The 55,130-nt window shown below is 70.1% G+C and carries 56 protein-coding genes, 3 tRNA genes and 2 pseudogenes (1 of these 61 running past the window's edge); 35 read left to right on the top strand and 26 right to left on the bottom strand.

The genetic code is table 11. From position 1 onward, the window contains the following. Together I4J89_RS03175 and I4J89_RS03170 are read right to left on the bottom strand one after the other, a co-directional pair. Positions 1-967, bottom strand: the 5' portion of a protein-coding gene (locus I4J89_RS03175; protein WP_196412294.1) for a 3' terminal RNA ribose 2'-O-methyltransferase Hen1. 398 nt of this gene lie to the left of the window's left edge; only the first 967 of its 1,365 coding nucleotides appear in the window; its start codon is at positions 965-967; its stop codon lies off the left edge, out of view. Positions 968-1,021: 54 nt separating this feature from the next. Next, positions 1,022-1,207, bottom strand: a complete 186-nt coding sequence (locus tag I4J89_RS03170; protein WP_196412293.1) for a hypothetical protein — start codon at positions 1,205-1,207, stop codon at positions 1,022-1,024. A gap of 325 nt (positions 1,208-1,532) precedes the next feature. Here I4J89_RS03170 and fbaA point away from each other — a divergent pair, with 325 nt between their 5' ends. Next, on the top strand, positions 1,533-2,558 hold the full coding sequence (gene fbaA, locus I4J89_RS03165; protein WP_196412292.1) for a class II fructose-bisphosphate aldolase: 1,026 nt from the start codon (positions 1,533-1,535) through the stop codon (positions 2,556-2,558). A 69-nt stretch (positions 2,559-2,627) separates the two neighbouring features. Further along, positions 2,628-3,182, top strand: coding sequence for a hypothetical protein (locus I4J89_RS03160; RefSeq protein ID WP_230858309.1), 555 nt, complete (start codon positions 2,628-2,630; stop codon positions 3,180-3,182). 13 nt (positions 3,183-3,195) lie between these two features. Here I4J89_RS03160 and I4J89_RS03155 read toward each other — a convergent pair whose 3' ends face one another. Genes I4J89_RS03155 through I4J89_RS03145 form a run of 3 tightly spaced genes read right to left on the bottom strand, consistent with a single transcriptional unit; the run spans position 3,196 to position 4,945 of the window. Then, complete coding sequence (locus I4J89_RS03155; protein ID WP_196412291.1) at positions 3,196-3,405, bottom strand: hypothetical protein; 210 nt, start codon at positions 3,403-3,405, stop codon at positions 3,196-3,198. Between the two features lie 36 nt (positions 3,406-3,441). Beyond that, complete coding sequence (locus I4J89_RS03150) at positions 3,442-3,729, bottom strand: hypothetical protein (RefSeq protein WP_196412290.1); 288 nt, start codon at positions 3,727-3,729, stop codon at positions 3,442-3,444. A gap of 28 nt (positions 3,730-3,757) precedes the next feature. Then, positions 3,758-4,945: an LOG family protein gene (locus tag I4J89_RS03145; protein WP_196412289.1), complete on the bottom strand. Its 1,188-nt coding sequence runs from the start codon at positions 4,943-4,945 to the stop codon at positions 3,758-3,760. A 56-nt stretch (positions 4,946-5,001) separates the two neighbouring features. Here I4J89_RS03145 and I4J89_RS03140 point away from each other — a divergent pair, with 56 nt between their 5' ends. Together I4J89_RS03140 and I4J89_RS03135 are read left to right on the top strand one after the other, a co-directional pair. Beyond that, positions 5,002-5,991 carry an ADP-ribosylglycohydrolase family protein gene (locus I4J89_RS03140; protein WP_196412288.1) on the top strand — a complete coding sequence of 330 codons (990 nt, stop codon included), beginning with the start codon at positions 5,002-5,004 and terminating at the stop codon, positions 5,989-5,991. A gap of 80 nt (positions 5,992-6,071) precedes the next feature. Next, a complete protein-coding gene (locus I4J89_RS03135) occupies positions 6,072-6,494 on the top strand; it encodes a DUF3151 domain-containing protein (RefSeq protein ID WP_196412287.1) in 423 nt (140 codons plus the stop codon). A 44-nt stretch (positions 6,495-6,538) separates the two neighbouring features. Here the strand turns inward: I4J89_RS03135 and I4J89_RS03130 are convergent. From I4J89_RS03130 to I4J89_RS03120, 3 genes and pseudogenes are all read right to left on the bottom strand, one after another. Then, positions 6,539-7,771, bottom strand: a pseudogene (locus tag I4J89_RS03130) (MinD/ParA family ATP-binding protein); the annotation flags it as partial. 93 nt (positions 7,772-7,864) lie between these two features. Further along, positions 7,865-8,833: a diacylglycerol kinase family protein gene (locus tag I4J89_RS03125; RefSeq protein ID WP_196412286.1), complete on the bottom strand. Its 969-nt coding sequence runs from the start codon at positions 8,831-8,833 to the stop codon at positions 7,865-7,867. Between the two features lie 26 nt (positions 8,834-8,859). Further along, positions 8,860-10,152 (bottom strand): adenylosuccinate synthase, encoded by a 1,293-nt coding sequence (locus I4J89_RS03120; protein WP_196412285.1) that lies wholly within the window; start codon positions 10,150-10,152, stop codon positions 8,860-8,862. A 93-nt stretch (positions 10,153-10,245) separates the two neighbouring features. Between I4J89_RS03120 and purD the strand changes: the two genes are divergently transcribed. Continuing rightward, positions 10,246-11,487, top strand: a complete 1,242-nt coding sequence (gene purD / locus I4J89_RS03115) for a phosphoribosylamine--glycine ligase (RefSeq protein ID WP_196412284.1) — start codon at positions 10,246-10,248, stop codon at positions 11,485-11,487. Here purD and I4J89_RS03110 read toward each other — a convergent pair. Continuing rightward, on the bottom strand, positions 11,477-12,088 hold the full coding sequence (locus I4J89_RS03110) for a hypothetical protein (RefSeq protein ID WP_196412283.1): 612 nt from the start codon (positions 12,086-12,088) through the stop codon (positions 11,477-11,479). The genes purD and I4J89_RS03110 overlap by 11 nt on opposite strands. 171 nt (positions 12,089-12,259) lie before the next feature. Between I4J89_RS03110 and I4J89_RS03105 the strand changes: the two genes are divergently transcribed. Continuing rightward, positions 12,260-13,414 (top strand): sensor histidine kinase, encoded by a 1,155-nt coding sequence (locus I4J89_RS03105; protein WP_196412282.1) that lies wholly within the window; start codon positions 12,260-12,262, stop codon positions 13,412-13,414. Positions 13,415-13,419: 5 nt separating this feature from the next. Beyond that, a complete protein-coding gene (locus I4J89_RS03100; protein WP_196412764.1) occupies positions 13,420-14,052 on the top strand; it encodes a response regulator in 633 nt (210 codons plus the stop codon). Between the two features lie 37 nt (positions 14,053-14,089). On the opposite strand, the gene I4J89_RS03095 is transcribed toward I4J89_RS03100, so the two are convergent. Next, on the bottom strand, positions 14,090-14,542 hold the full coding sequence (locus I4J89_RS03095) for an SCP2 sterol-binding domain-containing protein (protein ID WP_196412281.1): 453 nt from the start codon (positions 14,540-14,542) through the stop codon (positions 14,090-14,092). Positions 14,543-14,673: 131 nt separating this feature from the next. Between I4J89_RS03095 and I4J89_RS03090 the strand changes: the two genes are divergently transcribed. From I4J89_RS03090 to purB, 3 genes and pseudogenes are all read left to right on the top strand, one after another. Then, complete coding sequence (locus I4J89_RS03090) at positions 14,674-15,165, top strand: helix-turn-helix domain-containing protein (RefSeq protein WP_196412280.1); 492 nt, start codon at positions 14,674-14,676, stop codon at positions 15,163-15,165. Between the two features lie 24 nt (positions 15,166-15,189). Beyond that, positions 15,190-15,852 (top strand): annotated as a pseudogene (locus I4J89_RS51235) (MFS transporter); the annotation flags it as partial. A 261-nt stretch (positions 15,853-16,113) separates the two neighbouring features. Then, the gene (purB, locus tag I4J89_RS03080) at positions 16,114-17,535 is read left to right on the top strand and encodes an adenylosuccinate lyase (RefSeq protein ID WP_196412279.1); all 1,422 of its coding nucleotides are present in this window, start codon (positions 16,114-16,116) and stop codon (positions 17,533-17,535) included. Positions 17,536-17,594: 59 nt separating this feature from the next. Here purB and I4J89_RS03075 read toward each other — a convergent pair whose 3' ends face one another. Beyond that, positions 17,595-18,272, bottom strand: a complete 678-nt coding sequence (locus I4J89_RS03075; RefSeq protein WP_196412278.1) for a S1 family peptidase — start codon at positions 18,270-18,272, stop codon at positions 17,595-17,597. A 294-nt stretch (positions 18,273-18,566) separates the two neighbouring features. Between I4J89_RS03075 and purS the strand changes: the two genes are divergently transcribed. From purS to purL, 3 genes are read left to right on the top strand one after another with little or no spacing between them, the layout of a single operon-like run. Then, positions 18,567-18,824 (top strand): phosphoribosylformylglycinamidine synthase subunit PurS, encoded by a 258-nt coding sequence (gene purS / locus I4J89_RS03070; protein WP_196412277.1) that lies wholly within the window; start codon positions 18,567-18,569, stop codon positions 18,822-18,824. Beyond that, positions 18,821-19,534, top strand: coding sequence for a phosphoribosylformylglycinamidine synthase subunit PurQ (purQ, locus tag I4J89_RS03065; protein WP_196412763.1), 714 nt, complete (start codon positions 18,821-18,823; stop codon positions 19,532-19,534). The genes purS and purQ overlap by 4 nt, the downstream gene beginning before the upstream one ends. After that, a complete protein-coding gene (purL, locus tag I4J89_RS03060; RefSeq protein WP_196412276.1) occupies positions 19,531-22,074 on the top strand; it encodes a phosphoribosylformylglycinamidine synthase subunit PurL in 2,544 nt (847 codons plus the stop codon). The genes purQ and purL overlap by 4 nt, the downstream gene beginning before the upstream one ends. 108 nt (positions 22,075-22,182) lie before the next feature. Here the strand turns inward: purL and I4J89_RS03055 are convergent, their stop codons facing one another. Continuing rightward, positions 22,183-23,940, bottom strand: a complete 1,758-nt coding sequence (locus I4J89_RS03055) for a carboxypeptidase-like regulatory domain-containing protein (protein ID WP_196412275.1) — start codon at positions 23,938-23,940, stop codon at positions 22,183-22,185. A 181-nt stretch (positions 23,941-24,121) separates the two neighbouring features. Here I4J89_RS03055 and I4J89_RS03050 point away from each other — a divergent pair, with 181 nt between their 5' ends. From I4J89_RS03050 to amcA, 5 genes are all read left to right on the top strand, one after another. Next, complete coding sequence (locus I4J89_RS03050; RefSeq protein WP_309238165.1) at positions 24,122-24,454, top strand: sterol carrier family protein; 333 nt, start codon at positions 24,122-24,124, stop codon at positions 24,452-24,454. 132 nt (positions 24,455-24,586) lie between these two features. Next, positions 24,587-26,197, top strand: a complete 1,611-nt coding sequence (gene purF / locus I4J89_RS03045; RefSeq protein ID WP_196412273.1) for an amidophosphoribosyltransferase — start codon at positions 24,587-24,589, stop codon at positions 26,195-26,197. Positions 26,198-26,231: 34 nt separating this feature from the next. Next, on the top strand, positions 26,232-27,383 hold the full coding sequence (gene purM / locus I4J89_RS03040) for a phosphoribosylformylglycinamidine cyclo-ligase (protein WP_196412272.1): 1,152 nt from the start codon (positions 26,232-26,234) through the stop codon (positions 27,381-27,383). A gap of 337 nt (positions 27,384-27,720) precedes the next feature. Next, complete coding sequence (gene amcB, locus I4J89_RS03035; protein ID WP_196412271.1) at positions 27,721-28,824, top strand: cyclophane-forming radical SAM peptide maturase AmcB; 1,104 nt, start codon at positions 27,721-27,723, stop codon at positions 28,822-28,824. After that, positions 28,793-29,020: a multiple cyclophane-containing RiPP AmcA gene (gene amcA, locus I4J89_RS03030; protein WP_196412270.1), complete on the top strand. Its 228-nt coding sequence runs from the start codon at positions 28,793-28,795 to the stop codon at positions 29,018-29,020. Before amcB ends, amcA begins: the two co-directional genes overlap by 32 nt. 124 nt (positions 29,021-29,144) lie before the next feature. On the opposite strand, the gene I4J89_RS03025 is transcribed toward amcA, so the two are convergent. Continuing rightward, entirely contained in the window at positions 29,145-29,363 is a 219-nt protein-coding gene (locus I4J89_RS03025) for a DUF3073 domain-containing protein (RefSeq protein ID WP_196412269.1), read from the bottom strand. A 262-nt stretch (positions 29,364-29,625) separates the two neighbouring features. Further along, complete coding sequence (locus I4J89_RS03020) at positions 29,626-30,705, bottom strand: Glu/Leu/Phe/Val family dehydrogenase (RefSeq protein ID WP_196412268.1); 1,080 nt, start codon at positions 30,703-30,705, stop codon at positions 29,626-29,628. A gap of 150 nt (positions 30,706-30,855) precedes the next feature. Between I4J89_RS03020 and I4J89_RS03015 the strand changes: the two genes are divergently transcribed. Both I4J89_RS03015 and I4J89_RS03010 read left to right on the top strand, forming a co-directional pair. Continuing rightward, a complete protein-coding gene (locus I4J89_RS03015) occupies positions 30,856-31,695 on the top strand; it encodes a DUF8083 family protein (RefSeq protein WP_196412267.1) in 840 nt (279 codons plus the stop codon). 281 nt (positions 31,696-31,976) lie between these two features. Further along, positions 31,977-32,186: a BldC family transcriptional regulator gene (locus I4J89_RS03010; RefSeq protein ID WP_014687221.1), complete on the top strand. Its 210-nt coding sequence runs from the start codon at positions 31,977-31,979 to the stop codon at positions 32,184-32,186. A gap of 131 nt (positions 32,187-32,317) precedes the next feature. Here I4J89_RS03010 and I4J89_RS03005 read toward each other — a convergent pair whose 3' ends face one another. Continuing rightward, positions 32,318-32,689 (bottom strand): PPOX class F420-dependent oxidoreductase, encoded by a 372-nt coding sequence (locus I4J89_RS03005; RefSeq protein WP_196412266.1) that lies wholly within the window; start codon positions 32,687-32,689, stop codon positions 32,318-32,320. Between the two features lie 19 nt (positions 32,690-32,708). Between I4J89_RS03005 and I4J89_RS03000 the strand changes: the two genes are divergently transcribed. The 4 genes from I4J89_RS03000 to I4J89_RS02985 all read left to right on the top strand — a co-directional run bounded on the left by I4J89_RS03000 (position 32,709) and on the right by I4J89_RS02985 (position 35,972). Further along, positions 32,709-33,485, top strand: a complete 777-nt coding sequence (locus tag I4J89_RS03000) for a class I SAM-dependent methyltransferase (RefSeq protein ID WP_196412762.1) — start codon at positions 32,709-32,711, stop codon at positions 33,483-33,485. Then, on the top strand, positions 33,482-34,051 hold the full coding sequence (locus I4J89_RS02995) for an RNA 2'-phosphotransferase (protein ID WP_196412265.1): 570 nt from the start codon (positions 33,482-33,484) through the stop codon (positions 34,049-34,051). The genes I4J89_RS03000 and I4J89_RS02995 overlap by 4 nt, the downstream gene beginning before the upstream one ends. Before the next feature lie 83 nt (positions 34,052-34,134). Beyond that, a complete protein-coding gene (locus I4J89_RS02990; RefSeq protein WP_196412264.1) occupies positions 34,135-34,716 on the top strand; it encodes a hypothetical protein in 582 nt (193 codons plus the stop codon). Next, a complete protein-coding gene (locus I4J89_RS02985) occupies positions 34,713-35,972 on the top strand; it encodes a PrsW family intramembrane metalloprotease (protein WP_196412263.1) in 1,260 nt (419 codons plus the stop codon). The genes I4J89_RS02990 and I4J89_RS02985 overlap by 4 nt, the downstream gene beginning before the upstream one ends. Here I4J89_RS02985 and I4J89_RS02980 read toward each other — a convergent pair whose 3' ends face one another. Then, a complete protein-coding gene (locus I4J89_RS02980; RefSeq protein ID WP_196412262.1) occupies positions 35,973-36,221 on the bottom strand; it encodes a hypothetical protein in 249 nt (82 codons plus the stop codon). It abuts the gene before it with no gap. Between the two features lie 150 nt (positions 36,222-36,371). On the opposite strand from I4J89_RS02980, the gene I4J89_RS02975 reads away from it, so the two are divergent. Genes I4J89_RS02975 through I4J89_RS02965 form a run of 3 tightly spaced genes read left to right on the top strand, consistent with a single transcriptional unit; the run spans position 36,372 to position 37,907 of the window. Continuing rightward, positions 36,372-36,770, top strand: a complete 399-nt coding sequence (locus I4J89_RS02975; RefSeq protein WP_196412761.1) for a PaaI family thioesterase — start codon at positions 36,372-36,374, stop codon at positions 36,768-36,770. Positions 36,771-36,820: 50 nt separating this feature from the next. Further along, on the top strand, positions 36,821-37,210 hold the full coding sequence (locus I4J89_RS02970) for a hypothetical protein (protein WP_196412261.1): 390 nt from the start codon (positions 36,821-36,823) through the stop codon (positions 37,208-37,210). A gap of 46 nt (positions 37,211-37,256) precedes the next feature. After that, complete coding sequence (locus I4J89_RS02965; RefSeq protein ID WP_309238164.1) at positions 37,257-37,907, top strand: DUF2786 domain-containing protein; 651 nt, start codon at positions 37,257-37,259, stop codon at positions 37,905-37,907. On the opposite strand, the gene I4J89_RS02960 is transcribed toward I4J89_RS02965, so the two are convergent. Beyond that, positions 37,894-38,202 carry a hypothetical protein gene (locus I4J89_RS02960; protein WP_196412259.1) on the bottom strand — a complete coding sequence of 103 codons (309 nt, stop codon included), beginning with the start codon at positions 38,200-38,202 and terminating at the stop codon, positions 37,894-37,896. The two genes, I4J89_RS02965 and I4J89_RS02960, sit on opposite strands and share 14 nt — an antisense overlap. A gap of 165 nt (positions 38,203-38,367) precedes the next feature. On the opposite strand from I4J89_RS02960, the gene I4J89_RS02955 reads away from it, so the two are divergent. The 4 genes from I4J89_RS02955 to I4J89_RS02940 all read left to right on the top strand — a co-directional run bounded on the left by I4J89_RS02955 (position 38,368) and on the right by I4J89_RS02940 (position 42,643). Continuing rightward, positions 38,368-38,805, top strand: coding sequence for a DUF2510 domain-containing protein (locus I4J89_RS02955; RefSeq protein ID WP_196412258.1), 438 nt, complete (start codon positions 38,368-38,370; stop codon positions 38,803-38,805). Positions 38,806-38,955: 150 nt separating this feature from the next. Continuing rightward, complete coding sequence (locus tag I4J89_RS02950; RefSeq protein WP_196412257.1) at positions 38,956-39,864, top strand: calcium-binding protein; 909 nt, start codon at positions 38,956-38,958, stop codon at positions 39,862-39,864. 164 nt (positions 39,865-40,028) lie between these two features. Then, the gene (locus I4J89_RS02945; RefSeq protein ID WP_196412256.1) at positions 40,029-41,150 is read left to right on the top strand and encodes a calcium-binding protein; all 1,122 of its coding nucleotides are present in this window, start codon (positions 40,029-40,031) and stop codon (positions 41,148-41,150) included. Then, positions 41,138-42,643, top strand: a complete 1,506-nt coding sequence (locus tag I4J89_RS02940) for a calcium-binding protein (protein ID WP_196412255.1) — start codon at positions 41,138-41,140, stop codon at positions 42,641-42,643. Before I4J89_RS02945 ends, I4J89_RS02940 begins: the two co-directional genes overlap by 13 nt. Here the strand turns inward: I4J89_RS02940 and I4J89_RS51395 are convergent, their stop codons facing one another. The 8 genes from I4J89_RS51395 to I4J89_RS02900 all read right to left on the bottom strand — a co-directional run bounded on the left by I4J89_RS51395 (position 42,644) and on the right by I4J89_RS02900 (position 48,971). After that, entirely contained in the window at positions 42,644-44,167 is a 1,524-nt protein-coding gene (locus I4J89_RS51395; RefSeq protein WP_196412254.1) for a SigE family RNA polymerase sigma factor, read from the bottom strand. A gap of 255 nt (positions 44,168-44,422) precedes the next feature. Beyond that, a tRNA-Phe gene (locus I4J89_RS02930) sits at positions 44,423-44,499 on the bottom strand. A gap of 13 nt (positions 44,500-44,512) precedes the next feature. Then, a tRNA-Asp gene (locus I4J89_RS02925) sits at positions 44,513-44,586 on the bottom strand. A 57-nt stretch (positions 44,587-44,643) separates the two neighbouring features. Then, positions 44,644-44,716 (bottom strand) — tRNA-Glu (locus I4J89_RS02920). Between the two features lie 163 nt (positions 44,717-44,879). Further along, positions 44,880-45,785: a MerR family transcriptional regulator gene (locus tag I4J89_RS02915; protein ID WP_196412253.1), complete on the bottom strand. Its 906-nt coding sequence runs from the start codon at positions 45,783-45,785 to the stop codon at positions 44,880-44,882. Further along, positions 45,775-46,335, bottom strand: coding sequence for an isopentenyl-diphosphate Delta-isomerase (gene idi, locus I4J89_RS02910; protein WP_196412252.1), 561 nt, complete (start codon positions 46,333-46,335; stop codon positions 45,775-45,777). Before idi ends, I4J89_RS02915 begins: the two co-directional genes overlap by 11 nt. Continuing rightward, entirely contained in the window at positions 46,332-47,819 is a 1,488-nt protein-coding gene (gene crtI, locus I4J89_RS02905) for a phytoene desaturase family protein (RefSeq protein ID WP_196412251.1), read from the bottom strand. The genes idi and crtI overlap by 4 nt, the downstream gene beginning before the upstream one ends. 39 nt (positions 47,820-47,858) lie before the next feature. Beyond that, on the bottom strand, positions 47,859-48,971 hold the full coding sequence (locus I4J89_RS02900) for a polyprenyl synthetase family protein (protein ID WP_196412250.1): 1,113 nt from the start codon (positions 48,969-48,971) through the stop codon (positions 47,859-47,861). 69 nt (positions 48,972-49,040) lie between these two features. Between I4J89_RS02900 and I4J89_RS02895 the strand changes: the two genes are divergently transcribed. The 3 genes from I4J89_RS02895 to I4J89_RS02885 all read left to right on the top strand — a co-directional run bounded on the left by I4J89_RS02895 (position 49,041) and on the right by I4J89_RS02885 (position 52,733). Next, complete coding sequence (locus tag I4J89_RS02895) at positions 49,041-49,928, top strand: phytoene/squalene synthase family protein (RefSeq protein WP_196412249.1); 888 nt, start codon at positions 49,041-49,043, stop codon at positions 49,926-49,928. Between the two features lies 1 nt (position 49,929). Beyond that, positions 49,930-51,243 carry a cryptochrome/photolyase family protein gene (locus I4J89_RS02890; RefSeq protein ID WP_196412248.1) on the top strand — a complete coding sequence of 438 codons (1,314 nt, stop codon included), beginning with the start codon at positions 49,930-49,932 and terminating at the stop codon, positions 51,241-51,243. Positions 51,244-51,371: 128 nt separating this feature from the next. Continuing rightward, positions 51,372-52,733 carry a dihydrolipoyl dehydrogenase family protein gene (locus I4J89_RS02885; protein WP_196412247.1) on the top strand — a complete coding sequence of 454 codons (1,362 nt, stop codon included), beginning with the start codon at positions 51,372-51,374 and terminating at the stop codon, positions 52,731-52,733. On the opposite strand, the gene I4J89_RS02880 is transcribed toward I4J89_RS02885, so the two are convergent. Continuing rightward, positions 52,717-53,526, bottom strand: a complete 810-nt coding sequence (locus tag I4J89_RS02880; RefSeq protein ID WP_196412246.1) for an MEDS domain-containing protein — start codon at positions 53,524-53,526, stop codon at positions 52,717-52,719. The genes I4J89_RS02885 and I4J89_RS02880 overlap by 17 nt on opposite strands. Positions 53,527-53,815: 289 nt before the next feature. On the opposite strand from I4J89_RS02880, the gene I4J89_RS02875 reads away from it, so the two are divergent. Continuing rightward, positions 53,816-54,685 (top strand): Rieske (2Fe-2S) protein, encoded by an 870-nt coding sequence (locus I4J89_RS02875; protein WP_196412245.1) that lies wholly within the window; start codon positions 53,816-53,818, stop codon positions 54,683-54,685. Positions 54,686-55,130 lie beyond the last annotated feature (445 nt).

Raw genomic sequence — 55,130 nt, 5'->3', positions numbered from 1 at the left:
GCCGCTCCGGGAGGCGGTCCAGGCGGAGCCGGCGGGCGGCCTGCTCGAGCGCGCGGCTGGAGACGTCGGCTCCGACGATCTCGGTGAACTGCCGGTTCTTCAGCAGTGCGGTGAGCAGGGCGCCGCCGCCGCAGCCCAGGTCGAGCACGCGGGCCGCGTTCACCTCGGTCAGTGCGGCGACGACCGCGTCGCGCCGCTGCTCGGCGAGCGGAGCCTTACGCGCGACGGGCAGCTCCTCTTCCTCTTCGGTGGCCGGCTCCTCCGCCTCCAGCAGCTGCAGAGCGGTGGTCGCGAGGGACCTGCGGTGCGCCAGGTAGCGGCGGGCGATCAGCACCTTCTCCGGGTGGCCGGCGAGCCAGCCCGCACCGGACCGCAGCAGCTTCTCGATCTCGTCCGGCGCGACCCAGTAGTGCTTCGCGTCGTCCAGGACCGGCAGCAGGATGTAGAGGTGGTTGAGGGCGTCGGCGAGCCGCAGCTCACCGACGAGACGCACGTCGACGTAACGGCTGTCGCCGCCGAGCTCGGCCTCGAGCGGGATCGGTGTCGCGGTCACGGTCCAGCCGAGCGGCGCGAAGAGGCGGGTGACCAGCTCGCTCGTGCCGCGCAGGGCCGGGACCCGGATCTCCAGCGGGAGCACCGACGCGGCCAGCTCCGGGCGGTCCTTGGAGGCGCCGCGCAGGGCGCTGCGGAAGACCTTGGCGAGGGCGCTCGCCAGCAGGCTGGAGGCGGCGTACGGGCGATCGTTGACGTACTGGCTCAGCTCGAAGGCGTCCTTCTGTGCCCGGAGCCGTTGCGGGTCGACGTCCAGCACCAGCGCGGCGGTGCACCGGTCGTCGGTGGCCTCCGGGTACATGACGTACGCCGTACCGGTGGGGACGTCGAAGGCATGGACCCTGTCGGGATGCTTGACCAGCAGGTATCCAAGATCGGTCGCGGGTCGGCGGGTGGTCGTCACGGTGAGAAGCACGCGACCGATGGTGGCAGCGCCGAGCGAATCGGGCGATCGATTTGCGGGCGGGAATCAGCGGTAGTCGTCGTCGAACTCGACGACCCGGCCCTGCTCCTGGGCGTCCCACTCGTTGGCCTCGGTGACCGCGGGTACCTCTTCCGGCTCGTCGTCCTGCCAGCTCGGGACCGCGACCCTGGCCTGCTCTGCCGCGTCGACCTCGGGCGTCTCCACGTCGACCTCGTCCATCGGGCGCGTCATCTCGGCTCCCTTCCGTTGTCGCCGGCTCGGCTCCTATCCATGGTGCGCGTTCCCCGGTTCCGATGCCGCACAAACCGGCATGTGCCAGCAATCAGCCGAGCCCGAACACAGAGAGCGAGCACAACCCCGGCACCACCAGCCGCGATCCGCCCCAGTAGTGCGGAGATGCCCCGAGGATGATCGCGCGATATGGGCTGAGTGCCGGAATCGCAGTGCGGTTTTCGGGGTGATTTCCGCTACGCACCGCAACTGCGGAATACTGCCTGCTGGAGGACAGCGCGGTCCTGCCCTCTGCTGCCCGTAGAAAAGAGCAAGGAGCGCACCGATGCCTATCGCTTCCCCCGAGGTCTACGCCGAAATGATCGATCGCGCCAAGAACGGCGCGTTCGCGTACCCGGCGATCAACGTGACGTCCTCGCAGACCCTCAACGCGGCCCTTCAGGGCTTCGCCGAGGCCGGCAGCGACGGCATCATCCAGATCTCCACCGGTGGCGCCGAGTACGTCTCGGGCCCGACCATCAAGAACATGGTCACCGGCGCCGTGGCGCTGGCCGAGTTCGCCACCGAGGTCGCGAAGCAGTACCCGATCAACGTCGCGCTGCACACCGACCACTGCCCGAAGAACAAGCTGGACGGCTTCGTCCGCCCGCTGATCGCGATCTCCAAGGAGCGCGTCGCCAAGGGTCTGGCGCCGCTGTTCCAGTCGCACATGTGGGACGGCTCGGCCGTGCCGTTGGAGGAGAACCTCCAGATCGCCGAGGAGCTGCTCGCCGACACCGCCGCCGCCAAGATCATCCTGGAGATCGAGGTCGGCGTCGTCGGTGGCGAGGAGGACGGCGTATCCGCCGCGATCGACGACAAGCTCTACTCGACCGTCGAGGACGGCCTGGCCACCGCCGCCGCCCTGGGCCTCGGTGAGAAGGGCCGCTACCTGACCGCCCTGACCTTCGGCAACGTGCACGGCGTCTACAAGCCGGGCAACGTGAAGCTCCGCCCGGAGATCCTCAAGGAGATCCAGGACGCGATCGGCGCCAAGTACGGCAAGGAGAAGCCGCTCGACCTGGTCTTCCACGGCGGCTCCGGCTCGCTGCTCTCGGAGATCCACGGCGCGCTGGACTACGGCGTGGTGAAGATGAACATCGACACCGACACGCAGTACGCGTTCTCCCGCCCGGTCGCGGACCACTTCTTCCGCAACTACGACGGTGTGCTCAAGGTGGACGGCGAGGTCGGCAACAAGAAGGCCTATGACCCGCGCGCCTGGGGCAAGCTCGCCGAGAACGGTCTCGCCAAGCGGGTCGTCGAGGCGTGCGAGCACCTTCGGTCGACCGGTACCACTCTCTCGAAGTAATCGTTCGGCTTCGGCCGGTCCCCGAACGCGGGGACCGGCCGTCGTCGTCTTGCGGGGTTACACAGAGACATGGGTACGATCGGTCGTCTTGATCAAGGGACGGTGGTCGTGCTCGGTATCGAGGGCTGGAAACCCGAGTGGCATCACGATGCCGAAGCCCTCGCGGCCACCCATCGACACATGTTTGTGCGGCTCATCGGCCGTAAGTTGCGATCAAGCTGGCTGATGTGGGACATGGCCCAGCGAGGCTGGTTCGCCGACGGCCCGGTGATCCTCGATTTCGGTTTGAGTCGCGTAGAGGTCACGCACCGTAAATTCGACGAGTGTGCGATCACCTGGGATCAGATCGACATGTCGGTGCCGATCGACTGGTATGAGCATTTCGACTGGCGCGCCGACCCGCACGCCGCGCTGCGCCGGGCCCGCGGTCGCCACCTGCGCGCGGTCAACATCATCGAGCGGACCACCTCGGCGGACTGGCGGCCGCGGATGCTGCACGCCGTCGAGTTCCTGTTCGACGGGGCCCGCCTCGCCATCTACAACGCGATGGACGAGAACGGGCTCACCGACGTACCGGAAGCCGACCTGCCGGCGGTGCACTGGCGTCGCGTCCACGTCGCCTGACCGCCGGGCCGGCTCAGCAGCTGCTGCCGCCCCCGCCGGAGTCGCAGGACCCGCCGCCGAAGCCGCCCGCCGACGCGTCGCCGCCGTAGTGCCCGGAGCCGGGGTGATGGACGCCGGCCCGGTAGTCGTGCGCGCCGGCGCCGCTGTTGGCCCGGCGGGAGACGCGGATCGCGACCGCCACGGCGATCACCAGGCCCATCAGGAACAACACCGTCGTCAGCATGGCTGCAGTGTGGGGTATGGGTGCCAGCCGCGGCAATCAGTCGCCACCGCCGCCTCCACCACCACTGTCGCCGCCGCCACCGCCACTGTCACCCCATGAGCTGCCGCCGCTGTCACCCCAGGAGTGGTCGTCGGACGAGCCGCCGCCGTCGTGGGACGAGGAGTAGAACGGCCCGCTGTCGCTGTGCCGGGAGCGATGCGAGCGGCCGCCGCCGACCGGCCGGCCGCGCTTCGCGGCCCGGAAGATGAGCACCGCCGCGATCGCCGAGATCGTGAAGAGGATCAACACCATGAAGGCCCCCAGGAGTAGTACGAAGCTCACCATGTGCGCAGTGTGCGGCATGCCCGCCAGCTCACTTGAGCAGGGCCGACACCGCATCCTCCAGAGAGTCGGTAACCACGATCAGGTCGGACTGGTCGCCGTGCGGCGAACGGGTCAGCAGTGGTCCCAGAAGGTCCACCACGGGCAGCGCCGACCAGTGCTCGACGCCGAGGAAGACGAAGGCCCCGGACGGGCCGTCGGTGCGGTAGAACGTCTTCGTCGCGGCCTGGAAGATCTCCTGGACCGTGCCCGCCCAGCCGGGGGCGAAGACGATGCCGCCGCGGGACAGGCGCAGGATCGAGTCCTCGCGTACGGCGTTGGAGAAGTACTTACCGATCTGCCCGGCGAACAGGTTGGCCGGCTCGTGGCCGTACAGCCAGGTGGGCAGTGCCAGGCCGCCGTGCTTGAGCCGGCCGGCGAGATCGGTCTCCGGCAGGGGATACGCGGCGCGGACCGCGAGGGCGGCCGCCGTGTACGGGTCGTGGTCCTGGAACCGCGGGGCGACCGACAGCTGGTCGATCGCGTCCGAGAGCTCGCCCTCGGTCCGGGACGCGAAGTAGGCGCCGAGGTTCGCGGCCTCCATCACCCCGGGCCCCCCACCGGTCACGATCAGCCGTCCGGCCGCGGCCAGCTGCCGGGTCAGGGCCGCGACCATCCGGTACGCCGCCGACCCGCGCGGCTCCGCGTGCCCGCCCATGATCCCGACCGGCCCCTCGTGGCCGTGCACCCCGGCCCACGCGGCCAGGGCCTTGCCGAGCGCGTTGTCGACCCCGGCGTCGTGCAGGCGCTGTGCGAGCGCCTCCCGGATGTCCGGCACCGCGCCGCCGTGCGCGACGAAGTGGTCGTAGACGACGGTGTCGTACATGCCCGCGAAACCGCCGTCGGCGAACCCGTCGGCCAGGTCATCGGGGGTGTAGAGCAGCGCGGGGTGGGTGGGATAGGGGCGAGTGCGGAACGGCGGGACCAGATGCGCGCCGCGGCGGATCAGGTCGATCTCCACCTCGGGCCCGGCGAGCCGGCAGCCGACGAAGAGCGTGTCACTCACGTCGGTCCCGGAGAGATCCGGAGGATCCCGGTCCAGGCGCAGGCCGAGGACGACGAGTCCGGCCAGGGTCTTCTTGGCGAGATGTGAGTCGAACTCGGCGCGCGACTCGATCTCGAACTCGGTGGCGTCGAACGGGGCGTCCCCACCGAGCACTGGTTGCAGCGGATCCGGCATGTGCACCATCTTGCGCGAATCGCGCCACCGTTGACGTACTACCTAAAGTTGTCCGCATGCGTGCTGCGTCGGGATCGCTCTTCGGGTTGGCGTACGGGGACTCACTGGGTAAACCCACCGAGTTCCAGGAATACGCGCAGATCGTGGCCCGATACGGTCCGGGCGGCCCGCGCCGGTTGGAGGGCGAGCCCGCCCTGGTCACCGACGACACCCAGATGGCGCTGGCGGTCGGTGAGGCGCTGTTTGAGGTGTCCTCGATCACCCCGGCGACGTTCGAGCCGGTGCTGCGCCGGCGGTTCGTGGAGTGGGCGGCCAGCCCGGAGAACGACCGGGCACCCGGCATGACGTGCCTGCGGGCGTGCTCGGCGCTCGCCGACGGCCGGCCGTGGACCCGGGCCACCCAGTCGGACTCCAAAGGCTGCGGGGCGAACATGCGGGTCACGCCGGTCGGCCTGGTGCCCGGGCTGAGCGACGACCAGCGTGCCGGTGCGGCGCAACTCCAGGCCGGGCTGACCCACGGTCACCCCACCGGGCTGGCGGCGAGTGAACTCACGGCGTACGCCGTCCGATGGCTCAGTGACGGCCTCGCGCCGTCCGCTCTGCTCGAAGCGCTTCGCGAACGCTGCGCCGAGCAGCGCAAGATCTACCGAGGCGACTGGCTCGGCGAGCTCTGGCAGCGGCCGACCGTCTCCTCACCGGAGGAGTTCATCGCGCTGGGCTGGGACGAGTGCGCGGCCGCGCTGGACCGGGTCAAGGCGGCGCTCGCCGCCGGAAACTACGCGGGCGACCCGTGCCTGGCCACCGGCGCGGGATGGATCGCCGAGGAGGCGCTGGCCACCGCGCTCTACGTCTATCTGATCTCGCCCGAGGAGCCGGTCGCCGTCGTCGGCCGCGGCGCGGCCTCGTCCGGCGACTCCGACTCGATCGCCTGCCTGGCCGGTGCTTTCGCGGGCGCGGCGCTCGGCCTGGCCGCCTGGCCGGCCGACTGGCAGACCCAGATCGAGTACGCCGACCGCCTGTTCCGCCTCGGCACCGCCTGGGACTGACACCTCGCGTTCACCCCCGCGCCAAGGGAAATGTGCGGGGCGTGCGGAATGAAAGCTCTCCGGCCGGGTTGAATGAGGTCATGCAGAACCTCCTTCCCGAGCCGCCGGCCACCCTCCTGCCCGCCGACGCCGAGGCGGACAAGGCACTGGCCGAGGCCGCCGCCACCGGCACCGCCGAGGCCTACAAGGCGGTCGCCGCCGACCATCCGGCGTACAGCGCCGCCTGGGCGCCGCTGGCCACCGACGCGTTGGCCGCCGGCGAACCGGTCACCGCATACGCGTACGCCCGCACCGGTTACCACCGCGGGCTGGACTCGCTGCGCCGCAACGGCTGGAAGGGCCACGGCCCGGTGCCGTGGTCGCACGAGCCCAACCGCGGCTTCCTGCGCTGCCTGCACGCCCTGTCCCAGGCCGCCGCCCAGATCGGCGAGGCCGACGAGGCGGCCCGCTGTGCCCAGTTCCTGCGGGACAGCGACCCGGCCGCCGCCGACGCCCTGAGCTGACCTTTCACCACCCGGAACGGTGGTTGCGGCAGGCAGCCACCGTTTCACAAACCTTCGGCGACCGCAGCGGCGATCTTGAGCCAGGCGTCCCTGGTGTTGCTGGAGAGCTCGCCGTAACGGATCGGCTCGCCGGAGTCGATCAGCTTCTCGTAAGGGGCCAGCACGACCGCGCGGGTACGCGCGGCGAAGTGCTGTTGTATCGCCGGCAGATCGATGTCCTTGCGGGTCGGCGGCATGGTGACGACCGTGATGGCCTGCCGGACCAGCCGGCGGTGGCCGCCTTGTTCCAGGTGGTCGAGCATCCGTGCGGCGGTCTCGGCCGAGTCGTTGCGGGCCGACATGGTGATCACGAGTTGGTCCGTGGCGTCCATCGCGGCCTGCCAGTTCTCCGCCCGGACGTTGTTCCCGGTGTCCACGAAGATCAGCTTGTAGAAGCGGCTCACCACGTCCCGGATCTCGGCGAACGCTCCGGCGGTGAGCATCTCGCCGGCCGTCGCGGACTCGTCCGAGGCGAGCACGTCGAACATGCCCTCGCCCTGCGCGCGCACGTACTGCGAGAGATCGCCGACGCGGCCCTGGGATCCCTGGAAGAGGTGCAGGTCGCGCATCATGTCGCGGACCGTGCGGGCATGGAAGTCCTGCTGGGCCCGCATGCCGAGGGTGCCCTGGGTCTCGTTGTTGTCCCAGGCCAGCACGTAACCGCCGCGCTTCTGGCCGAAGGTCATCGCCAGCAGGAGTACGGCGACGGTCTTGCCGGCGCCGCCCTTGGGGTTGACGACGGTCACCTGCCGGAGGCCGCCGAAGTTGCGGCGGACCATCTCGACGTCCTGTTTGTACTCCAGCTCGCGCTTGCCCGGGGAAAGCTTGACCAGGCCGAGCGTGCCCTTGTGCAGCATGGCCCGCGCGCCCATCGTGGCGGTCTGCTGAGCCGGTTTGGCGAGCCGGCGACGGGCGAACTCCTCGGCGGTCGGTGTTTCGTCGGAGGTCAGCTCTGCGAAAGGATCTTCGGAAGGCGGCGGCGTTGGGGGTTGCGGCTGGTGAACGCCGGTTCGCACCGGAACCGGTGTGGTCGGTGCCGGTTGCGCTCTGCGCGGCGGCTGGGCCCACGGGGAATCGGCGCCCGAGCGGCCCGGCGGAGGGTCGACCGGCAGGTGGACGCCGGGTGGCAGGGCCGGATCATCAGCCGGCCGGAACACCCCCGGCTCCACCTCGATGACACCGGCCGGTGGAAGCTGCACCACCCGGCCGTGCACCGGCGTCTCCGGTTCCTCGGCCCAGAACGGTTCCACATCCCGGGCCGGCGTGCGGTCGGCGTGCTCGTCCTCCACGAAAGACGACCTCCCGTTTGGCAGACATCCAACCGCATAAATCTAGCCCGCGTACACCGCCCAGGCACCCGGCTCGGTCCACCAGGATCGCTTGCGGCTCGTCGATCCCGCCACCCCGTCGTCGAGGAACTGGAGGTCCCCGTCGCGCGGAAGCACGGAGACCGCCCGGCCGCGGGCCCGGCGCACCTCGATGCGTACCCGGGTGCCCTTGAACCGCTGTTTGACCACGACCGGAACCGCCACCGCGACCTCGACCCGGCCGTCGGTGGGATCGCCGTCGCTGAGCAGCCGCAGACCGTCGAACTCGGCGTACCCACCGCCGTTGCCGACCGCGCAGGCCAGAACGGGTTCCTCGCCGTCGGTGAGCACGGCGTTGTCCACCTCGACCCGGCCGCGCCAGGGCACCGCGCGGCCGTCGTCGTCCGACCCGCCGAGCAGCGCGCCGTCCAGGGTGACCGAGCCGCCGTCGTTGCGCAGCAGGTCGAGCCGGCGGACCGCACCGTTGAGCACGGCCGCGGCGACCTCGGCCGGAGTGCGCGGCAGACCCATCTGGGCGGCCAGGTCCGCCGTGTTTCCGGCGTCGAGCGGGAGGATGGCGAGCGGCGGCAGATCCGGTACGGTCCGGACGGCCGGCAGGTCCGCCGGGCGTTTGCTGGGCGGTGGCGCGTACCGCCGGACCAGCCGGCGCACGACGGCGCGCAACTGGCCGTCGGTGGCGCTCGCCACCACCAGCCGCAGCTTGCTGTCCGGGTCGGGCCAGGTCAGGCCGTCCGGCCGGGCCGGGCCGTCGAACCGGGCCAGCACCGCGTCGATCTCCTGATCCGAGGCGGCGATCACCGTCTCGGCTCGCGCGCCGGCGGCGCGCAACGCATCGGCACAGGCCAGCACGGGGGTACGCGGAGCGCAGGCGGCCGCCGAGGCGGAGCCACAGCCGCCGCACCCGGATCCGCAGGCGTCACCAGACCCCTCGGCCAGGCTGAGGAGGACGACGTCTGCTTTTTGGTCTGGCATCGGTTTTCCGCCGCGGGTAGGCACAGTCAGGCTCCGCCGAGGACCGAGTGCCGCTCGATGACCGCCTCGCGTCCCGGTCCGACGCCCACGATGGAGATCCGGGCGCCGATCCGCTGCTCGACGAACTCGACGAACCGCTGCGCGTCCTTCGGCAGATCGTCGAAGTTCCGGCAGCCGGAGATGTCTTCCTTCCAGCCCGGCAGCGTCTCGTAGATCGGCTTCGCGTGATGGAAATCGGTCTGGTTGACCGGCATCTCGTCGTGGCGGACGCCGTTGACGTCGTACGCCACGCAGACCGGGATCTCGTCCAGCCCGTCGTAGTTGTCCAACTTGGTCATCGCGAAGTCGGTGACCCCGTTGATCCGCTGTGCGTACCGGCCGATGACCAGGTCGAGCCAGCCGATCCGGCGGGGGCGGCCGGTCGTGGTGCCGTACTCGTGGCCGACCTCGCGCAGGTAGTCGCCGAACTTGTCGTGCAGCTCGGTGGGGAACGGGCCCTCGCCGACGCGGGAGGTGAACGCCTTCAGCACGGCCACTACCCGGTCGATCCGGGTCGGCGGGATGCCGGCGCCGGTGCAGGCGCCGCCGGACGTCGCGTTCGAGCTGGTCACGAAGGGGTAGGTGCCGTGGTCCACGTCGAGCAGGGTGGCCTGGCCGGCCTCGCAGAGCACGACCTTGCCGTCGTCGATCGCCTCGGAGAGCTCGAGCGCGGTGTCCGCCACGTACGGCCGGAGCCGGTCGACGTAGGAGAGCAGCTCCTGGACGACCTCCTCGGCCTTCACCGCGCTGCGGTTGTAGATCTTCGACAGCACCTGGTTCTTGAAGAGCAGCGCCGCGGTCACCTTCTGCCGCAGGATCGACTCGTCGAACAGGTCCTGCACCCGGATGCCGACCCGGTTCATCTTGTCGGCGTAGGTCGGGCCGATGCCGCGACCGGTCGTGCCGATCCGCCGGGCGCCCAGGAACCGCTCGCTGACCTTGTCGAGCGACCGGTTGTAGGACGCGATGACGTGCGCGTTGGCGCTGATCCGCAGTCGCGAGGTGTCGATGCCACGCGCCTCCAGGCCGTCGATCTCCTGGAACAGCACGTTGAGGTCCACGACGACGCCGTTGCCGATCACGGGTACGACGTTCGGGGAGAGGATTCCACTCGGAAGGAGGTGGAGTGCGTACTTCTCGCCGTCGATGACGACGGTGTGGCCCGCGTTGTTGCCACCGTTGAACTTGACCACGTAGTCGAGCCGGTCACCCAGCAGGTCCGTGGCTTTGCCCTTGCCCTCGTCGCCCCACTGGGCGCCGACCAACACGATAACCGGCACTTCGCCAATTGCCTTTCCCGAACGGGTCGTACCTGGAGGAGTCCGGGTACTGCCGAAGTTTACGCGACCGTGTCGCAGGTAGGATGGGCCGTCGTGCGCGTACTTCTGATCGGCTCCGGTGGGCGCGAGCACGCGCTTGCCGTCGGGTTAGCCGCCGACCCGTCCGTCGACTTCCTGGCCGCCGCGCCCGGTAACCCGGGAATTGCCCAGGTCGCCGAGTTGCATGAGGTCAAGGCCGTCGATCCCGCCGCGGTCGCGGCGCTCGCCGTCGAGCTGAGCGCCGACCTGGTCGTGATCGGCCCGGAGGCGCCGCTGGTCGCCGGCGTCGCCGACGCGGTCCGGGCCAAGGGCATCGCCTGCTTCGGCCCGAGCGCCGCCGCCGCGAAGCTGGAGGGCTCCAAGGCGTTCGCCAAGGAGGTCATGATGGCCGCCGGGGTCCCGACCGCCCGCTCCTTCGCCTGCACCGACATGGCCGCGGTCCGCGCCGCCCTGGACGAGCTGGGCACGCCCTACGTGGTGAAGAACGACGGCCTGGCCGCCGGCAAGGGCGTGGTGGTGACCGACGACCTCGACGAGGCACTGATCCACGCCGAGGCGTGCGGCAAGGTCGTCATCGAGGAGTACCTGTCCGGCCCGGAGGTCTCGCTCTTCGTGGTCACCGACGGCACCGCGGCCGCACCGCTGATGCCGGCGCAGGACTTCAAGCGGCTGGGCGACGGCGACGAGGGGCCGAACACCGGCGGCATGGGCGCGTACGCCCCGCTGGACTGGGCCCCCGCCGACCTGGTGGAGCGGGTCCTGCGGGAGACCGTGGAGCCGACCCTGGCCGAGATGCGCCGCCGGGGTACCCCGTTCGCGGGCCTGCTCTACGTCGGACTCGCCCTCACCCCGGACGGGCCGAAGGTGATCGAGTTCAACGCGCGCTTCGGTGACCCGGAGACCCAGGTCGTGCTGGCCTTGCTGGAGACGCCGCTGGCCGGCCTGCTGAACGCCGCCGCCACCGGGACCCTGGCGTCGCACGAGCCGTTGCGGTGGACCGACGGTTCGGCCGTCACCGTGGTCGTGGCCAGCCACAACTACCCGGGCGAGCCGCGTACCGGTGATGTGATCGAGGGTGCCGACGTGCCCGGTGTCATCCACGCGGGCACCGCCCGCGACGCGGACGGTGCCCTGGTCTCGGCCGGCGGACGCGTGCTCAGCGTGACCGCGACGGGCGCGGACCTCGCGAAGGCACGCGAGGCGGCATATGCGCTGGTCCAGGGTGTGCGCCTGGACGGCGCCCAGCACCGCACCGACATCGCGCTGCGCGCGGTCGAAGGAAAGATCAAGATTTGAGGGGTACGCCCGGAGCGCGCTGCGGCATGTCGGTCGCAGCGCCTTCCGGGTCCTGGAACAGTGCCGTGGACAGCCACACCACGCCGACCGCCCCTACGGCGAGCCCGCCGAGGTACGCAGCTTCGGGCACCGAGGTGCGCAGTGCGGCGAGGCACAAACCCGGCACGTAGAGGGCGAGCGCGATCCGCGGCAGGACACCGGCCCGCCACGAGGCGACGCCGAAGAGCAGGACCCCGACCAGGAAGGTCAGGGCCACCACCAGGAAATACGCGCGGCCCGGACCGGTCAGCACCTGCTCCCGGGTGACGGCGTCCTGGTACTGCAGCACGGCGTGGGTGAGGAACTCGATCGCGAACAGCCCGCTCAGCCCGAGGTGGTGCAGCACGAAGCCGGCCAGACCGAGCCGGCCGGCGGCCCGCCGCTGAACCAGGTAGAGCGCGGTCAGGGTGAGCAGCAGCAGCGCGCTGGCCGGCGGTGCCAGGGCGTGGGTGAAGCCGTTCTCCGGGATCACCCCGGCCCGGCGGGCGACGGCCACCAGGATGAGCACACCGCCGAGCACTCCGGCCAGGCCGGCCAGGCGGTACAGCGTTCTGTCGGACATGTTGGACCCCTTCGGTAGCGGATGCCGCCACCGTGCCGGGCGCCGGTACCGCGCCGACAGTGCCGCCCGGCCAGACCCGTTGCCCGGGACATGCCGTTCGGCACATGACCATCGGCCAGAACGCGGCGGCACACGTAGGAATCGGGAGTCCGGTTGCCTAGCCTGACAGGCATGGCTGTGGATGCTCCGCCGCTGCGGTGGATGGCCTCGTTGCTCTACGGAGCCGTCCTGCTCACCGGTCTCTACTTCGTCGTCGCCGGACTGGCTCCGGAGGCGTCGGCGATGAGCGTGGCCGGATTCGTGGCGGCCCTGCTGGCGCTGCTCGGGGTGGAGCAACTCGACTGGCGTGGGCCGTCGACCCGGCGCCGGGCGATCGTGCTCCTGTGCGTACGCATCCTGTTGTTGGAATTGGTGAACGCGGCCGATCCCGGCGGCTTCGCCCGCGTGCTCTATGTCCTAGTTCCGTTTTTCGCCTACTTCTCGCTCGGCCGTAAGGCCGGCCTCGGTCTGGCCTCGGCCTACCTGGTGGCCGCCGTGCTCCGGGCCGGATCGGTCCCGGACTGGCAGACGAATCCGGAGATCGTCTCCGACCTGCTGATGTTCGCCATCGGCCTGGTGCTCACCCTGGTGACGGCGGCCGTCGCGGTCGAGCAGCAGCGCAGCCGGATACGCGCGGAGCAGCTGGTGGCCGAGCTCCGGCAGGCCCAGCGTCAGGTGGCCGAGCTGAGCGCCGCCGGTGAGCGGAACCGGCTGGCCCGCGACATCCACGACAGCCTCGGCCATCACCTGACGGCGATCAGCGTGCAGCTGGCCAAGGCCGAGGCGTTCCGGGATCTCGATCCGGCCGCCGCCGACCGGGCGGTCAGCGACGCCCACCGGGCGGCCGGGCGTGCGCTGCGCGAGGTACGCGAATCCGTCGGCGCTCTGCGGGCCGAACCGTTCTTCCTGGCCACCGCCCTGGAGTCGCTGGCCGAGGGACTCGACGACGCCGGTTTCCGGGTCACGTGTGAGATCGTCGGCACCGAGCCCTTCGACCGGCCCGCCCGGGAGGCGCTCTACCGGGTCGCGCAGGAGGCACTGACCAACGCCCGCCGTCATGCCCGCGCTGATCGGGTCGAGGTGCTGCTGCGCTGCACCGATGCCGCCGCAGTGCTCGAGGTGAGCGACAACGGGCGGGGCTTCGCCGTCGAGGCGGCGAACGGCAGCGGGCTGCCCGGGATGCGCGAGCGGCTGGCCGCGCTGGGCGGCAGCGTACGGGTGGAGTCGGCGCCCGGCACCGGGACGCGGGTCGTCGCCGAGCTGCCCCGCCTGGCGGTGCTCTCGTGACCGACGTGATCCGGGTGCTCGTCGCGGACGATCAGGCGCTGATCCGGGAAGGGATCGCCTCGCTGCTGAGCATCGAGCCCGGCATCGAGGTGATCGGCACCGCGGCGGACGGCCGGGAGGCGGTGGCGCTCGCTGTCCAGACCCGGCCGGACGTGGTGCTGATGGACGTCCGGATGCCGGTGCTGGACGGATTGCGCGCCGCCGAGCTGCTGCGCGACCGGCTCCCCGCGTGCCGCGTCCTGATGCTGACCACCTTCGACGACGAGGAGTACGTCGTCCGCGCGCTGCGGGCCGGCACCGGCGGCTACCTGCTGAAGGATCTGCCGCCGCGGGAGCTGGCCCAGGCGGTGCGACTGGCCCGGGCCGGGGTCGACCAGCACGACAGCGCGGCGTTGCGCCGGCTCGTCACCGCCCTGGACCGGGCCGCCCCGGCGCCGACGCCGCGGATCGACCTGACCGAGCGGGAGCTGGCGGTGCTGCGGCTGGTCGCGGTGGGCGCCACCAACCGGGAGATCGCCGCCCGGCTGCACCTGAGCGAGGGAACCGTGAAGAACCACGTCTCCCGGATCCTGGAGCGGCTCGGGCTGCGGGACCGGACCCAGGCCGCGATCTACGCCCGGGACCGGGGACTGCTCTGAGGTTCGGGCGCACGACGGCGCCCGAACCGCACGAGCGTCAGCTCTTCGGGATGTCGAACAGCTTGGCGATGCTGGCGGCCAGGGTGAGGTCACCCTTCGCCTTGATCTTGCCGGTCATGAACAGCATCATCGGGTTGCCGTCGCCGGCGACGGTCTTGAGGAACGTGACCGCGTCCATGGTCATGGCCAGCTTCGGCTCGCGTGCCGGCTGGTTGGTGACGGTGCAGGCGCCGTTCTCGATGACGGTCTCGTAGGTGTCGTTCGTGCCGCCGGCGCCACCGGTGATGATCCAGTGGATGACGGCCGACGTGTTGCCGGCCTTGTCCGCGCGGAACAGCGACGGCATCCGGTTGAACACCTCGTCGAGGATCTTCGTCCGCACGTCCGACGCCATCACTTCGGCGATCTTGGAGTCCGGGGTGGACTTGACGAGCTGAGCGAACTCCTTCGGGCCGATCGACGAGAGCGCCTCGGGGTTGAAATCAGTCATCAGTGGACCTTTCAGGATGAGCATCGAACCTACTCGCCGGTAACCGTAGCGAGGATGCCGCGTTTTCGTGCAGTGTGCCACTCTCCAACAACTGTTGGACAGTCGGCCCGCCGTCTCCTAAGCTCCCCAACATGTCTTTGGGAGACGGTGGCAAGGCGGAATTACGAGCGCTCGCCCACCCGGTCCGCCTGCGGATCATGTCCCTGCTCAGCGAGGCCTCCCTGACCGCGGCCGAGGTCGCCCGCGAGCTCGACATCACCCACGCGAACGCGAGTTATCACCTGCGCAATCTTCACTCCGGCGGGCTCGTCACGGTGGCCGGTGTGGAAAAGATCCGGGGCGGTGTCGCCAAGCGGTATCGGAGTGGCGCGGCGAATGACTCGGGCGCCTGGTGTTCGGCCCTGGCAACCGAGTTGCGCCGCCGTGCCGCCGAGGGACGGTGGCCCGGCATCGGTCTGCTGGACGACGCCGAGGTCTGGATCGATCCGGACACATGGCAGGAGATCCGCGACCGGATGGCCGCCGCCGTCCGTGACCTGCACGAGGCGGCGCGGCCGCCGCGGACTCCCGGCACCCTCCGGACCAGCACCACGGTCGCGCTCTTCGAGATGGATCCACGGTGAGCGGCGCGCTGGCGCCGCTGCGACATCGCAACTTCCGGCTGCTGCTGGCCGGCCGCACGATCAACGCGCTGGGCAACGCGTTCGCGCCAGTTCGCGCTCGCCTTCGCGGTCCTCGACCTCACCGGTTCCGCTCGTGACCTGGGCCTGGTGATCGGCGCCCGCACCCTGGCCAACGTCCTGTTCCTGCTCTTCGGCGGCGTGATCGCCGACCGGCTGCCGCGCGGTCTGGTGATGGTCGGCGCCGGTCTGGCCGCGGCGGTCACCCAGGGCGTCGTCGCGGCGCTGGTCCTGACCGGCGCTGCCACCGTGCCGTTGCTGATCGGGCTCTCCGCGCTCAACGGCGTGGTGGCCGCGGTGGCGCTTCCGGCCAGCGCCGCGATCGTCCCGCAGACCGTCCCCGAGGACGTCCGGCAGCAGGCGAACGGGCTCAATCGGCTGGGCAGCAACGCCGCCCCGATCGCCGGCGCACCGATCGCCGGTGTGGTCGTGGCCGTGGTCGGTCCCGGCTGGGGCATCGGCTTCGATGCAACGACGTTCGCCCTGTCCGCGCTCTTCTTCGCCCTCCTCCGCCTGCCACCCAGGCTCGATGCCGCTCTCGCCGTGCGGTCCGGCATCGTGGGTGACCTGCGCTCCGGTTGGGTCGAGTTCCGTTCCCGCACCTGGCTCTGGGTCGTCGTGGCCGGTGCCTGCGTGGCGAACGCCGCCTGGTCCGGCGCCTCCCACGTGCTGGGCCCGGTGGTACGACATGCTCGGCTCGTTCCTCGCCATGCCGGTCGGCCAGGTGGCGATCGGTCCGATCGCCGAGGTCGCCGGCCTCACCCCGACCCTGATCGGTGCCGCCGTGGTCATGACGCTGGCTGTGACGGCGATGCTGACCAGCCGGGACGTCCGTACCCTGCGTCACCGGCTGCCGCAGGACGTGCCGGAGCCCGTGAAAGAATCGGTGCCGTGACCATCCCGAACGTGCTTGCCACCCGCTATGCCTCCGCCGACCTCGTCGCGCTCTGGTCCCCGGAGGAGAAGATCCGGATGGAGCGGCAGCTGTGGCTCGCCGTCCTCAAGGCCCAGCGCGATCTGGGCGTGGCCGTGCCGGAGGGCGTCGTCGAGGCGTACGAGGCGGTGCTGGACCGGGTCGACCTGGAGTCCATCGCCGCCCGGGAGCGGATCACCCGGCACGACGTGAAAGCGCGCATCGAGGAGTTCAGCGAGCTCGCCGGCTTCGAGCAGATCCACAAGGGCATGACCTCCCGGGACCTGACGGAGAATGTCGAGCAGCTGCAGATCCGCGCCTCGCTGGAGCTGGTCCGCGGCCGGGTGGTGGCCACGCTGGCCCGGCTCGCGGCCCTCGCCGTGGAGCACTCCGACCTGGTGATGACCGGCCGGTCGCACAACGTGGCGGCACAGGCCACCACGCTCGGCAAGCGGTTCGCCTCGGCCGCCGAGGAGCTGCTGATCGCGTATGAGCGGCTGGACGACCTGATCGGGCGCTACCCGCTGCGCGGCATCAAGGGTCCGGTCGGCACCGCGGCCGACCAGCTCGACCTGCTCGACGGCTCCGCCGACAAGCTCGCGCAGCTGGAGGCGAAGGTGGCCGAGCACCTCGGCTTCGCCCGCGTGCTCAGCAGCGTCGGCCAGGTCTACCCGCGTTCGCTCGACTTCGACGTGGTCTCCGCACTCGCCCAGATCGTCGCCGGTCCGTCGTCGCTGGCCACCACGATCCGGCTGATGGTCGGTCAGGAGCTGGTCACCGAGGGCTTCAAGCCCGGCCAGGTCGGCTCGTCGGCGATGCCGCACAAGATGAACACCCGGTCGTCGGAGCGGGTCAACGGGCTCGCGGTGATCGTCCGGGGTTATCTGTCGATGGTCGGCGAGCTCGCCGGCGACCAGTGGAACGAGGGTGACGTCTCCTGCTCGGTGGTGCGCCGGGTCGCGCTGCCGGACGCGTTCTTCGCCACCGACGGGCTGTTCCAGACCTTCCTGACCGTGCTGGACGAGTTCGGGGCGTACCCCGCGGTGATCGCCCGCGAGCTGGACCGCTTCCTGCCCTTCCTGGCCACGACGAAGGTGCTGGTCGCCGCCGTGCGTAAGGGTGTCGGCCGGGAGGTGGCCCACGAGGTGATCAAGGAGCACGCGGTCGCCGTCGCGCTCGCGATGCGGGAGAAGGGCGCGGCGGTCAACGACCTCTTCGACCGCCTGGCCGCCGACGACCGGCTGCGGTTGTCGCGCGCCGAGATCGACACCCTGGTGGCGGACCGGGCCGCCTTCGTCGGCGCCGCGCCGGCGCAGGTGCAGGCGGTGGCCGGCCGGATCGCCGAGATCGTGGCCCGCCATCCCGAGGTGGCGGGGTACGCTCCCGCGCCCATCCTCTGACGTGCGAAACGCTTCCCGCCGGCCCGTGGTGCAGGCGGGAAGCGTTTCGTGGAGCGGGATCAGACGCCGGCGACTGACGTGATCCACGCCCGGTTGTAAGCCACGCTGCCGTAGTACTGACGGCTCGACCCGTCGGCCGTCGAGGCCACGCCCACCTGGGCGCCGTTGTAGACCTGCGGGCCACCGGAGTCCCCGCGCCACGCGTTGCCGTTGATCCGCGTGCTGCCGATCGCCCGGCCGCCGTACGCATCGGTCTGGTTGGTCGAGGTGACCCGGACCGTCGCGGTCTTCAGCACGGTCGACGCGCTGCAGCCGGAGTAGCAGGTCATGCCCCAGCCGTAGATCGAGTTCGTCGAGCCGACCGGCGGGTACGAACTGGACAACGGCATGTAGGAGGTGCTCACCGAGCTGCTCAGCCGCATCAGCGCGAGGTCGTATCGGGTCGAGGTGGACGCGACGGTACGCGTGACCCCGCCGGACGTCCGGTTCACGCTCCCGACCCGGACCGACATGGTGCCGCTGATGCAGTGCCGGGCGGTCAGCACGTAATTAGCCGAGATGATCGTCCCGGAACAGGTGAAACTGCCGTTGCTGAGGACGGCCGCGGCCCATGGTGCGGACGAAACCGTGCCCCCGCCGATGATGTACGGGGTGATGTCGTCGTCTGCCTGGGCAGCGGACGGCGCGACCAGACCAGCGGCAAGGCCCGCCAGTGCGGCCAGAAGTCGTATGCGCACGTCGATGTTCCTTTCTGGGGATGGGTCGACGAGGTGCGCGCGCGGGGGTGCATCGAATCCGATGGATGCAACCTAGGGCATCGGCGGCTTCCGGCCCACAATTCAATCGACACATATCACGGGTGTGATGACCCCGGCGGCCATGGCCTGCCCGAAACGCACGGGTGTGCGAGATCACGGGGAGATTCCCAGCTCAATGACCGTTCCGTCAGGCTGCCGACACCGGGCCGTGGCTTGCCGACAGGCTCCACCAGGTAGGCTTCGCGTGCTTACACCTATCAGTCAGGAGTGCCCGTGGCTCGCGTCGTGGTCGACGTCATGCTCAAGCCGGAGATCCTGGACCCGCAGGGTCAAGCGGTGGCGAATGCGCTGCCCCGGCTCGGCGTCACCGATGTCTCCTCTGTCCGCATCGGTCGCCGGATCGAGATCGACTTCGCCGGTGAACCCGACCTTGATCGGGCCCGCGAGATCGCCGACAAGCTGCTCGCCAACCCCGTGATCGAGGACTTCGACGTCCGGATCGTCGAGGACGTCGCGGCGGAGGTCGCCTGACCATGCGGATCGGTGTGGTCACCTTCCCTGGTTCACTGGACGACGGGGACGCCGCCCGTGCCGCGCGGATCGCCGGCGCCGAGGCCGTCCGGCTCTGGCACGGCGACCCCGACCTGCACCGGGTCGATGCCGTGGTGCTGCCCGGCGGTTTCTCGTACGGCGACTATCTGCGGTGCGGCGCCATCGCCCGCTTCGCGCCGGTGATGGAGTCGATCATCGACGCCGCACGTGGCGGTCTGCCCGTGCTCGGCATCTGCAACGGTTTCCAGGTCCTCTGCGAGGCACATCTGCTGCCCGGCGCACTGACCCGGAACCAGCACCTGCACTTCCGCAACCGCGACCAGTGGCTGCGGGTCGAGGCGACGAACACCGCCTGGACCAACCGGTTCGCCCCGGGCCAGGAGATCCTGATCCCGGTGAAGAACGGTGAGGGCTGCTTCGTCGCCGATCAGCGCACGCTGGACCAGCTGGAGGGCGAGGGCCGGGTGATCGCGCGCTACATCCGCGGCAACCCGAACGGCTCGCAGCGCGACATCGCCGGGATCACCAACGAGGCCGGCAACGTCGTCGGCATCATGCCGCACCCGGAACACGCCGTGGAGGCGCTGACCGGTCCGTCGCTCGACGGCCTCGGCTTCTTCACCTCCGTCCTGCGGTCCCTGGCGGGGGCGTCCGCGGACGGTCAGCTCGCAGGGGGACAACAGCGATGACCACGCAGCCGGAGACCGCCACCAGCGGGGCGGAGGCCGCGCGCGGCGTACCGAACCAGCCGCCGGCAGCGGCCGCGCCGATCACCAAGCCGAGCGGCTTCGCCGCCACGGATGTGCTGGTCAACGAGTTCGAAGAGGGACCGGACACGGTGCAGCGGGCGGCGGCTACGCCGGACGAGTTGCAGCCGCACGCCGACCTCGGCCTCAAGGACGACGAGTACACCCGGATCCGGGAGATCCTCGGCCGCCGGCCCACCGCGTCCGAGCTGGCGATGTACTCGATCATGTGGAGCGAGCACTGCTCGTACAAGTCGAGCAAGGTGCACCTGCGCGAGTTCGTCAAGAAGGTTCCGAAGAACACCCGGATGCTGGCCGGCATCGGTGAGAACGCCGGTGTCGTGCAGATCTCCGAGAAGATCGCGGTCACCTTCAAGGTCGAGTCGCACAACCACCCCAGCTACGTGGAGCCGTACCAGGGCGCCGCGACCGGTGTCGGCGGCATCGTCCGCGACATCCTGGCGATGGGCGCCCGGCCGGTCGCGGTGATGGACCCGCTGCGCTTCGGTGCGGCCGACCACCCGGACACCGCCCGCGTGCTGCCCGGCGTCGTCGCCGGCATCGGTGGCTACGGCAACTGTCTCGGCCTGCCGAACATCGGCGGCGAGATCGTCTTCGACCCGTGCTACCAGGGCAACCCGCTGGTCAACGCGCTCAGCATCGGCGTGCTGCCGGTCGAGCGGCTGCAGAAGAAGGAAGCGACCGGCGTCGGCAACGTCGTCGTGCTCCTCGGCGCGCGGACCGGGCGGGACGGCATCGGCGGTGTCTCCGTGCTGGCGTCCGCGACCTTCGACGAGGAGGCCGAGCAGCGCCGCCCGTCGGTGCAGGTCGGTGACCCGTTCATGGAGAAGCTGCTCATCGAGAGCTGCCTCGAGCTGTACGACGCCGGCCTGGTCAGCGGCATCCAGGACCTCGGTGGCGCGGGCCTGACCTGCGCCCTCACCGAGACCGCTGCGGCGGCCGGCACCGGCATGCGGGTCTGGCTGGAGCGGGTGCCGCTGCGCGAGGCCTCGATGTCGCCGACCGAGATCCTGGCCAGCGAGTCGCAGGAGCGGATGCTCCTCATCGTGACGCCGGAGAACCTGGACAAGGTGCTGGCCGTCGCCGAGAAGTGGGGCGTCTGGGCCACCGCGATCGGCGAGGTCACCGCCGCCTCGGCGGACGGCAGCCCGGGTCGCCTGCTGATCACCTGGAACGACCACGTCGTGGTGGACGTGCCGCCCGGCTCGCTCGCCGACGACGGCCCGGTCTACGAGCGCCCGATGCGGGAGCCGTCCGACCTGATCCTGCTCCAGGCCGACCGGGCGGAGACGCTGCCCCGGCCGGCGAACGCCGAGGAGCTGCGCGAGACCGTTCTGCGGATGATCGCCTCGCCGAACCTGTGCGACAAGACCTGGGTGACCGAGCAGTACGACCGGTACGTGCTCGGCAACACGGTCCTGGCCCAGCCCGAGGACTCCGGCGTGCTGCGCATCGACGAGGAGACCGGCCTCGGTGTGGCGCTGTCGGTGGACGGCAACGGCCGGTTCGCCCGGCTCGACCCGTACGAGGGGGCCAAGCTGGCGCTCGCCGAGGCGTACCGGAACGTCGCCGTGACCGGCGCCGAGCCGATCGCGGTGACCGACTGCCTCAACTTCGGTTCCCCCGAGGACCCGGCCGTGATGTGGCAGTTCGCCCAGGCGGTGAACGGTCTGGCGGACGGCTGCCAGCAGCTGGGCACCCCGGTGACCGGCGGCAACGTCAGCTTCTACAACCAGACCGGTGCGGCGGCGATCCACCCGACTCCCGTGGTCGGCGTGATGGGCATCTTCGACGACGTCACCCGGCGCATCCCGATGGGCTTCCCGGCACCGGCCAAGGCCGGCGGCGACCTGCTCTACCTGCTCGGCGAGACGCGGTTGGAGCTCTCCGGCTCGGAGTGGGCCTGGGTGACCCACGGGCACCTGGGTGGCCGCCCGCCGAAGGTGGACCTGGCGGCCGAGCAGGCGCTGGGTGCCCTGATGGGCCGGGCCTCGAAGGCCGGGCTGGTCAGCGCCGCACACGACCTCTCCGACGGTGGCCTGTCGCAGGTGCTGGTGGAGAGCTGCCTGCGGTACAACGTGGGCGCCAAGGTGACCCTGCCGGAGGACGGCACCTCGCCGTTCGTCCACCTGTTCAGCGAGTCGGCGGGTCGTGCCGTGGTCGCTGTGCCGCGCGGACACGAGAAGGCGTTCACCGCTCTGGCGGCGGAGCACGGCGTGCCGTGCACCCCGATCGGTGTCACTTCCGAGGAGACGGCGCTCGAGGTGCGGGGCCAGTTCAGCATTCCGCTGGATGAGCTGCGCACGGCCTTCTCGGCGACGCTGCGTGACCTGTTCGGTGGCACCGCCGAGCTGGTGAGCCGGCACGCCGAGGCCACCGAGGCGGAGCCCACCGCGGTGCGTTCGGTGACGCTGGAGATCACCGATCCGCAGGCGCCTGGCGGGCCGATCGGCAACGCCTGATTCGTACGATGCGAAGCCGGCCGGTGTTACACCGGCCGGCTTCAGCGTTTCTGAGTAAGAGGAAATGAAAAGAGGCCCCGACCGGGGCCTCTTTCTCACTACTTCGGATCAGTCGTCCGGCCAGTCGCGGTTCGGGCGCTGCCCCTGCTGCGGGCCGCCGTAGTAGCCGTCCTGGTCGCTGTAGCGGCCCGGCGGCTGCGGCGGCGGCGGCTGCTGCTGGTCATAGCCGCCGTACTGCTGCTGCGGGTCGTAGCCACCTTGCTGGGGGCCGTACCCGTTGTCCTGGCCGCCCCAGCCGCCCTGGTCGCCGTAGCCGGCCTGCTGCTGGTCGTAGCCGCCGTACTGCTGCTGCGGGTCGTAGCCGCCCGGCTGGGGGCCGTAACCGTTGTCCTGGTCGCCCCAGCCGCCCTGCTGCCCGTACTGCGGGTCGCCGTAGCCGGCGCCCTGCTCGGGCTGGTACAGGCTGGTGTGCTCGTCGTAGCGCTGCGGCTGCTCGGGCTGGTAGAGGCTGGTGTGCTCGTCGTAGCGCTGGGGGGCCGCCTCGTTGCCGTAGCCGCCGCCCTGGGGTTCGCCGTACGCGTTCCCCGGCTGCCCGTACGGCTGCTCACCGCCGTAGCCGGCACCCTGATCGTCCCACTGGCTACCGCCGGCGAAACCACCACCGGGCGGAATGGGCGCGCCGTACGGGTCGGGGAACTCGTCCTCGACGACCGGCCGGTGAATCATCGTGGGGGCGTCGCCGATGCCGCCGGCCATGCCGGCCGGGGCGATCACCGTGGCGTCGCCGCCGCGGCCCGCGCCGACCGGAGCCGCGACCCGGGTGGCGTCGAACTGGTTGGCGCCCGCCGGCGCCGCGCCGGGCCCACCGAAACCGGGGGTCGGCCCGTCGAGCGAGGTGTCGTCGTTGCCGCTGTTCTTACGGCGCATCCAGACCAGGACGAAGGCGCCGATGCCGGCCGCGACCAGCAGACCGCCCATGAGGATCAGCAGCCAGTTGCTGCCCTCGGAGTCACCCGCGGTCTCCTGCGTGTTCGCGTTGCCCGCCGCGGGAGGTGGCGACTCGTCGGTCTCCTCCTCCTCGTCCGGCGCGACGGTCGGCTCGGCCGGGGCCGACGCGCTGGCCGAAGGCGTCGGCGAGGGGCTTGCGGCGGCGAGCTTCTTGAGCGTGATCGGCACACTGATCGACCGGCCCGCGCTGCCCTGCACGTCCACCGTCTTGGCCTGGAAGCCGTCCTTCACCGCGGCGACGGTGATTTTGCCGGGCGCGATGGGCTTGCTGTCCGACGAGGTGAACGAGTAGCCGCCGTCGCCGTTGGTGGTGGTCTCGTACGAGTGCCCGGCGCTGTCCTGCATGGCGACCGCGACACCGGAGAGCCTGTCACCCTCGTTGTCCCGGATCCGCCCGGACACCTGCCGTACGGTCTGCGGCTTTTCCGGCCCGCGGACGTTGATCGTCTGGCTGGCCTGACCCGGCTGCTCGCCGTTGACCGTGGCGGTGACAGTGACGGTGACCGACCGCGTCTCGCCGGCACCCAGGGTGGGGACGGTGAGCGTCGCCTCGAACTCCTCGGTGCCCTGAATCTGCTGGGCTGGGCTGCAATCGCCGCTTGTGCAGTCGACGCCACTTACCCGGATGCTGGTGAAGGCACCACCGGGCTGATTCTCACCGTTCCCAGGCTGGGGGTTACTAACGGTGTACCGCATGGTTACAGTACTTCCGGAGCTGACGTCGATCGACGACAGCGACCGGATCTGTACGGAGGGTGGGTCCGCCAGAGCAGCCGTCTGTACACCGGCCACCAGGCCGGCGACCAGCGCCAGGAACGCACCGGCCTGCGTCGTTCGGCCAAGTAGGTGCGTCGTCACGTCCACCGCCTTCCGGTCGCGGTCACCGGTATTCGGCGCCCGATGACGTCCCGCGACTTGTACACCGTCGGCCACTATGCCTTGCCACACGTCTTTCGCGCGACCCAGGGCGGTGTGCCGTTGTCGGCAGACCGGGTCGTATCGTCCCGACGTGTCCCCTGCGCACAGTAATTCCGAGTCCGTGGCCGAAGCGTTGGACGCGCTGGATCGAGGTGTCGAGCCTGGTCGTCCGCTGCTGCGTGACGCCGTCCGAGCGCTGCTGGCCGAGTTGTCCCAACGAGCGCCTGGCCGATCGGTGGAGGTCCGGATTCCACCTTTCGGTGCGATTCAGTGTGTTGCCGGTCCGCGGCATACCCGAGGTACACCGCCCAATGTGGTCGAAACGGATGCGAAGACGTGGCTGCTGGTGGCCACCGGACGCCTGGACTGGAGTGAGGCGGTCCGTGACGGACGTCTCCGGGCGAGCGGTGTACGGACCGATCTCTCCGAATTCCTGCCGCTGACCGGCGGATGAGCCCGGGTCCGGTACCCGTGGGCTCGCGTACACTGGGCGATCGGAGCGGACCAGCGAGTTCGAGCAGATCAGCGCTTCGAGCCGTTTATGCAGATCCACAGCGCAGGTTCAACAACGCGAGGGAGCGAGCAGGTGCCCCGAGGCGACGGCCGGTTGACCGACGATCTCGACCCCCAGGAGCGCGGCCCCCAGGATGCCTGCGGCGTCTTCGGCGTCTGGGCCCCCGAGGAAGAGGTTTCCAAACTCACGTACTTCGGGCTCTACGCTCTCCAGCACCGTGGCCAGGAGGCCGCCGGCATCGCCGTCAGCGATGGTTCCGGAGTCGTCGTCTACAAGGACATCGGCCTGGTCTCCCAGGTCTTCGACGAGCCGACGCTGGCGAGTCTGCGCGGCCACCTCGCGATCGGCCACGCCCGCTACTCCACCACCGGTGGGTCGAACTGGGAGAACGCGCAGCCCACGATCCGTGCCACCCCGGCTGGGACGACCATCGCGCTGGCACACAACGGAAACCTCGTCAACACGGCTGAGCTGGCCAAGGAGGTCGCCGAGCGCGGCCTCGAGGTGGGCGACGCCACATCCGACACGGCCCTGGTGACCACGCTGCTCGCGAGCCGCCCCGATCTGTCGGTCGAGGCCGCGGCGCTGGAGCTGCTGCCCACGCTGCGCGGCGCGTTCAGCTTCGTCTTCATGGACGAGAACACGCTGTACGCGGCTCGTGACCCGCAGGGCGTGCGTCCGCTGGTTCTGGGCCGGATGGAGCGCGGCTGGGTGGTCGCCAGCGAGACCGCCGCACTCGACATCACCGGTGCCAGCTTCGTCCGTGAGGTCGAGCCCGGCGAGATCATCGCGATCGACGAGCACGGCCTGCGCTCCAGCCGGTTCGCCGCGCCGGAGCCCAAGGGCTGCCTGTTCGAGTACGTCTACCTGGCCCGGCCGGACACCACGATCGCCGGCCGCAACATCTACTCCGCCCGCGTCGAGGTGGGCCGCAAGCTCGCCAAGGAGCACCCGGTCGAGGCCGACCTGGTGATCGGTGTGCCCGAGTCGGGCATTCCGGCCGCGATCGGGTACGCGGAGGCCTCCGGCATTCCGTACAGCGCGGGCTTCATGAAGAACGCGTACGTCGGCCGGACCTTCATCCAGCCCTCGCAGACCATCCGCCAGCTCGGCATCCGGCTGAAGCTGAACCCGCTGCGCGAGGTCGTGCGCGGCAAACGGATCGTGGTGATCGACGACTCGATCGTGCGGGGCAACACCCAGCGGGCCCAGATCCGGATGCTGCGGGAGGCGGGCGCTCTCGAGGTGCACGTCCGGATCTCCTCGCCGCCGGTGAAATGGCCGTGTTTCTACGGCATCGACTTCGCCACCCGGGCCGAGTTGCTCGCCAACGGCCTGGAAATCGATGGCATCCGCCGCTCGATCGGTGCCGACAGCCTGGGCTATGTTTCCCTGGACGGCCTGGTGCAGGCGACCGAGCAACCGAAGACACGTCTCTGCATGGCCTGCTTCGATGGGCAGTACCCGATCGAGCTCCCGGCCGGGGACCTGATCGGGAAGCACGTGCTGGAGGGCGTCGGCCGGCGCGCCACCATGCCGGGCGCCTCGCCGGACGCAACCGATGCCGCTGTCGCGGAGCTCGAGTCCGACTACGAGGCGCGTGAGTACCCCGACGACGACCGGTCGGTGCCGACCCCGCTGGTCGCCAGCCCCGGCGGCGCCGGGGCACTGCACCACCCGTGACTTTCAGATGCACAGAACCGCTAAGGGGAGAACCGTGACGCACGTGTCCGAGCGCAGCAGTGCCGGATCGAACGGCGCCGAAGGCGCGGACCGCCAGCTGTGGACAGCCGGTGGCGGCCGCGGCACTCGTAAGCGCTCGGCGACGTACGCCGACGCCGGCGTCTCGATCCACGCCGGTGACCGTGCGGTCGAGTTGCTCAAGTCGAAGGTCAAGAAGACCACCCGCCCCGAGGTGATCGGTGACCTGGGCGGCTTCTCCGGCCTGTTCCGGCTGAACACGCAGAAGTACAAGAGCCCGATCCTGGCCTCGTCGACCGACGGCGTCGGCACCAAGCTGGTGATCGCGCAGCAGCTGGACATCCACGACACGATCGGCATCGACCTGGTCGCCATGGTCGTGGACGACCTGGTGGCCTGTGGTGCCGAGCCGCTGTTCCTGCTCGACTACATCGCCTGCGGCGAGGTCGTTCCGGACAAGGTGGCCGAGATCGGCGCCGGCATCGCCGACGGCTGCCGGTATGCGGGCTGTGCCCTGCTCGGCGGCGAGACGGCCGAGCACCCCGGTGTGCTGCGCCCGGATGAGTACGACGTGTCCGCGACCGGTGTCGGTGTGGTCGAGGAGAGCGAGATCCTCGGCCGGGAGCGGGTGGAGGTCGGCGACGCGGTGATCGCGATGCGCTCGTCGGGCCTGCACTCCAACGGCTACTCGCTGGTGCGTCACGTGTTGCTCGGCGCCGGCCGGATGCGCCTGGACACCGTGGTCGACGACTTCGGCACTCAGCGCACCCTGGGTGAGGAGCTGCTCACCCCCACCAAGATCTACGCCAAGGACTGCCTGGGCCTGATCGAGGAGACCGACGTGCGGGCGTTCTCGCACGTCACCGGCGGGGGTATCCCGGGTAACCTGGTGCGGATCCTGCCCGATCACGTGGACGCCGTGGTGGACCGCTCCACCTGGCGCCCGCAGCCGATCTTCGACCTGATCCAGGCGAAGGGTCGGATCGAGGACTCCGAGATGGAGGCCACGTTCAACATGGGCGTCGGCATGTTCGCGATCGTCTCTTCCGACGACGCGGACCGCGCGATGGCGTACCTGACCGGGCGTGGTGTCGAGGCTTGGCAGGTCGGCGAGGTCCTGGAGGGCACCGGCGAGGTGCAGATGATGGGCTCCTACACCCGCGGCTGAGCACCGGAAAGTGATTCTGGTTCGCGATAGCGCCCAAACGTGAAATGATCCGCGTGTGTCGATGTCCGGCACATGCGGATCTTTCGCATTGGGTGGTGGACCGCGGGGCCTAGCATGACCGGGCGGCTAGCGCCGCACGGTCCGACCCGGGCGGCTGGCGCCGCACGGGTCATCGGCTCGAGGTCACACCTGACCTGACCTGGGAGGGTGTGGCGCGGGTTATCGGCTCAAGGCCGTACCTGACCTGATCTGGGTGGGTGTGGCGCGGGTCATCGGCTCGAGGCCATACGGGCCTGACCTGCCGGACGGGAGTGATATGGGCTTTGCATGGAGTGGGATGCAGGGCATCTCAGCGGTTCCCAGTTACGTCGTCATGCAGCCCACTACGCTCTGCAATCTGGCGTGCGACTACTGCTACCTTCCGTTCCGGCGGGAGAACCAGAAGATGCCGGTCGAGGTGGCGGCGGCTGTCGCGGACGGGGTCGCGGGCTTCGCGCGTACCGGAAGATTTTCGGTGGTGTGGCACGGCGGTGAGCCGCTCGCCGCGGGTCTCACCCACCTGGCCGCGCTCTTCGCGCCGTTCGGCGCGGGCATCGAGCACCACGTGCAGACGAACGCGACGCTGATCGACGACGCCTGGTGCGAGTTCTTCATCGAGCACGACGTACGGGTCAGCGTCAGCGTGGACGGCCCGCGGGAGCGCAACGGTGATCGGGTGGACCGGGGCAACAAGCCGGCCTACGACCTGATCATGCGGGGCGTCGAAGCGCTACGCCGGCACGGCATCCCGTTCTCCACGCTCTGCGTGGTCGGCGATCCGCGACCCGGCGTCGCCACCGAGCTGTACGAGTACTTCCTCGACCTGGGTTGCGAGGTGCTCGGCATCAACGTGGAGGAGCTGGAGGGCGTCAACACCCGGCTGAACCGCCACGATCCGGCGGCGGTGAGCGGCTTCTGGGCCGAGCTGGTCGCGGCGTGGCGGCGTGACCCCCGGATTCACCTGCGCGAGGTGGAGTGGTCGTTGCGGTACGCCGCGGCGGTCCTCGACGGCACCGCGGACGACCTGCTGCCCCGGCAGCTGGACCCGATACCCACGATCGCCTTCGACGGGTCGGTCGTCCTGCTCTCGCCCGAGCTGGCCGGCTTCCACGATCCCCGGTACGGCGACTTCAGCAGTGGCAACGTGCTGAGTACACCACTGCCCGAGATTCTGGGCGGCGCCGAGAACACGGCGTGGATCGGCGAGTTCCTGCGCGGCATCGAGGCGTGCCGGCAGACCTGCCCCTACTTCGGCTTCTGTGGCGGTGCTCACGCGGCGAACCGCTACTTCGAACACGGACGGTTCGACGTCACCGAGACGGACCACTGCCGTAACAGCAAGATTCGCCTATTGGAGGGAGTGCTGGACCATGCCCGAGATCACGAAGCCACGGCTGTCTGACGGCGTGGAGACGGATCCGGTGACGGCACGGGTGCACGGCGCCCGAGCCGGCCTGGCCGCGCTCATCGCGGAGGCGGAGACCGCCAGGCAGAGACGTGCCGAGGAAACACCGCAGGACGGCGGCTCGGCGGTCTGCGCCTGGAACCACTTCGAAAACATCCCGACGTTCTACAACTGGAACAACCGGCCACGCTGAGACGTGGCTCGGTTCGAAGCCCACGCGGGCCAGGCCCGCGTGGGCTTCGTTGTCACCGTCGGAATGCTGATGACCACGACACACAGAAGCACGCGGTTAAGCCGCGTGCTCTGTGCGATACGGGTCAGAGCCGCCTTGGCGGCGACCAGGAATCCTGGTCGTCCTCAGCGTCGTCGTCCTCGTCATCGTCGACGAACTCATCGTTGTCGTCGTCGAAGTGACGGTCGGACTTACCGGCACCCGCCAGTTCGCGCTGCAAGGCGGTGAGGTCGGTGTTCGGGGAGTGATACTTCAACTCCCGGGCCACCTTCGTCTGCTTGGCCTTAGCACGGCCGCGCCCCATGGCTCGACCCCCTCGCACAGAATTCGGGGCAGCCCGAAGGCGGGCCCCGATGACGTCAGGCATCTCTCGTGGGTCTTACGGTACATGGACGAGGGCGCGTTCGGCACCTCGGGTTGCGTGTGACACTGCCGCGCGTCGCACTTCATTCATTCCAGCGCCGCGCGGCAGCCACCGAGGCTTGTTCGCGACCCCCGCTGAGCGGCCGATCGGGCCAGTCACCCGCGTGGTCTCCACCGTCGCGAACAAGCCCCGCACAACCGGTTCAGCCGAGGTAGATCGAGCGAAGGCGGCCGACCTCCGCCATGCGTCGCTCGGCCAGCCGGTCGGCCGCGACGGCGGGCGGCACACCCTCGTCGCCGGCGAGCTGAAGGATCCGCCGGGTGGTGTCGAAGATGCCGGTCGCCCGCAGCTTTGCCCGCTCGAAGTCGAAGCCCTGGATCTCGTCGGCCACCTGGATGACGCCGCCGGCGTTCAGCAGGTAGTCGGGGATGTAGAGGATGCCCTCGTCCTCGAGCATCTTGCCGATGCCGGGGTGGGCCAGCTGGTTGTTGGCGCCGCCGGCGACCACCTTGGCGCGCAGCACCGGCACGGTGTCGTCGTTCAGGGCACCGCCGAGCGCGCACGGCGCGTACACGTCGATGTCCGAGGCGATCAGCGTCTGGGTGTCCGCCACGATCTGGATCTCCGGGTGAGTGGTCCGGGCCCACTCCAGGGCCAGCGGGTTCACGTCGGTTGCCACCACGGTGGCGCCGTCGCCGATCAGGTGGCCGGCCAGATATTTGCCGACCTTGCCCAGGCCGGCGATGCCGACGGTACGGCCACTGAGCGACGGGCTGCCCCAGGTGTGCTCGGCGGCGGCGCGCATGCCCTGGAAGACGCCCCAGGCGGTGAGGACCGAGGAGTCACCGGCGCCGCCGTTCTGCACGCTGCGGCCGGTCACGTACCGGGTCTCGCGGGACACCACGTCCATGTCCGGCACGTAGGTGCCGACATCACAGGCGGTGTAGTAGCGGCCGCGCAGCGACTCGACGAAGCGCCCGTACGCCCGCAGCAGCGCCTCACTCTTGTCCCGGACCGGGTCGCCCCAGATCACCGCCTTGCCGCCGCCCAGATCCAAACCGGCCAGGGAGTTCTTGTAGGCCATCCCGCGGGACAGTTTCAGCACATCGGCGAGCGCGGCCTCTTCGCTCTCGTACGGGTAGAAGCGGGTACCACCCAGCGCTGGTCCGAGCGCCGTCGAGTAGATACCGATGATCGCCTTCAGACCGGAAGTCCGGTCCTGGCAGAAGACGACCTGTTCGTGCCCGGTGGCTTCACTGCCGTCGGTGTCGAACACACCCATCTCTTGTTCTCCTGATCTGACTCGGCCTTCGTGGGGCCACGATGCCCGGCGGGGTGAGCCGGACAACTGCGAGCGTAGTCGCGGCGATGCCGGGGCGATTACGTCCGCGCGGGAAGTTCCACCCGGCCGATTTCGTGAAAGGATCGCGCCGTGCCGTCACTGTTCGCGTCGTACCTACGGGTTTACGAACCGCTGACCGCCTTCGACCGGGACCGGCAAACCTTCTGGCGCCAGTACGCGCGCGAAGGCCGTGATCTCGGGCCGATCGAGGGTCCCGTCCGGCAGCGCACCGCCGTCCTCGAGGCGCTCGGCGCGGGCTGGACCCGCCTGCCCGATCTGCCGGACGAGGCGTACGTGCTGGAGTGGGACAACTCCATTCTGGTGTGTCCGTGGAACCTGCGCCTGCGGGTTGCCGAAGCCGCTCTGAACGCACGGGACGGTGTGCCCGCGGTGCTCGCCGACGCCTTCGTACCGCCGGTCCTGGCCGGTCAGGCCAAGGCCGTGGTGGAGGACTGGCGCAGCGGCGCCAAGGTCCTGGAGCAGGGCGTGCCGCGGGTGCACGAGCAGATCGCCACCTGGGGCGTGCCGCTGCGGTGGTTCGCCTTCGTCGATCTCGAGGAGCGGGAAATCTCGCTGTCGGGCCGGCGGCGCACGCTGCGCTATCGCACCGAGATCTCCAAGGCCCGCCGCCGGGCGCACCGGGCGGTCTCGGTGCTGCGCAAGGCGCTGGGCGACGCCCCGATCACCGAGGCGGTCGAGGAGGGCACTCGCTGGTTGGAGGAGTTCCATCCGCGTTCGGTGGTGGAGCTGGACTACGGCGGCCTCGTCAACCTCCTCCCGGAGGACAGCCTTGCGGAGGACGATTCCCCCGGACTGGTGGCAGCCGGACTTTCGGCACTTTCTCGCGGTGACGCTGAGTCAGCCAGTGAGGCGTACGAGAAGCTGGTCGCGCGATGGCGTCTGGTCCAGCTTCTGGAGCGATGCAACTGACCTGCGGAAATAGGACAGACGGGCGGATATCCCAACGACGGAGAGCGCTCCCGAAGCGAACACTCTTCGTAATCACCGTCTGGCGAACCGTGATAATCGGACTAAACGAGACACTATCTGGCGTAGAAAACACGCAAAAATCGGGCATGCTTCATCCATCTATCTGGGGACGTTCGTCCGTTCGGCCCATGTCGGACATCGGGGACTAGCCGGACCATGAGAGACGCACCGGCCGGCGGGACCCCGGCCGATGTTTTTAGGCACCTGTGGAGGAGTGACCGATGGCATCGCGTACGCACGATCCTGAGCCGCTACTAACGCCGGCCGAGGTGGCGTCGATGTTCCGAGTCGACCCGAAGACCGTTACTCGGTGGGCAAAGGCGGGCAAGCTCAGCGCAATTCGCACGTTGGGTGGCCACCGTCGCTACCGGGAGTCGGAGGTTCGTGCCCTGCTGCAGGGCCAGATCCCGACGCAGCGTCAGGGCGACTGAGCAAGTCGACTGAAATCGTTGCAAGGGGCGAGCGCTGGGGAAGGCGATCGCCCCTTCTTCGTTCTTGAACAACCCCCAGTCCGGCGCCGGCTGATCCCGGCGCCGGCTGCTTTTTCCGGGTACGCCGAAAGTCAGTCGACCAGCACGGCGACCGTTCCGTCGATTCCCCGGCGGAGTCGGCTCCCCAGCATGGTCAGGCGGCCGACCAGGCCGTACTTCCTCTTGATGCTCTCGCCGATGCGCAGCCGGTCGGCGTGATCGCCGATCCGGGCGGTGGCCTCCATCGGCTCGCCGGCCGGATTGCCGCGGAAGTCGCACGCGGTCACGGTGACCCGGCCGCTGTTGCGGATACGCTTGAGTTTGCCGCTGCCGGCCACCGTCCAGAAGCCCAGGCCGGCGCCGTCCGGGACGACCCAGAGCGGGGTCGGCACCGCCCGTCCGTCCCGGCGAAACGTGGTGAGCAGGACGTACTTCTCCGACCCGAGTTGCTCCAGTGCGGCCATGTCCTCAAGAGTAGTGACCATGGACCCACCGGTGATCGGCGACGCCTTCGGCGAGATGATCCGGGATGCGTACGCGGTGCGCACCGGGATCGGGCCGAGGCCGCTGGCCGGTGGACGGCTGCCCCGGCCGGTCATCGAGGTGATCGAGCGGGACGACGGCCTCATCAACGGCGCACCCGCCGATCATTACCTGGACGAACCGGACGCCTGGCAGCCGTACGACCACCGCGCCCTGCGCCTGTGCCGTGGCCGGGTGCTCGACGTCGGGGTCGGCGCCGGTCGGTCGGCGCTCGAGTTGCAGCGCCGGGGCTTCGCGGTGACCGGTCTGGACACCTCGCTCGGCGCGATCGAGGTGGCCCGCAAGCGGGGCCTGCACGACACCGTGCTGAACACGGTCGACGAGTTCTCCCGGGCCAGCGTCCGGTACGACACCTTCCTGCTGCTCGGCAACAACCTCGGCCTGCTGGAGGGCCCGGAGCGGGCGCCGGTCTTCCTGGCCGCCCTGGCACGGCTGGCCAGTCCGGGGGCCCGGATCGTGGCGCAGGGCACTGATCCGTACGGGACGCGGGACTCGCTGCACGTGGCGTACCACCGGCGGAACATCGAGCGTGGCCGGCTCGGCGGCCAGTTGCGGCTGCGGCTGCGTTACCGCGAGCTCGCCACCGAGTGGTTCGACTACCTGAACTGCTCCGCGACCGAGCTGGAAGACCTGCTGGTGGGCACCGCGTGGCGATTGAAATCGATCGACGACCGGGATCGGCCGTACTACCTTGCGGTCATGGAGTTGGCCGGATGACGCCGCCGCTCACCCGTGACCAGGTGCGGCTCAGCAAGCGGCTCTCCCTGGTGCTGCGGCACCGGCCAGAAACCGCAGGCCTGACGCTCGACGCGAACGGCTGGGTGCCGGTCCCGGTGCTGCTCGCCGCTCTGAGTATCACCCGGGCCGAGCTGGACGTCGTGGTGGCGGGCAACGACAAGTCGCGGTTCGCGGTCTCGCCCGGCCCGGACGGCGTGGACCGGATCCGCGCGAGCCAGGGCCACTCCCGCCGGGTCGCGGTCGACCTGGAACTGCCGCCGGCCGTGCCGCCAGCCGAGTTGTTCCACGGCACGCCCCGGACGAACCTGGATTCGATCCTCCGGGAGGGGCTCCGCCCGCGCAGCCGGCACCACGTGCACCTCTCGATCGACGTGCCGACCGCGATCACAGTCGGTCGCCGGCGCGCGGCGGATGTCGTCGTACTCAGCGTGGCGGCGGGTGTGATGGCCGGTGCGGGACACGTCTTCCACCGCAGCGACAACGGGGTATGGCTTACCGCTGTCGTGCCGTCACAGCATCTATCGGTAAAACGGACAAATGCGTAATGTGCCAGGTTGATCGACCATCCACAGTGGTCAGCGACCAGGTTCTCCGGACATCAGCTCGGAACCGCCGTTAACTTGGACGGATGGGGAGGGTTACGCGGAGTCAGGGCACCGATCTCCCCGGCACCATCGGGCTGCCCCTCGCCCTCGTTCTGGTCCTGATCCTCGCCGGTCTCGCCTTCGGGCTGCCGCGCCTGGACCGGGCCGTCCCGGCCGAGCGTCCGGTCGCCGCCGGTGAGCCGTACGAGGTGGGTGCGGGCGTCACCATAGTTCCGCCGCCGCGCGCCACCCTCGATCTCACCGGCACCCGGCCCGGTCAGGAGCAGGGTTCGGCGCTGTTCCGGCTCGGCCCGGTGCAGTACGCGATCGCCGTCCAGCCGTTCGACGGCGACCTGACCGCCGCAGCGGTACGCCTGCGCCAGCGCATCACCGGCAGATCCGGCTACCAGGTCACCGGCACCCAGCTCGCCGTTTCGACCGCGAGCGGGCTGGCCGGCATCCAGGGCGGATACACCGCCGGCGACCGCGGCGGCCGGTACGCGGTCTTCGTCGCGCACGGGTTCACCATCGAGGTCACGGTCACCGGTGCCGACCTCGACCTCGGGCGGACCCTGCCGGCCATCGACGCGAGCATTCGTACCCTGCGGTTCGAGGGCCGCCGATGAGCTCGCCGGTCCGTCCGGGCGCTGTCCGGGCGGCCGCGCTCACCCGTCAGCCCGCCTTCTGGGTGGTGGCCACGCTGCTGGCCGCCGGTGCGGTACGGATCTCGCAGATCACCGGCCGGTTCCTCGACGTGTACCCGGTGGCGACGGTCACCGCGATCCTGCTTTTCGCGCTGCTCGCCGTACCGTTCTGGCTCTTCGTCTCCGAGCTCGACTTCCTCGAGCGCGAGCCGCCCAGCCTGCGGGTCCTGGCCTTCGCCTGGGGCGGCCTGGTGGCCACGACCGTGTCGATCCCGGGCAGCACCGCTTTGGAGAACCTGATCGCCAAGCTGGGCTCGCCGGGCCTCGCGGCGAACTGGGGTTCCGCCCTGGCCGGTCCCACGGTCGAGGAGATCGCCAAGACGCTCGGCGTGGTCGCCATCGTGCTGATCGCCCGGGCGCAGGTGAACAGCGTGCTCGACGGGGTCGTCTACGGCGCCCTGGTCGGGCTCGGTTTCCAGATCGTCGAGGACGTGGTGTTCGCGATCGGGGCGGTCGCGATGGCCGGGCAGGGCGACCAGGTGCAGCCGGTGGTCACCACGTTCCTGGTACGCGGGTTCCTGGCCGGCATCTGGAGTCACACCCTCTTCGGCGCGCTGGCCGGCGCGGGCATCGGCTACCTCGTGGTGAAGCTGGATCGCACCCGCGGGCACCGGTTCGCGATGGCCGGGCTCGCCCTGATCGGGGCCTGGGCCTCGCACGTGCTGTGGAACTCGCCGCTCTTCCGGGACGGACTGGGCGACGGTGCGCTGGCCCTGCTCGCGGTGCTGGTCTTCAAGGGCCTGCCGCCGCTGCTGCTCATCCTCTTCCTGGTCCGGCGTGCCCACGACCAGGAGGCGGCCTACTACGTGGCCAAGCTCGCGACGCTGCGCGACCCCGAGCTGATCACGGCGGCTGAGTTGCGGGTGCTCGGTTCCGGGTCGCGGCGGGCGGCGGCCCGCCGGCATGCCGCGGCGCACGTGGGCCGCCGCGGCCGCACGGCGGTACGACGTCTGCAGCGCGCCCAGGCCCGGCTGGCCGTCGAGCTGAGCCGGGCCTCGGCTTCCACGAGCGCACCCTGTGCCGAGGTACGCGAACACCGGGCCGCCCTCGTCGAGCTGGGACACCCGGAGGCCGTGGAGGGCACGCGTTCGTGGCGGCACACCGCTTCCACGGTCGGCACCACCGCCGTGGCGATCGCCGTGCTCTGGGTCGCGCTGTCCGCCCTGGGCGGCGGCTGATCAGGCGCGCGGCGGCAGCCCGCCGTCACCGTCGACGACCACGTCCGGGGTGCCGTCCTCGTTCAGATCCACCATGGTGATGTCGACCTTCCCGTCGCCGTCGGTGTCGAACTGGTAAAGGTCCGGTTTGCCGTCGCCGTCGGTGTCCGAGACCCAGACATCGGTCCGGCCGTCACCGTTCGCGTCCTTGGTAACCAGGTCGACGCGGTGTTCCCCGCGGGTCTCGATGATCTCCTGCGGCTCGCTCACGACGCTCCTCCTCCAGCCGGTCGGTCCGGCACGATCGCCCGTCAGTACCCGGATGATCGCCTGATCAGTCAACCCGGCTGTGACGGTTGTCGCTGGTCCGGCTCGGAAGCGCCGGTAACGTACGCCGACGTGGATATCGCGGAAGACGGCATGCAGCACCTGTTCACCAGCAACGGGGGCGGCGCGCTTGCCGAACGGATGGGCATCGAGATCACCGAGGCCTCCGCTGAGCGCGTGGTCGGGACGATGCCGGTCGAAGGCAACACCCAGCCGTACGGGCTGTTGCACGGCGGGGCCTCCTGCGTGCTCGCCGAGACGCTCGGCTCGGTCGGCGCGGTGCTGCACGGGCAAACCGTGGACCGGCCGTTCGCGGTCGGCGTCGACATCAACGCGACCCACCACCGGGCGGCCCGTTCCGGGCTGGTGACCGGCACCGCTCTCCCGGTGCACCGGGGCCGGGCGGTGGCGACGTACGAGGTGGTCATCACGGACGAGGCCGGCGAGCGGGTCTGCACGGCTCGCATCACGTGTCTGCTCCGTGGTGCCTGAATTACCTCGTCGACGAGCATTCCTTGACGGTTGCACGTACCTTTTCTTGCGTGACCGAAGTACCACAGGACGCGTTCGAGGACGCCGCGCAGATCCTGCGATGCGCGCTCACCGGCGACAGCGCGGCCGTCGCTGACACCTTCGACGCGGTCGTCGATCGAGACGGCGTCGTCGGGGCGTGGGACGTGGCCTGGTGCCTCGCGGCGACCATGGTCGGTCAGGTGCCGCCGGGCGGCGCCTGGACCCTGGAATTCCCCGGGATCGACGACGCGCGGTATGACAAGCGCTGGGTTGCCCGGTTCGTCAGCGCCTACGTCAACGGGGACTTCCCCACCGGCGAAGCGCTCTTCGGTGCCGCGATCGCGGACGGGCGACTGCCTGACTGTCTGCTGGCGCTCGCCGGATCCACGGTCGCCACCCTGCGTCATCGGGCTGCGTGAGCGGGCTTTACGCGTACCCCTCATGTCTGATGCCTTGCTTGCTCGCGTGCGCAAGTTGCTCGCCATGGCCGAGGATCCGGCCTGTACCCCCGACGAGGCCGAGGCTTTCACCGAGAAGGCCGCCGACCTGATCGCGAAGTACGGCGTCGACCAGGCGATGCTCGCGGTCGCCGATCCGGCGGCCGACCCGATCGGAGATCGGGTCCTCACCATCGACCCGCCGTACGCGCGGGACAAGGCCGGGCTGCTCGCGGCGGTGGCCGCGCCGCTGCGCTGCCGCGTGGTGCACCTGGACCGGCGGAGTCTGGCGCGCAGCCATCTCTTCGGGCACGCGGCCGACCTGGAACGGGTCGAGCTGCTCTTCACGTCGTTGCTGGTTCAGGCGGCGCACGGCCTGGCCGCCAGCGCGGTGCCGTGGGGTGAGCACCCGGCCGCCTACCGGCGTTCCTGGCTGGTCGGCTACAGCCAGGCGATCAGCGCCCGGCTCTGGGCCGCCGAGCGGTCGGCGGCCGCGGAGACGCCCGGCGCCGAGCTGGTGCTGGTCGACCGCACCGATCTGGTCGAGCGGCGGCGCGACGACGCGTATCCGCAGTTGGCCAAGCTGCCGCCGCGGCGGTTGCAGGGCAGTGGCCGATCACGTGGTTACCGGGCCGGGCAGAACGCCCATCTCGGCGGCGGCGCGGTCACTTCATCTTGAGGTAGAGCGCCTTCGCGTACTGCGCGGCGGCGGCGTTGTTGTACATCGACGCCTGCGACATGAAGAAGTCGTTGTCGGCGATCGAGCGGGACGCCTGCGAGGTGCCCGCCCAGCGGATGTCCGCCTCCGCTTCGGACAGTCCGCGCGACTTGAACTGCCGCCGCATCGCCATCCGGCCGCCGCGGAACGCCTCGGCAGCCTCCTCCGCGTACTTCATACAGGTCATGGCCTTCTCGCTCAGCGCCTCCGCCAGGGTGAAGGCCGCCTGCTCGGCCTCGTTCATGAAGGTGTGCACGACGTCGTCTCCTCGCCACGCTCTGCTGATCGATCCCGATAACACTCTGATTGACGGGGCGGCGGCCTTCAAGAGGCGCCGAGCCGGCCCGGCGTAATCCCTAAACCCGGGTACGCACCGCCCGATCAGCTCCGGACCGTCCCGCCGAGTGCCCGGAGTACGACGATGAGTGACACGACCGCTACCGCCGTGCCCGCGGGTTGGTACGCCGACCCGGCCGGCGCGCCGCAACAGCGGTGGTGGGACGGTTTCCGGTGGACGGACCACGTCCAGCCGGCACCCTTCGTGATGTCACTTCGGCCACCGGCGGTGACGTCCCGGCGGTTCCGGTGGGGGCTCGGTGAGGCGGGTGCCGACCTGGCGGAGGGCAGAAACTCACCGGCTCTGCACGCCCTGATCGTGGGCATCGCCGGGCTGGTCCTCAGCTCGCTGCTGTTGCCCTCGGCGATCGCCTTGATCTGGGGTGTCATCGGCCTGCGCCGAGCCGAGGGCTGGGCGCGGTCGGGGCGTCCGCCGACGGGCCGGGTGCAGGCGGTCGGCGGCATCGTACTGGGCGCTGCCGGTCTTCTCTTCGGAATTCTCCTGTCGTTCATATCGCCTTGATCTCGACGGCCGCCTATGTGTAGTCTTCCCGGGCAACGCGTCGATACGGTGCCGTTCTGAGAGTGCCGGTTCGAGATATCACCGGCCAGCGGGCTTGCATGCCGCGCCTAGGCTCCACAGTCGATCACCGAACGCCAACGGGGGAATCGCATGTTCCTGTTCAATCGCAAGACCCTGGCTCTGCTCGGCGCCACCGCCGCGGCAGTCGCCTCCACCGCCGTGATGGCTTCGCCGGCCCAGGCGGCCAGTGCGGGCCTGACCCGCGTCGTCGGGTCCTCCACGGTGGAGTTCCGTGCCCTGATGGGCAAGGCCAACGGCCTGACCATCACCATCAAGGGCCGCACGGTCACCCTGACCGACAAGGTCGCGATCAAGGCCGGCAAGGGCTGCAAGTCGGTCAGCCGGACCAAGGTCAAGTGCACCACGAAGAAGAAGACCAAGAAGATCACCGCCGCGCTCGGCGACAAGAACGACTGGGTCAAGAACAAGACCGGGGTCTACCTGCTGGCCGGCGGCGGCTCGGGCAAGGACCGGCTCTACGGCGGCTCGGGTGCCGACCAGCTCCAGGGCGGCAGCGGTGCCGACTACCTGTACGGCCTCGGCGGTGCCGACACCATCTTCGGTGAGTCCGGTGCGGACTACATCAGCTCCAGTGCCGGCAACGACCTCGTCGAGGGCGGCACCGGCCACGACGTCATCAACACCGGCGCGGGTGACGACGCCGTCGCCGGCGAGGCGGGGAACGACAAGATCTCCCTCAGCTCCGGCAGCGACGCCGCCCTCGGTGGCTCGGGCAACGACACCATCTACGGCGAGGCCGGCGACGACTTCCTCGTGGGTGAGAGCGTCGACACGGTGACGAACGAGCCGATCGGCAACGCGAGCGCCCGCGACAAGGTCAACGGCGGCGCCAACCGGGACTTCTGCCACGTGTTCGCGGGCGGCAGCCTCTCCGGCTGCGAGATCGTCGACGGCGCCAGCGCGGCTGCTGCGGCGGGCACGGCCACCGGGTTCGACGCTGCGGAGATCGAGCGGCGCCTGGCGGTCCTGCGCCGCTGATCGGCAACGCATGTAGTGAAAGCCGACCGGCGAATTCGCCGGTCGGCTTTTTTCTGTTCCGGGGAAACTTCTCGATGCCTGGGGCGGCGGGTCGGAACGGTATCGTTCTATGATCTTGTGGTCGCGCGATCATTCCGGTCGCCGGTTTCCGGGGAAGGATCTCGATGGCCCGCTCCGCATGGCCCTCCCGTGTCGGCCTGACTCTGCTCGCCACCGTCTCGGTCGGAGCGCTCGCCGCGCCCGTGCAGGCGGCCTCCACCGGCGTCGCCTCGGTCAGTGGCACCAAAGTGCAGTACAAGGCCGCCTCCGGCAAGCAGAACAAGGTCGTCGTCAGCCGCTCCGGCAACACGATCACGATCGACGACCAGGTCGCGGTCCGGGCGGGCAAGGGTTGCAAGGCGGTCAAGGGTGACAAGACGCTGGTCCGGTGCACGCCGGCGAAGGCGCCGACCCGGGTGCTGGTCTACACGTACGACCGGGCCGACAAGATCGATAACGGCACGGACGTACGGATGACCGCCGACGGTGGCACCGGCGGCGACCGCATTCTCGGCGGTGCCCGCGGTGACCGGATCAAGGGCGGCACCGGGACGGACCGGATCTACGGCCGCGCCGGAAACGACTACATCGACGCCGGCAGTGGCAACGACTATGTCAACAGCAGCGACGGCAACGACACGCTGCACGGTTCGACCGGCAACGACATGCTGTACGCCGGCTCCGGCGACGACGTCCTGTTCGGCGAGTCCGGCAACGACAAGCTCCACGGCGAGTCCGGGATGGACATCCTGATGGGCTACCAGGGACGTGACCATCTCGACGGCGGAGCCGACGCGGACACCCTCCACGGCGACGAGTCCGCCGACCAGATCTCGGCTGACGTCCTGCTCGGCGGAGTCGGCGTGGACACGGTCGAGTACAGCAGCTACCTGAAGGCGGTGCGGGTCGACCTGGACGGCGTCGCCGACGACGGCCGGCCCGGAGAGAAGGACCTCGTCGGCGCCGACGTCGAGCGGATCGAGGGCGGCAGCGGCAACGACACGCTGACCGGGAACGGTGCCGCCAACTACATCCGCGGCTGGCTGGGCAACGACACCATCCGCGGCGGAGGCGGCAACGACGAGCTCGACGGTCACTCGGACCGCGACCAGGTGTACGGCGAGGCCGGCGACGACGTCCTGTACGGCTTCGACGAGCCGGCCGCCGCCGACCGCCTCGACGGCGGCGCCAACAGCGACACCTGTTCCCGGGGCAAGGGCGACACCGCGGTCCGGTGCGAGCGCTGATGACCAAGGCGTACGGCCGGGCCGGCCTCACTCTGCTCACCACCGTCGCCGTCACCTGCGCCATGGCCACCCCGGCGCAGGCCGCCTCCACCGGTGTCGGGTCGGTGAGCGGCACCAAGGTGCAGTACAAGGCCGCGACCGGCAAGCAGAACAAGGTCGTCGTCACCCGCTCCGGACGAACGATCACGATCGACGACCAGGTCGCGGTCAAGGCCGGCAAAGGCTGCAAGGCGGTCAAGGGCGACAAGACCAAGGTCCGCTGCACCACCAGGACGGCACCCACCCGGGTGTCGGTGTACCTCGGCTCCCGGAACGACTCGGTGACCAACCGGACCGACCTGCCGATGACCGCCAACGGCGGTACCGGCAGTGACCGCCTCACCGGCGGTGTGCGCGGCGACCGCCTGCGCGGCGAAAGCGGCAACGACCGGGTCTGGGGCGGCGGCGGCAACGACAGCCTCTACGGCGACGCCGGTGCCGACTATCTGTACGGCAACGCCGGCCGGGACTACGTCTCCGGCGGAGAGTCGGCCGACCGTCTGTACGGCGGCAACGACGACGACAACCTCCAGGGCGGCGACGGCAACGATCGGCTCTACGGCGAGGCGGGCCACGACCACCTCTTCGGTCAGCACGGCAACGACAAGGTGTACGGCGGCGCGGGCGACGACCGGATCGAGGAAGGCATCGACCCGATGCGGGGCTCGTCCGACTCCGACCTGCTCAGCGGGGGCGGCGGCCAGGACTTCGTCAACTACGACGGGCGTACCAGGTCGATCAGCGCCGACATCGACGGCGTCACCGGCGACGACGGAGCCAAGGGCGAGGGTGACACCATCGCCACGGACGTCGAAGGCCTCACCGGCGGTAGCGGCAACGACCGTCTCGCCGGCACGGCCGGCCCGGACAATCTGGTCGGTAATCAGGGCAACGACACGCTGCTCGGCGGGAGCGGAAACGACTCGCTCGGCGGCGGCATGGGCGCGGACCGGCTCGAGGGCGGCGCCGGCGACGATTATCTCGCCGGCGACTACGACTCGGCCGGCGCGGTCGCGGACGTCCTCCTCGGTGGTGCGGGCCGGGACGTGGTCGACTACTTCGGCTACACCAAGCCGCTGACCGTCGACCTGGACGGCGCGGCCGGTGACGACGGGCAGGCCGGCGAACGCGACACGGTCGGCGCGGACGTCGAAGACATCACCGGCGGCTACGGCGCCGACCGGTTGACCGGCAACGCCGCGGCCAACACGATCACCGGTTACGGCGGCAACGACATCATCCGCGGCGGCGCGGGCAACGACCGCCTTGACGGCGACACCGGCCGCGACACCGTCTACGGCGAAGCCGGCGACGACCTGCTCAGCACCGGCTGGTACGGCGACGGCCTGGACACCCTCGACGGCGGCGCGAACCTCACCGCCACCGGCGACAACTGCCAGACCCGGGACCCCGAGGACGTAGCGGTCAGCTGCGAGTACAACCAACCCTGGTGATCAGCCGATCGGGGGGACCCAGGCGTCCACCTGCTCGCAGGGGATGATCTCGGAGGAGGCGACGAGATCGCGGATCTGCTGCTCGGTCATGCCGGGGCTGGTGAGGAACTCGACCGTACAGCTGCCGACCTGCACCACCAGCTGGTTGCGTTTGCCCTCCGGGTACGAGCCGTACCGGGCACGATGGCCATTGATGTCCGGCACCGGGCTGAGCCGGGAGTAGCGGGTGACGTCCCCGTAGCCGAAGTTGACATCGATCTGTCGCCTGTCGTTCGGCTCGCTGTCCGGAAAGGACAGAGACATTGTGATGTTGATCCGCTCCGGCTGCGTGCTGTGCACGCTCATCCCGTCGAAGTGCAGCCCATCGGGGAGCGTGCCGAACCGGATCGGCGCTTTGACCTTCCAGGGGGCTTCGAACCGGACCGCCTCGGCGATCTTCTGCATCGCGGTCCGGTCGGAGGTGTCCACATCCTCCGGACTCGCCTCCGGGAGAGGATGTGACACGTGGGTGACGTCTATCCGGTCGCCGCCGGCGGTCCGCCAGACCAGTTCCTCCTTGCCTTCGGTGCGGAAGTACCGGGCCGGTAGACCCTGCACCTCCGTCTCCTCGACGGTCTCATGGGAGGACTGTTTCCGATCCGGGCTGCCGGCCGGGTACACCATGACGGTGGCGTCGAACTCCTCGCCGGTCGACGTGGAGAGCGAGACCTCCTGCCATTGGGCACTCCGGCTCACGCCGTACGCACCGAGCACGGCGCCGGCGTCCGGGCTGATGGCCAGGGTCATCTCGGCGCCGGAGCGTGCCCGGTCCGGCACTATCGCGGGCGGCGGCGGAGTGGCGCGCCGCTGGTGCAACACGACGGGTGTGCCCACGGCGACGACGAGGGCCAGCCCGGCGGCCAACGTCACCTTGGTGATCCGGCGCCGACGGCGGATGCGGGCGGCGCGGGTCTGCGCCGCCTGTACGAGACCGGCTCTGTCCGGTGCCGTCGTGGCCCGGTTCTCCAGGGTCCGGCGCAACCCGTCGAGCGTGGTCATTGCAGCGCCCCCCGAGGTCTGGTCGTTGGTGATCTCGATGCGCAGGGCGGCCAGCGCGCGGCTGGCGTACCCCCGAACTGTGCCCGACCGGCACCCCAGCGTCTCGGCGATCTCCTGATCGCTCAGGCCCTCGTAATAGCGGAGCACCAGCACGGCTCGTTGCTGGCGGGGAAGTTCGGCGAGCATGCGCCAGAGCTCGTCACCCTCGCCGGTGGAGGGGCCGGCCGGAGCGGGCCAGTCCTGGTCCGAGGTGAGCGGGACAGTGCGGATCCGTCGTCGGCGGCGTCTGGAGAGGAACTCGTTCGTGACGATGCGCCGCACGTACGCGTACGGTTCCTCTAGTTTTCCGATCTTGTCCCACTTGACGAGAGCGCGGGCCAGTGCCTCCTGGACCACATCTTTCGCCTCTTCCGGGTCACCGCACAGCAGCACGGCGCACCGCAGCAGAGACGGCAGGCGCGCACCGGCGAACTCCTCGAACCGCATCCGGTCGGTCCCCTCTCGATGCCCTCGCTTCTTCTTGATGAATGCCGGCGGACCCCGATGTGTTGTGCGGCGCGGCGATCAACGAGCAATCGGATCGAGACGAAGGCAGCGATCAGTCCGTCAGCGCGAGTCGGAAGGAGCCATCACTTCGACGCGGCTCCCAGCCTGCGGCGAGGCGCCGGGAAGACCCTGGAAAGCAGAACGCCCACCATACGTTTCCGCAGGTGGACGACGCTCAAAGCCCGGCGAGAGGCTTGGTGGCCAGGGGCGGGGTCGAACCGCCGACCTTCCGATTTTCAGTCGGACGCTCGTACCAACTGAGCTACCTGGCCGTGGTTGGTGTTGCGGTCCTGACGGGACTTGAACCCGCGACCTCCGCCTTGACAGGGCGGCGAGCACTCCAACTGCTCCACAGGACCTTGCTATGTAACTGTCTTGCTCCGGCTTGTCAGCGGATCACTCCACCAACTTACCAGTACCCCCAACGGGATTCGAACCCGTGCTACCGCCTTGAAAGGGCGGCGTCCTAGGCCACTAGACGATGAGGGCGCTCCGCCATCATTGCATATCGCCCTGGTTGTGCGATCGGCAGTGCTCTTGGCCTTGGCCCGCCCCGCTTGAGGCCTGCAAAGCATATGTGATCGACCGAGCGGTCTCCAAATCGGTATCCCTCTTTCTTGCCGCGTGTCTCTGACCTGCGGAAACGCCGACCTTATCCGGCGAGAGCGGCGGTGACGGCACGGACTGCGTCGGCGAGGTTGCCGAGCGTGGTCACCTGAGGCGGTAGGTCGGCGGTGGGCCAGCCGGGTCCGGCCGCCGCGATCATCAGGGGTGGGTGGGGTACGCCCAGCAGCCGCTCCAACTGCTTCACATCACCGGTGTCGGGCAGCTGGGACCAGAGCACCACCACAGCCGGCCTCGTCCGGTTCACGGCGTCCAGCAGCGCCCGCTGCGGCACTCGAGCCCCGAACATCCGGGTGGGCACCCCGCTCTCGGCCAGCGCGGCGGCGAGCGCCTCCAGGGGCAGGGTGTGCTGTTCCTCGTCGGCGGCGGCCAGCAGAGCGCGCGGTGCCCGGTCCCGGGGCGGCCGAGGCACCCCGGCGAGGACCTCGGTGATCGTGCGGGAGAGCAGGTGCTCGACCTCGACGAAGCGCTCGGTGGCCTGGTAGCGCTCGCCGATGCCGATCAGCACCGGCATGATCACGAGATTCCAGGCCGGTACGACGCCGCGGCCGGTCACCGCCTCTTCGGCGATGTGGCGCATCGAGGGGCCGTCCAGGCGCATGGCGGCATCGGCCAGGCCGCGAGCCGCCGGATCGGCCCGGCTGCCCAGGGCGATCGTCTGGCCGTCGCCGACCGGGCCGTCAGCGTTCACCGCTTCCGGGGTGGTGGCGGACCGGCGCGCCCACGCGGCGGCTTCCGCGGGGGCGATGCCCTGCGCGGTGAGCCGCTGCATGACCTGGAGGCGGACCATGTCCTCGACGGTGTACCGCCGGTGATGTCCGGGCTCGTGACGGCTGGGGCCGAGCCCGTAGCGCTGATGCCAGGTCCGCAAGGTGGTCACCGCGACGCCGAGACGGCGTGCGGCGGCGCCGGCGCTCAGGCCGTCATTTGCCACCCGGCCGCTCCGGTGAAAGTGACTCCAGCAGACGTTCGGTGACCCCGCCGAGCCAGGGCGCGTACGACTCCGGATCACCCGCCATGCGCTCGGCCAGGTCGGACGGCACCACCCAGAGCAGGCGCGCCACCTCGGCCGGGTCGGGCCGGAATTCGGTGCCTTCCGGGATCCGCCCGACCAGCACGTGGTCGTACTCGTGCTCGACCCGCCCGGTGATCGAATCCTCGGCCTGGTACGTGTACACCCCGACCTCGGTCATCGGCACCGCCGGGACGCCGAGTTCCTCGGTGAGCCGGCGTCCGGCCGCGACCGCGGGGTCCTCGCCCGGCGCGGGGTGCCCGCAGCAGGTGTTGGCCCAGCGCAGCGGGAAGCGGGTTTTCGCCGCGGCCCGCTGCTGGAGCAGGACCCGGCCGGCGCTGTCGATCAGGAAGACCGAGAAGGCCCGGTGCAGTTGCCCTGGTGCCTCGTGCGCGTCCTGCACGGTCGCCGAGCCGAGTGCCGTTCCGAGCTCGTCGACGAGCTCGACCAGATGGGACTCCCGGACCGTCACGCGCTTGTCCGGGAGGTGATCCGGGAGGCGGCCAGCTTGCCGGAGATCAGCACCATCGGTACGCCCACGCCGGGTTGTGTGCCGGACCCGGTGAACACCACGTTGCCCAGCGAGGGGTGCAGGTTCGACGGGCGGAACGGGCCGGTCTGCGCGAAGGTGTGCGCGGCCGCGAACGGTGTGCCCGCGGCCATGCCGTCGTCCGCCCAGTCGGCCGGGGTGATGATCCGTTGCACCTCGACGCCGTCGCGGAAGCCGATGTAGCCGCGGCCCTCCAGTACGCGCAGCAGCTCGTCGGCGTAGCGCCGGTCGAGGCCACCCCGCCAGTTCATCGGTCCGGACTTGAGGTTCGGCGCGGGCGCGAGCACGTAGTACGTCTGCTTTCCCTCGGGTGCGGCGGCCGGGTCGGTGTGCGTCGGGTTCGTGACGAGCAGGGACGGATCGCTCATCAGGAGACCTTTGCGGATCACCTCGTCGAAGGTGCCCTTCCAGGCCGTACCGAAATGGATGTTGTGGTGTGCGATCTTGGAATAGGCCTGGTTGGAGCCGATGTGCAGGACCACGCATGACGGTGAGTAGCGCAGCGGGCGCCGCCGGCGCCGCGGCGGAAGAAGGTCGCGGTATGCGACCGGCAGGTCCGGGTTGAGAACGACCACGTCAGCCGGGATGTGCTCGCCGCCGGCGGTGAGCACGCCGGTCGCGCGGCCGTGCGCGGTGGTCACCCGCTCCACAGTGGTGTCATAGCGGAAAGTGACGCCGTGCTTCTCGGCGGCGCCGGCCAGCGCCCGCGGCACGGCATGCATGCCGCCGGCCGGGGAGTACACCCCGGCAACCGAGTCGAGGTACGCGATGACGGCGTAAATGGCCAGCGCGTCGTGCGGGGCCAGACCGGCATACATGGCCTGGAACGAGAAGATCCGCTGAGTCCGTGGATCCCGGAAGTACTCGCCGATCTTGGGCTGGAGCCGCCGGAATCCGCCCATCCCGAGCAGCTTCAACAGGTTCAGGTTCATCAGGTCGGCCGGGGTGTCCAGATTCCGGCCGATGAAGTGATCCCGCTCCAGCTGCCACAGCTTGCGGGTGAAGTCGACGAACCGCAGGTACCCGTCGGCCTCCCGGGCGCCGCAGACCCGGGCGATCTCGGCCGCCATCCGGGTGGTGTCGGTACGCACGTCCAGAGTGGAACCGTCCGGATAGAACGCCCGGTACGCCGGGTCCAGCGGTTTGAGCTCGAGCCAGTCGCTCAGCTTCTCGCCGACCGCGGCGAGCGGCTCGGCGATCAGCTCCGGCATGGTCAGCACGGTAGGCCCGGTGTCGAACTCGTACCCGCCGATCGAGAGGCGGCCGGCCCGGCCGCCGGGTATCGGCTCGCGTTCGACCACGGTGACCTGGCGTCCGGCCGCGGCGAGATGCAGCGCGCAGGCCAGACCGCCGAGGCCGGCACCGACCACGACGACTCGGTCGGTGGCTCCGGTCACGGTACGCACGTCACGGCTCCAAAGGATTCGGGGGGAGAAGGAGTCTCATCATGCCGGTCGTTGCGTCGCCGCGGTGGCCAGCTCGACCAGAGCGGTACGCACGTCCGAGTGGATCGGGGCATCGGCCAGAGCGGCGACGCCCTCGGCGACCCGTGCCCGGATCATCTCCTCGACCCGCGCCGGCGCGCCCGTCTCGGTGATGAGCCGGGCGCGCCGGGCGATCGGGTTCAGCTCGCCGGAGCCCTCGGCGGGGATGACGGCTCCGGCGAGGTCTGTGGTGAGCTCGGCCCGCTGCTCGGCGGTGGCCAGCTGGTGGGCGAGCATCAGCAGGGTGGTGGGCTTGCCGGTACGCAGGTCGTCGGCCGCCGGTTTGCCGGTGACCGCCGGATCCCCGTAGACGCCGAGCATGTCGTCCCGGAGCTGAAAGGCCTCCCCGACGGCGAGCCCGTACTCCCGGTACGCCTCCTCCAGCCGGGGATCGCCGCCGGCCAGGGCGAGCCCGAATCCGAGCGGCCACTGCACGGTGTAGCTCGCCGTCTTGTGCCGGGCGACGACCAGGGCGCGCTCCACCGACCAGGAGTCGGGGTCGGTCTCACCGAGCACGTCGAGGTACTGCCCGGCGATGGCCTCGATCCGCATCCGGTCGTAGCAGGCGCGGACGTTCAGCAGGGTGGTGGCCGGCAGCGAGGTACGAGCCAGCAACTGATCCGCCCAGACCAGGCAGAGGTCCCCGATCAGGATCGCGGCGGATCCACCGAACTTGGCGCCGTGCTGAGCGGCGAAGAGCCGGTGCGCGGTGGGCCGGCCGCGCCGGGTGTCGGACTCGTCCATCAGGTCGTCGTGGACCAGGGCGAACGTGTGCATGAGTTCGAGCGCGCCGAGAGCGGGTAGAACCACTTCCACCGGCTCGGCGGCGCCGGTCACGCCGCGCCACCCCCAGTACGCGAACGTCGGCCGGAGCCGCTTGCCACCGGCCATGACCAGGTCACGAGCGGTCCGGGCGAATCCGCCCAGAGCCGGGTCGACGGCGTCGAGGGCGGCGATCTGGCAGGCGAGGAAGTCGGCCAGCGTCCCCTCGACGGCATTGATCAGCGCAGGCTGTGAGACCGGCTGGCGGGGGATCGTTTCGAGCCGATTTCCCTCGAGGGTGTGATTGGCCACGCTCAGTACCGTACCCTAACTTCTGGAATTTGCGTCGATTCGTGCGTCGATTTAGCCGAGGGGCCTGGGATGGATACCGATCTGGCAGCCGCTTATGCGCGCTGCCGTGAACTGCATCGACAACACGGGCGGACGTACTACCTGGCGACCCGGTTGCTACCGGGATGGAAGCGTCGGCATGTGCACGCCCTATACGGATTCACCCGATATGCGGACGAAATCGTCGACCGCACCGAGGCTCGGCCGTCCGCCGAACGGGCCGCACTGCTCACCGCGTGGTCCGAGCGGTTCATGGCCGGCCTGCGTGGCGAACAGGTCGACGACGAGCTGCTTCCCGCCGTGCTGCACACCATTGCGGTGTTCGACCTGGACCTCGCCGACTTCGAGAAGTTCCTGCGCAGCATGGCGATGGACATCACGGTCACCGGCTACCAGACCTACGACGACCTGCTGGATTACATGGAGGGCTCGGCCGCGGTGATCGGCACGATGATGCTGCCCATCCTCGGCTCCACCGACCCGGTCGCGGCCCGCGAGCCGGCCCGCCAGCTCGGCATCGCCTTCCAGCTCACCAACTTCATCCGGGACGTGGCCGAGGACCTCCAGCGCGGCCGCATCTACCTGCCGGAGGAACACCTTTCGGAGTACGGGGTGACCCGCCGCATCCTCCAGCGGGGCGTCGCCACCCCCGCGATCAAGGAACTGATCAAGGCGGAGGTGGCGCGGGCCCGCCAGCACTACGCTGCCGCTGCCCCCGGCATCCCGCTGCTCGAGCCGGCCTCCCAGGCCTGCATGCGTACCGCCTTCAAGCTCTACGGCGGCATCCTCACCGAGATCGAGGCGGCCGACTACGACGTCTTCTCCCGGCGCGCAACGGTGCCGAACCAGCGACGGATCGCGGTGGCCGTGCGCAGCCTGCTCACCCGGCCCGGCACCCCGGTCTGGATCGCGGCCTGACATGGGCGTCACCGTCGCTCTGTTCACCCGCGACCTGCGGGTGCACGACAATCCGCTGTTCGCCGGTGCGGACCGGATCGTTCCGCTCTACGTGCTCGACCCGGGACTGGCCGGCCTCTCCGCCAACCGGCTGCGGTTCCTGCACCAAGCCCTGGCCGACCTGCGCGAATCGCTGCGAGGGCTGGGTGGCGACCTGGTGATCCGGCAGGGCGACCCGGTGACGGAGACCATGCGCCTGGCGCGGGAGACCGGCGCGGAGCGGGTCACGGTCGCCGGCGACGTCACCGGCTACGCACGGCGACGCCAGCGCCGCCTGCGCGACGACTGCGAAAGCGAGCGGACCGAGCTGCGGATCACACCCGGCGTGACGGTGGTTCCGCCCGGCGCGGTGCGGCCGGGCGGGGGCGGCGAGTCGTACAAGGTCTTTTCGCCGTACTTCCGGGCCTGGTCAGCGACGGACTGGCGGGCGGGGGTGCCGGCACCGAGCCGGATCACGCTGCCGGATGGTGTCGCGACCGGAAACCTGCCCACGGTCCCGCACGGCGAGTCACCGCATGCCGCCGAGGGCGGCGAAACCATCGGCATGCGCCGGCTGAGTGCCTGGTTGCGCGAGATCGAGGGGTACGCGGACGCGCACAACGATCTTCCTGCCGACGGTACGAGCAGACTCAGCCCGTACCTCCGCTGGGGTTGTGTCTCCCCACTCGCTGTCGCCGAGGCAGCCAGGTCGCGTGGTGCCGAGGCCTTCGTCCGCCAGCTCTGCTGGCGCGATTTCTATTACCAGGTCGTGAACGCGTTCCCGAAGATCTCCACCGAGCCCTACCGGCCGTCCGGGGACACCGGCTGGCGCTACGACGAGGACGCCCGCCGGCACTGGCAGGACGGGATGACCGGGGTGCCGATCGTCGATGCCGGCATGCGCCAGCTCCGTGCCGAGGGCTGGATGCACAACCGGGCCCGGCTGATCACCGCCGCGTTTCTCACCAAGCACCTCGGCCTGGACTGGCGAATCGGTGTGGACTGGTTCTTCCGCTGGCTGCTCGACGGGGACGTGCCGAACAACTCCGGCAACTGGCAGTGGGTCGCCGGCACCGGCAACGACACCCGGCCCTACCGCCGGTTCAACCCGATTCGTCAGGCGCTCCGGTTCGACCCGGAAGGCGTGTACGTTCGTCGCTACGTACCGGAGTTGAAGGGAATCGACGGCGCGGCCGTCCACCAGCCGTGGCGTTTCCCCGAGCCGGTCCGCCGCAGCCTCGACTATCCCGATCCGCTGGAGTCGCACCGGGACGAGGCGGTCTGGCTGCGACCCTGACCTCCGCCCGGTGGTGCCCGGGCGGGTGTGGGTGGGGCCCGTCGGAGGTTGCGTCCGTCAAAACGTTCAACCGGCGGGCCCTGCGCCCCGCGTCCGGTGCGGGTGGCTCGAGTGCTTAGCTGGAGCCCATGGGCGCAGAGCGGCAAGTAGACGTGGTGGTCGTGGGCCTCGGGGTCGGCGGCGAGGAGGTCGCCGGCCGGCTGGCTGCGGCCGGGCTGACCGTGGTCGGTGTCGAGAACACCCTGGTCGGGGGCGAGTGTCCGTACTGGGGGTGCATCCCCACGAAGATCATGGTCCGGGCCGGCACGGCGCTGGCCGAGGCACGGCGGATCCCCGGTCTGGCCGGATCGGCCACAGTGGACCCGGATTGGGCGCCGGTCGCCAAGCGGATCCGGGACGAGGCCACCGACGACTGGAACGACAAGGTCGCGGTGGACCGGTTCACCGGCAAGGGCGGCACCTTCGTTCGCGGCACGGCAACCATCACCGGTCCCGGCCGGGTCCGCGTCGGCGAGCAGGAGTACTCGGCGACGCGCGGCCTGGTCATCGCCACCGGCACCGCGGCCGTGATCCCGCCGATCGACGGTCTCGCCGGCACCCCGTACTGGACCAACCGCGACGCGGTCGAGACACCCACTCTCCCGAGCTCGCTGCTGGTCCTCGGCGGCGGAGCGATCGGCTGCGAGTTCGCCCAGGCCTTCGCCCGCTTCGGGGTCCGGGTCACCGTCATCGAGGGCGCCGACCGGGTGCTCGCCATGGAGGAACCGGAAGCGTCCGAGCTGGCCGGCAAGGTGCTGACCGCCGACGGGGTGAGCCTGCACACCGGGGTGCGTGCGACGAACGTCGGCTACGACCACGGCTTCATCGTCACCCTCTCCGACGGCAGCACCCTCACCGGCGAGAAACTGCTGGTCGCCACCGGGCGTACGGCGCGGCTGCGCGACCTCGGCGTCGACCGGATCGGCCTCGACCCGGCGGCGCGTTTCCTCACCACCGACGAACGCATGCGCGCGGCCGACGGCGTCTGGGGGGTCGGCGACGTCACCGGCAACGGCAACTTCACCCACATGGCGATGTACGAGGCCGACATCGCGGTACGCGACATCCTCGGTCAGGGCGGCCCCGGCGCTGACTACCGGGCCCGTCCCCGGGTCACCTTCCTCGACCCCGAGATCGGTGCGGTCGGCCTGACCGAGCAGCAGGCCCGGGACGCCGGCCTGAACGTACGCGTCGGCCAGGTGCCGCTCTCCGCCACCTCGCGCGGCTTCATCCACGGGCCGGGCAACGAGGGTCTCATCAAGGTCGTCGCCGATCACGACCGCGGTGTGCTGGTCGGCGCCACTACGGCGGGACCGGCGGGCGGCGAGATGATCGGCGCGCTCTCCGTGGCGGTACACGCCGAGGTGCCGGTTTCGACGCTGCTCAGCACCATCTGGGCGTACCCCACCTTCCACCGGGGGATCGGCGACGCCCTCAAAGCTCTCGGCTGAGAACCTTCAGGCTCGGCACCCCGGCCAGCAGCCGCCCGATCGGGGCGGGACAGGTCACGACCATGTGCCGCCCCAGCGGCAGAGCGTTCGCCACCTGGATCAGGCAGGCGGCGGCCCCGGGAGCCAGGTCGGTCACCCGGTTCAGGTTCACATGCACGTCCGGGTCGAGGCGAACCGCCTCGGCCAGGGCGTCGGCCAGCGCCTCCGCTCCGGCGGCGGCGTCCAGTTCACCGCTGACCCGTACGCCCGGCGGCACGTGCTGACGGCAGATCCGCAGTCGGGCGTCCTCGTGATAGACCGTCGCGGCCACCGTCCGCGGATGTACGCGCGCCGCGTACCCCAGGGTCACCGGATCGAAGCTCTCCCGGTCGTACTCGCAGATCGCGGTGAGCCGCCCTGTCGCGAACAGCACGCCCACCTCGTTCTCGAACGCCAGCAACTGCTCGGCGCCCGCCCGGGGACGCATCGCCCAGCACATGTCCGCCGTGATCCGCAGGCCCGCGTCGCCGGCCCGCCCCAGCTCGTCCGCCAGACCGGCCACCATGGCCTTCGCGTCCGGGCCGGCCTGCGGGTCCCAGAGGCGCTCGCGGTGGACGACGGCTTCCGCGCCGTCGAGGCCGTGCCGGCGCAGATCCCGTGCGCCGATCGCCTCGGAGTAACAGACCACCCGCTCGCCGCGGGCCAGGCCGGCACCGATGAAGCCGGCGAGCAGATCCAGCCGCTCATCCGGATCGGAGAAGGTCAGGCAGGCGTGATCTCCCGGCCGTAGCCGATCCACCGAGACGGCGCTCATCGTCGTTCCCTTCCGCGGCTCCGCCGGCCCTCGGCCGGCTCCGCTGCCGGATGCCTACCCGCCGGCGTGCCGGCCCATGGTCGCCATCCGGCTGGCTGTCTTCTGTCGCCGTCTTCTGCCGCCGTCCGCGTGTGGCCTGCTTCCTCGTGTCGCGTCCGCCTTTGACCGGCTGCCTCGTATCGCGTGCGCGTGTGGCCTGCTTCCTCGTGTCGCGTCCGCGTTTGTTTGGCCGGCCGCCCTTGTGTCGCCGTCCGCGTTTGGGTGGCCTTTAGAGGGGAACCGCCTAAGCATGTTGCGGCAGGCACTCTCCCGGCTCGAACAGGCGGAAGCGCTCGACGGCGCCAGCGACCGGATCCAGGCGGCGGTCACCAGCGTGGTCCGGCCACGGACCCTGCGGGATCTCCTGCACGGAACCTGGCTGGGGCACCCACTGCACCCGGTCCTGGTGCAGGTCCCGGTCGGCGCGTTCATCTCCGCGGCGATCCTCGACCTGCTCCCGGAACGACTCGTCCCGGGGAGCCGGAAGGCGGCTACCGCCCTGATCGCCGCCGGCACCGCCGGGGTCGCGCCCGCCGCCATCGCCGGCTGGGTGGACTGGTCCGACATGACCAAAGACCGGCGGAGGGTGGGCCTGGTGCACGCCGCGACCAACGCGGTCGCCGTCACCCTTTACGCAAGCTCGCTGGTGGCCCGGATCCGAGGGCGGCATGCGCAAGGCAGGACGCTGGCCTTCGCCGGTCTGTCGGTCGCGGGAGCAGGTGCCTATCTGGGCGGACATCTCTCGTACGCCCAAGGCGCCGGAATCAGCCACGCCGCTCCCGAGGTATCTCGTGTCCCGGAGGAGTGGACCGAGGTCAGCTCCCTCTCCTCCCTCCCCGAGGGCAAACCAGCCGTACGCCGAGCGGGTGACGTCTCGGTACTGCTCTACCGGCAGGGAGATCGGGTCACCGCGTTGATCGAGCGGTGCTCGCACGAGGGCGGACCGCTCGGTGAGGGTGACGTGGAGAGCAGCGGCTCGGACGCCTGTGTGGTCTGCCCCTGGCACGGCAGCACCTTCCGCCTGACCGACGGTCTGGTCGTGCACGGCCCCGCCGCCAACGATCAGCCGCTCCTCCCCGTACGAGTCCGGGACGGCCACGTCGAGGTACGCCGTCCGTGACGTCCCGATCTGGCGGTTTTCCCAGCGCTGAGCTGGGGAGACGCGGAACACCGGGACCCGGTTTGGAGGGGGCGGAAACCTGCGGGTAATGTTTTGCGAGCCGGCAGGGAAACGGGCGAGCGAGCGGAGCGATCCGCAGCGGCCGTCCTGCCAAATCCTCCGATTCGAGACCACGGCTTCGCTGTGGGCTGGGTTCGGGGGACTTACTCGGCTAGATCGGCACCAACCGGGATCAACCGGTTGACACCGCCAGGAAGGCCTAGTAAAGTTGAACGAGTGCCCCGGAGGGCGGGCCGCGAAAGCGGTTCGGTTTGATGGTGTGCGGTTGTTCTTTGAGAACTCAACAGGGTGCTTGATAAGCCAGTGCCATTTATGGCAATACCCCGGCCCGTCGTTTAGGCGATGGGTTGAGGATTCCTTTGGCAATCTTTGATTGCCGGGACGC

Origin of the sequence: Actinoplanes aureus (assembly GCF_015704865.1) — a bacterium.
GTDB classification, from domain to species: Bacteria; Actinomycetota; Actinomycetes; order Mycobacteriales; family Micromonosporaceae; genus Actinoplanes; species Actinoplanes aureus.
This window is presented reverse-complemented; position numbering and strand designations above follow the sequence as displayed.

Excerpts from the sequence above, each read along its gene's own strand:
- I4J89_RS03000 (WP_196412762.1), top strand. The coding sequence starts at position 32,709 with ATGGACCCACCGGTGATCGGCGACGCCTTCGGCGAGATGATCCGGGAT.
- I4J89_RS02995 (WP_196412265.1), top strand. The coding sequence starts at position 33,482 with ATGACGCCGCCGCTCACCCGTGACCAGGTGCGGCTCAGCAAGCGGCTC.
- I4J89_RS03140 (WP_196412288.1), top strand. The coding sequence starts at position 5,002 with ATGCGTGCTGCGTCGGGATCGCTCTTCGGGTTGGCGTACGGGGACTCA.
- I4J89_RS02890 (WP_196412248.1), top strand. The coding sequence starts at position 49,930 with ATGGGCGTCACCGTCGCTCTGTTCACCCGCGACCTGCGGGTGCACGAC.
- I4J89_RS03145 (WP_196412289.1), bottom strand. The coding sequence starts at position 4,945 with ATGCCGGATCCGCTGCAACCAGTGCTCGGTGGGGACGCCCCGTTCGAC.
- I4J89_RS03020 (WP_196412268.1), bottom strand. The coding sequence starts at position 30,705 with ATGGGTGTGTTCGACACCGACGGCAGTGAAGCCACCGGGCACGAACAG.
- I4J89_RS03125 (WP_196412286.1), bottom strand. The coding sequence starts at position 8,833 with ATGCCAGACCAAAAAGCAGACGTCGTCCTCCTCAGCCTGGCCGAGGGG.
- I4J89_RS03105 (WP_196412282.1), top strand. The coding sequence starts at position 12,260 with ATGGCTGTGGATGCTCCGCCGCTGCGGTGGATGGCCTCGTTGCTCTAC.
- I4J89_RS03095 (WP_196412281.1), bottom strand. The coding sequence starts at position 14,542 with ATGACTGATTTCAACCCCGAGGCGCTCTCGTCGATCGGCCCGAAGGAG.
- I4J89_RS02945 (WP_196412256.1), top strand. The coding sequence starts at position 40,029 with ATGGCCCGCTCCGCATGGCCCTCCCGTGTCGGCCTGACTCTGCTCGCC.
- amcB (WP_196412271.1), top strand. The coding sequence starts at position 27,721 with ATGCAGGGCATCTCAGCGGTTCCCAGTTACGTCGTCATGCAGCCCACT.
- I4J89_RS02950 (WP_196412257.1), top strand. The coding sequence starts at position 38,956 with ATGTTCCTGTTCAATCGCAAGACCCTGGCTCTGCTCGGCGCCACCGCC.
- I4J89_RS03110 (WP_196412283.1), bottom strand. The coding sequence starts at position 12,088 with ATGTCCGACAGAACGCTGTACCGCCTGGCCGGCCTGGCCGGAGTGCTC.
- I4J89_RS02985 (WP_196412263.1), top strand. The coding sequence starts at position 34,713 with ATGAGCTCGCCGGTCCGTCCGGGCGCTGTCCGGGCGGCCGCGCTCACC.
- amcA (WP_196412270.1), top strand. The coding sequence starts at position 28,793 with ATGCCCGAGATCACGAAGCCACGGCTGTCTGACGGCGTGGAGACGGAT.
- I4J89_RS03010 (WP_014687221.1), top strand. The coding sequence starts at position 31,977 with ATGGCATCGCGTACGCACGATCCTGAGCCGCTACTAACGCCGGCCGAG.
- purL (WP_196412276.1), top strand. The coding sequence starts at position 19,531 with ATGACCACGCAGCCGGAGACCGCCACCAGCGGGGCGGAGGCCGCGCGC.
- I4J89_RS03005 (WP_196412266.1), bottom strand. The coding sequence starts at position 32,689 with ATGGCCGCACTGGAGCAACTCGGGTCGGAGAAGTACGTCCTGCTCACC.
- I4J89_RS51395 (WP_196412254.1), bottom strand. The coding sequence starts at position 44,167 with ATGCGGTTCGAGGAGTTCGCCGGTGCGCGCCTGCCGTCTCTGCTGCGG.
- I4J89_RS02955 (WP_196412258.1), top strand. The coding sequence starts at position 38,368 with ATGAGTGACACGACCGCTACCGCCGTGCCCGCGGGTTGGTACGCCGAC.
- I4J89_RS03090 (WP_196412280.1), top strand. The coding sequence starts at position 14,674 with ATGTCTTTGGGAGACGGTGGCAAGGCGGAATTACGAGCGCTCGCCCAC.
- I4J89_RS03135 (WP_196412287.1), top strand. The coding sequence starts at position 6,072 with ATGCAGAACCTCCTTCCCGAGCCGCCGGCCACCCTCCTGCCCGCCGAC.
- I4J89_RS03025 (WP_196412269.1), bottom strand. The coding sequence starts at position 29,363 with ATGGGGCGCGGCCGTGCTAAGGCCAAGCAGACGAAGGTGGCCCGGGAG.
- I4J89_RS03160 (WP_230858309.1), top strand. The coding sequence starts at position 2,628 with ATGGGTACGATCGGTCGTCTTGATCAAGGGACGGTGGTCGTGCTCGGT.
- I4J89_RS03150 (WP_196412290.1), bottom strand. The coding sequence starts at position 3,729 with ATGGTGAGCTTCGTACTACTCCTGGGGGCCTTCATGGTGTTGATCCTC.
- I4J89_RS02975 (WP_196412761.1), top strand. The coding sequence starts at position 36,372 with ATGCAGCACCTGTTCACCAGCAACGGGGGCGGCGCGCTTGCCGAACGG.
- I4J89_RS02885 (WP_196412247.1), top strand. The coding sequence starts at position 51,372 with ATGGGCGCAGAGCGGCAAGTAGACGTGGTGGTCGTGGGCCTCGGGGTC.
- I4J89_RS03155 (WP_196412291.1), bottom strand. The coding sequence starts at position 3,405 with ATGCTGACGACGGTGTTGTTCCTGATGGGCCTGGTGATCGCCGTGGCG.
- I4J89_RS02990 (WP_196412264.1), top strand. The coding sequence starts at position 34,135 with ATGGGGAGGGTTACGCGGAGTCAGGGCACCGATCTCCCCGGCACCATC.
- I4J89_RS02875 (WP_196412245.1), top strand. The coding sequence starts at position 53,816 with ATGTTGCGGCAGGCACTCTCCCGGCTCGAACAGGCGGAAGCGCTCGAC.
- I4J89_RS02880 (WP_196412246.1), bottom strand. The coding sequence starts at position 53,526 with ATGAGCGCCGTCTCGGTGGATCGGCTACGGCCGGGAGATCACGCCTGC.
- fbaA (WP_196412292.1), top strand. The coding sequence starts at position 1,533 with ATGCCTATCGCTTCCCCCGAGGTCTACGCCGAAATGATCGATCGCGCC.
- I4J89_RS03170 (WP_196412293.1), bottom strand. The coding sequence starts at position 1,207 with ATGACGCGCCCGATGGACGAGGTCGACGTGGAGACGCCCGAGGTCGAC.
- I4J89_RS02895 (WP_196412249.1), top strand. The coding sequence starts at position 49,041 with ATGGATACCGATCTGGCAGCCGCTTATGCGCGCTGCCGTGAACTGCAT.